General features: G+C 45.2%; 50 protein-coding genes (1 of these 50 cut by a window edge). 28 read left to right on the forward strand and 22 right to left on the reverse strand.

From position 1 onward, the window contains the following. Window positions 1–51: 51 nt before the first annotated feature. Window positions 52–1,257 carry a M48 family metalloprotease gene (locus ABD744_RS03520; RefSeq protein ID WP_344795509.1) on the forward strand — a complete coding sequence of 402 codons (1,206 nt, stop codon included), beginning with the start codon at window positions 52–54 and terminating at the stop codon, window positions 1,255–1,257. 430 nt (window positions 1,258–1,687) lie between these two features. Further along, a complete protein-coding gene (locus ABD744_RS03525; RefSeq protein WP_344795511.1) occupies window positions 1,688–2,173 on the forward strand; it encodes a hypothetical protein in 486 nt (161 codons plus the stop codon). Window positions 2,174–2,343: 170 nt separating this feature from the next. Here the strand turns inward: ABD744_RS03525 and ABD744_RS03530 are convergent, their stop codons facing one another. Continuing rightward, the gene (locus ABD744_RS03530) at window positions 2,344–3,519 is read right to left on the reverse strand and encodes an MFS transporter (RefSeq protein WP_344795513.1); all 1,176 of its coding nucleotides are present in this window, start codon (window positions 3,517–3,519) and stop codon (window positions 2,344–2,346) included. Between the two features lie 118 nt (window positions 3,520–3,637). Here ABD744_RS03530 and ABD744_RS03535 point away from each other — a divergent pair, with 118 nt between their 5' ends. Both ABD744_RS03535 and ABD744_RS03540 read left to right on the forward strand, forming a co-directional pair. Then, window positions 3,638–4,093 (forward strand): hypothetical protein, encoded by a 456-nt coding sequence (locus ABD744_RS03535; protein WP_344795515.1) that lies wholly within the window; start codon window positions 3,638–3,640, stop codon window positions 4,091–4,093. 94 nt (window positions 4,094–4,187) lie between these two features. After that, window positions 4,188–5,222, forward strand: coding sequence for an amidohydrolase family protein (locus ABD744_RS03540; RefSeq protein ID WP_344795517.1), 1,035 nt, complete (start codon window positions 4,188–4,190; stop codon window positions 5,220–5,222). A 113-nt stretch (window positions 5,223–5,335) separates the two neighbouring features. Here ABD744_RS03540 and ABD744_RS03545 read toward each other — a convergent pair whose 3' ends face one another. Further along, a complete protein-coding gene (locus ABD744_RS03545) occupies window positions 5,336–6,388 on the reverse strand; it encodes a methyltransferase domain-containing protein (RefSeq protein ID WP_344795519.1) in 1,053 nt (350 codons plus the stop codon). A 294-nt stretch (window positions 6,389–6,682) separates the two neighbouring features. Here ABD744_RS03545 and ABD744_RS03550 point away from each other — a divergent pair, with 294 nt between their 5' ends. Then, a complete protein-coding gene (locus ABD744_RS03550; RefSeq protein ID WP_344795520.1) occupies window positions 6,683–10,006 on the forward strand; it encodes an EAL domain-containing protein in 3,324 nt (1,107 codons plus the stop codon). A gap of 81 nt (window positions 10,007–10,087) precedes the next feature. Here ABD744_RS03550 and ABD744_RS03555 read toward each other — a convergent pair whose 3' ends face one another. Next, window positions 10,088–10,807 carry a nitroreductase family protein gene (locus tag ABD744_RS03555; RefSeq protein WP_344795521.1) on the reverse strand — a complete coding sequence of 240 codons (720 nt, stop codon included), beginning with the start codon at window positions 10,805–10,807 and terminating at the stop codon, window positions 10,088–10,090. 269 nt (window positions 10,808–11,076) lie between these two features. Between ABD744_RS03555 and ABD744_RS03560 the strand changes: the two genes are divergently transcribed. The 5 genes from ABD744_RS03560 to ABD744_RS03580 all read left to right on the forward strand — a co-directional run bounded on the left by ABD744_RS03560 (window position 11,077) and on the right by ABD744_RS03580 (window position 17,135). Beyond that, entirely contained in the window at window positions 11,077–11,691 is a 615-nt protein-coding gene (locus tag ABD744_RS03560; protein WP_344795523.1) for a TetR/AcrR family transcriptional regulator, read from the forward strand. Between the two features lie 231 nt (window positions 11,692–11,922). Further along, window positions 11,923–13,248 (forward strand): aspartate aminotransferase family protein, encoded by a 1,326-nt coding sequence (locus ABD744_RS03565; protein ID WP_344795525.1) that lies wholly within the window; start codon window positions 11,923–11,925, stop codon window positions 13,246–13,248. 378 nt (window positions 13,249–13,626) lie between these two features. Then, window positions 13,627–14,148, forward strand: coding sequence for a (2Fe-2S)-binding protein (locus ABD744_RS03570; RefSeq protein ID WP_344795527.1), 522 nt, complete (start codon window positions 13,627–13,629; stop codon window positions 14,146–14,148). Next, window positions 14,145–16,352, forward strand: a complete 2,208-nt coding sequence (locus ABD744_RS03575) for a xanthine dehydrogenase family protein molybdopterin-binding subunit (RefSeq protein ID WP_344795529.1) — start codon at window positions 14,145–14,147, stop codon at window positions 16,350–16,352. Before ABD744_RS03570 ends, ABD744_RS03575 begins: the two co-directional genes overlap by 4 nt. A gap of 153 nt (window positions 16,353–16,505) precedes the next feature. Continuing rightward, the gene (locus ABD744_RS03580; RefSeq protein WP_344795531.1) at window positions 16,506–17,135 is read left to right on the forward strand and encodes a nucleotidyltransferase family protein; all 630 of its coding nucleotides are present in this window, start codon (window positions 16,506–16,508) and stop codon (window positions 17,133–17,135) included. A 13-nt stretch (window positions 17,136–17,148) separates the two neighbouring features. Here ABD744_RS03580 and selD read toward each other — a convergent pair whose 3' ends face one another. Continuing rightward, a complete protein-coding gene (selD, locus tag ABD744_RS03585; RefSeq protein ID WP_344795533.1) occupies window positions 17,149–19,410 on the reverse strand; it encodes a selenide, water dikinase SelD in 2,262 nt (753 codons plus the stop codon). Window positions 19,411–19,622: 212 nt separating this feature from the next. Between selD and ABD744_RS03590 the strand changes: the two genes are divergently transcribed. The 3 genes from ABD744_RS03590 (at window position 19,623) to ABD744_RS03600 (ending at window position 21,633) form a co-directional block, all read left to right on the forward strand. Continuing rightward, the gene (locus ABD744_RS03590) at window positions 19,623–20,096 is read left to right on the forward strand and encodes a type II secretion system protein (protein WP_344795535.1); all 474 of its coding nucleotides are present in this window, start codon (window positions 19,623–19,625) and stop codon (window positions 20,094–20,096) included. Window positions 20,097–20,714: 618 nt separating this feature from the next. Continuing rightward, window positions 20,715–21,161 (forward strand): hypothetical protein, encoded by a 447-nt coding sequence (locus ABD744_RS03595; RefSeq protein ID WP_344795537.1) that lies wholly within the window; start codon window positions 20,715–20,717, stop codon window positions 21,159–21,161. Window positions 21,162–21,240: 79 nt separating this feature from the next. Beyond that, window positions 21,241–21,633 carry a hypothetical protein gene (locus ABD744_RS03600; protein WP_344795539.1) on the forward strand — a complete coding sequence of 131 codons (393 nt, stop codon included), beginning with the start codon at window positions 21,241–21,243 and terminating at the stop codon, window positions 21,631–21,633. A 362-nt stretch (window positions 21,634–21,995) separates the two neighbouring features. Here ABD744_RS03600 and ABD744_RS03605 read toward each other — a convergent pair whose 3' ends face one another. Beyond that, entirely contained in the window at window positions 21,996–22,379 is a 384-nt protein-coding gene (locus tag ABD744_RS03605; protein ID WP_344795541.1) for a tautomerase family protein, read from the reverse strand. A gap of 17 nt (window positions 22,380–22,396) precedes the next feature. Further along, window positions 22,397–22,861 (reverse strand): hypothetical protein, encoded by a 465-nt coding sequence (locus tag ABD744_RS03610; protein WP_344795543.1) that lies wholly within the window; start codon window positions 22,859–22,861, stop codon window positions 22,397–22,399. Window positions 22,862–23,003: 142 nt separating this feature from the next. On the opposite strand from ABD744_RS03610, the gene ABD744_RS03615 reads away from it, so the two are divergent. Beyond that, on the forward strand, window positions 23,004–23,441 hold the full coding sequence (locus ABD744_RS03615; RefSeq protein WP_344795545.1) for a winged helix-turn-helix transcriptional regulator: 438 nt from the start codon (window positions 23,004–23,006) through the stop codon (window positions 23,439–23,441). 37 nt (window positions 23,442–23,478) lie between these two features. Here the strand turns inward: ABD744_RS03615 and ABD744_RS03620 are convergent, their stop codons facing one another. From ABD744_RS03620 to mnmH, 4 genes are read right to left on the reverse strand one after another with little or no spacing between them, the layout of a single operon-like run. Further along, the gene (locus ABD744_RS03620) at window positions 23,479–24,972 is read right to left on the reverse strand and encodes a PhnE/PtxC family ABC transporter permease (protein ID WP_344795547.1); all 1,494 of its coding nucleotides are present in this window, start codon (window positions 24,970–24,972) and stop codon (window positions 23,479–23,481) included. Between the two features lie 49 nt (window positions 24,973–25,021). After that, entirely contained in the window at window positions 25,022–25,708 is a 687-nt protein-coding gene (locus ABD744_RS03625) for an ATP-binding cassette domain-containing protein (protein ID WP_344795549.1), read from the reverse strand. Between the two features lie 37 nt (window positions 25,709–25,745). Further along, window positions 25,746–26,618, reverse strand: a complete 873-nt coding sequence (locus ABD744_RS03630) for a putative selenate ABC transporter substrate-binding protein (protein WP_344795551.1) — start codon at window positions 26,616–26,618, stop codon at window positions 25,746–25,748. Window positions 26,619–26,656: 38 nt separating this feature from the next. Continuing rightward, on the reverse strand, window positions 26,657–27,751 hold the full coding sequence (gene mnmH / locus ABD744_RS03635) for a tRNA 2-selenouridine(34) synthase MnmH (protein WP_344795553.1): 1,095 nt from the start codon (window positions 27,749–27,751) through the stop codon (window positions 26,657–26,659). A 152-nt stretch (window positions 27,752–27,903) separates the two neighbouring features. Here mnmH and ABD744_RS03640 point away from each other — a divergent pair, with 152 nt between their 5' ends. Then, a complete protein-coding gene (locus tag ABD744_RS03640; RefSeq protein ID WP_344795555.1) occupies window positions 27,904–28,329 on the forward strand; it encodes an acyl-CoA thioesterase in 426 nt (141 codons plus the stop codon). 27 nt (window positions 28,330–28,356) lie between these two features. Here the strand turns inward: ABD744_RS03640 and ABD744_RS03645 are convergent, their stop codons facing one another. Continuing rightward, window positions 28,357–29,172: a carbon-nitrogen hydrolase family protein gene (locus tag ABD744_RS03645; protein WP_344795557.1), complete on the reverse strand. Its 816-nt coding sequence runs from the start codon at window positions 29,170–29,172 to the stop codon at window positions 28,357–28,359. A 103-nt stretch (window positions 29,173–29,275) separates the two neighbouring features. Continuing rightward, on the reverse strand, window positions 29,276–29,509 hold the full coding sequence (locus tag ABD744_RS03650) for a DUF2789 domain-containing protein (protein ID WP_344795559.1): 234 nt from the start codon (window positions 29,507–29,509) through the stop codon (window positions 29,276–29,278). Window positions 29,510–29,848: 339 nt separating this feature from the next. Here ABD744_RS03650 and ABD744_RS03655 point away from each other — a divergent pair, with 339 nt between their 5' ends. Next, window positions 29,849–30,073, forward strand: a complete 225-nt coding sequence (locus ABD744_RS03655) for a hypothetical protein (RefSeq protein ID WP_344795561.1) — start codon at window positions 29,849–29,851, stop codon at window positions 30,071–30,073. A gap of 103 nt (window positions 30,074–30,176) precedes the next feature. Here the strand turns inward: ABD744_RS03655 and ABD744_RS03660 are convergent, their stop codons facing one another. Continuing rightward, a complete protein-coding gene (locus tag ABD744_RS03660; RefSeq protein ID WP_344795563.1) occupies window positions 30,177–32,135 on the reverse strand; it encodes a methyl-accepting chemotaxis protein in 1,959 nt (652 codons plus the stop codon). A 282-nt stretch (window positions 32,136–32,417) separates the two neighbouring features. Between ABD744_RS03660 and ABD744_RS03665 the strand changes: the two genes are divergently transcribed. Both ABD744_RS03665 and ABD744_RS03670 read left to right on the forward strand, forming a co-directional pair. Beyond that, complete coding sequence (locus ABD744_RS03665; protein ID WP_344795565.1) at window positions 32,418–33,446, forward strand: cytochrome-c peroxidase; 1,029 nt, start codon at window positions 32,418–32,420, stop codon at window positions 33,444–33,446. Beyond that, on the forward strand, window positions 33,446–35,848 hold the full coding sequence (locus tag ABD744_RS03670; RefSeq protein WP_344795567.1) for a response regulator: 2,403 nt from the start codon (window positions 33,446–33,448) through the stop codon (window positions 35,846–35,848). The genes ABD744_RS03665 and ABD744_RS03670 overlap by 1 nt, the downstream gene beginning before the upstream one ends. A 67-nt stretch (window positions 35,849–35,915) precedes the next feature. On the opposite strand, the gene ABD744_RS03675 is transcribed toward ABD744_RS03670, so the two are convergent. Both ABD744_RS03675 and ABD744_RS03680 read right to left on the reverse strand, forming a co-directional pair. Then, window positions 35,916–36,998: a PilT/PilU family type 4a pilus ATPase gene (locus ABD744_RS03675; RefSeq protein WP_344795569.1), complete on the reverse strand. Its 1,083-nt coding sequence runs from the start codon at window positions 36,996–36,998 to the stop codon at window positions 35,916–35,918. A gap of 409 nt (window positions 36,999–37,407) precedes the next feature. Next, on the reverse strand, window positions 37,408–38,544 hold the full coding sequence (locus tag ABD744_RS03680; protein ID WP_344795571.1) for an acyl-CoA dehydrogenase family protein: 1,137 nt from the start codon (window positions 38,542–38,544) through the stop codon (window positions 37,408–37,410). 217 nt (window positions 38,545–38,761) lie between these two features. Between ABD744_RS03680 and ABD744_RS03685 the strand changes: the two genes are divergently transcribed. Beyond that, window positions 38,762–40,072: a diguanylate cyclase gene (locus tag ABD744_RS03685; protein ID WP_344795573.1), complete on the forward strand. Its 1,311-nt coding sequence runs from the start codon at window positions 38,762–38,764 to the stop codon at window positions 40,070–40,072. Between the two features lie 94 nt (window positions 40,073–40,166). Here the strand turns inward: ABD744_RS03685 and ABD744_RS03690 are convergent, their stop codons facing one another. After that, window positions 40,167–41,021 carry an SDR family NAD(P)-dependent oxidoreductase gene (locus ABD744_RS03690; protein ID WP_344795575.1) on the reverse strand — a complete coding sequence of 285 codons (855 nt, stop codon included), beginning with the start codon at window positions 41,019–41,021 and terminating at the stop codon, window positions 40,167–40,169. A gap of 104 nt (window positions 41,022–41,125) precedes the next feature. Here ABD744_RS03690 and ABD744_RS03695 point away from each other — a divergent pair, with 104 nt between their 5' ends. Continuing rightward, window positions 41,126–42,739, forward strand: coding sequence for a methyl-accepting chemotaxis protein (locus ABD744_RS03695; RefSeq protein ID WP_344795578.1), 1,614 nt, complete (start codon window positions 41,126–41,128; stop codon window positions 42,737–42,739). Window positions 42,740–42,848: 109 nt separating this feature from the next. Here the strand turns inward: ABD744_RS03695 and ABD744_RS03700 are convergent, their stop codons facing one another. Beyond that, complete coding sequence (locus tag ABD744_RS03700; RefSeq protein WP_344795580.1) at window positions 42,849–43,277, reverse strand: type 2 periplasmic-binding domain-containing protein; 429 nt, start codon at window positions 43,275–43,277, stop codon at window positions 42,849–42,851. Window positions 43,278–43,289: 12 nt separating this feature from the next. Next, the gene (locus tag ABD744_RS03705) at window positions 43,290–44,372 is read right to left on the reverse strand and encodes a hypothetical protein (RefSeq protein WP_344795582.1); all 1,083 of its coding nucleotides are present in this window, start codon (window positions 44,370–44,372) and stop codon (window positions 43,290–43,292) included. Window positions 44,373–44,890: 518 nt separating this feature from the next. Between ABD744_RS03705 and ABD744_RS03710 the strand changes: the two genes are divergently transcribed. Then, window positions 44,891–46,060: a hypothetical protein gene (locus ABD744_RS03710; protein WP_344795584.1), complete on the forward strand. Its 1,170-nt coding sequence runs from the start codon at window positions 44,891–44,893 to the stop codon at window positions 46,058–46,060. 8 nt (window positions 46,061–46,068) lie between these two features. Then, window positions 46,069–46,479: a type 2 periplasmic-binding domain-containing protein gene (locus ABD744_RS03715; protein WP_344795586.1), complete on the forward strand. Its 411-nt coding sequence runs from the start codon at window positions 46,069–46,071 to the stop codon at window positions 46,477–46,479. Window positions 46,480–46,554: 75 nt separating this feature from the next. Here ABD744_RS03715 and ABD744_RS03720 read toward each other — a convergent pair whose 3' ends face one another. Next, on the reverse strand, window positions 46,555–47,613 hold the full coding sequence (locus ABD744_RS03720; RefSeq protein WP_344795588.1) for a CaiB/BaiF CoA transferase family protein: 1,059 nt from the start codon (window positions 47,611–47,613) through the stop codon (window positions 46,555–46,557). 108 nt (window positions 47,614–47,721) lie between these two features. Here ABD744_RS03720 and ABD744_RS03725 point away from each other — a divergent pair, with 108 nt between their 5' ends. Continuing rightward, window positions 47,722–48,726, forward strand: coding sequence for an AraC family transcriptional regulator (locus ABD744_RS03725; RefSeq protein ID WP_344795590.1), 1,005 nt, complete (start codon window positions 47,722–47,724; stop codon window positions 48,724–48,726). Window positions 48,727–48,749: 23 nt separating this feature from the next. On the opposite strand, the gene ABD744_RS03730 is transcribed toward ABD744_RS03725, so the two are convergent. The 3 genes from ABD744_RS03730 to ABD744_RS03740 form a co-directional block, all read right to left on the reverse strand. After that, window positions 48,750–49,937, reverse strand: coding sequence for a retropepsin-like aspartic protease family protein (locus ABD744_RS03730; protein WP_344795592.1), 1,188 nt, complete (start codon window positions 49,935–49,937; stop codon window positions 48,750–48,752). 246 nt (window positions 49,938–50,183) lie between these two features. Continuing rightward, on the reverse strand, window positions 50,184–52,343 hold the full coding sequence (locus ABD744_RS03735) for a 3-hydroxyacyl-CoA dehydrogenase NAD-binding domain-containing protein (RefSeq protein WP_344795593.1): 2,160 nt from the start codon (window positions 52,341–52,343) through the stop codon (window positions 50,184–50,186). A gap of 23 nt (window positions 52,344–52,366) precedes the next feature. Continuing rightward, window positions 52,367–53,596, reverse strand: coding sequence for an acetyl-CoA C-acetyltransferase (locus tag ABD744_RS03740; RefSeq protein WP_344795594.1), 1,230 nt, complete (start codon window positions 53,594–53,596; stop codon window positions 52,367–52,369). A gap of 216 nt (window positions 53,597–53,812) precedes the next feature. Here ABD744_RS03740 and ABD744_RS03745 point away from each other — a divergent pair, with 216 nt between their 5' ends. The 5 genes from ABD744_RS03745 to ABD744_RS03765 all read left to right on the forward strand — a co-directional run. Next, window positions 53,813–54,253, forward strand: a complete 441-nt coding sequence (locus ABD744_RS03745; RefSeq protein ID WP_344795595.1) for a hypothetical protein — start codon at window positions 53,813–53,815, stop codon at window positions 54,251–54,253. Continuing rightward, complete coding sequence (locus tag ABD744_RS03750; protein WP_344795597.1) at window positions 54,254–54,520, forward strand: hypothetical protein; 267 nt, start codon at window positions 54,254–54,256, stop codon at window positions 54,518–54,520. Between the two features lie 111 nt (window positions 54,521–54,631). Next, entirely contained in the window at window positions 54,632–55,225 is a 594-nt protein-coding gene (locus ABD744_RS03755; protein ID WP_344795599.1) for an imm11 family protein, read from the forward strand. Between the two features lie 76 nt (window positions 55,226–55,301). Next, window positions 55,302–56,075, forward strand: coding sequence for a ribonuclease H1 domain-containing protein (locus ABD744_RS03760; RefSeq protein WP_344795601.1), 774 nt, complete (start codon window positions 55,302–55,304; stop codon window positions 56,073–56,075). A gap of 718 nt (window positions 56,076–56,793) precedes the next feature. After that, on the forward strand, window positions 56,794–57,671 hold the 5' portion of the coding sequence (locus ABD744_RS03765) for a Gfo/Idh/MocA family protein (protein WP_344795603.1). It continues 286 nt past the right edge of the window; 878 of the gene's 1,164 nt are visible here — the first part of the coding sequence; its start codon is at window positions 56,794–56,796; its stop codon lies off the right edge, out of view.

The raw sequence follows: 57,671 nt of genomic DNA on the forward strand, positions 1-57,671 counted from the left end.
ATTTCTAAATACACAGTTAAGTGCCAAAAAATTACCATTAAGGAACCCTAAATGGACTTAGTATATAAGAATGAAAAACCTCTGTTTCGAATAGCTGTTGTGTTATCAGCTGTATTTTGGCTCGCACTTACTGTTGGCACGTTTGGAATGGTTTTACTGTATTTACTTCTAGGTTATATATTTTTCTTGTTTGCTCACTCTGCTTTTATATCTCACCTGAAGGGATCAGGCGTAAGAATAAGTGAAGAGCAATATCCTGATCTGCATGAAAAACTAACTCGTGGATGCAGCAAGGTAGGTCTAGATGATATCCCCGAAGCTTACTTATTAAGAACTGATTTCTTTAATGCACTAGCAACAAGGTTTTTAGGGCGGCACTTTGTCGTATTGTTTACTGATGTCGTTGATGCTTTAGAAAATCAACCTGGTGCCATTGATTTTTATATAGGGCATGAGCTAGGTCATATACATAGGAAACACTTAACGTGGAGCACTTTTATTATGCCTGCATCCGTGTTGCCGTTACTCGGTTCAGCGTTGCGAAGAGCAGAAGAGTATACTTGTGATCGCTATGGTGTTGCATGTTGTGAATCAGTAGATGATATACAAGCCGCAATTGCTGCGATTGCAGCCGGGGATACTCGATGGAAATCGATTAATGTTGATTCTTATATAAGCCAAATTTCAGATACAAGTGGTTTTTGGATGTCATTTAATGAATTGACCAGTGATTATCCGTGGTTGACTAAGCGAATGGCAACGTCCCTTGCTTTAAGTAAGGGCAGTGAAATAAAACACCCAAGACGCCATGGGCTTGCGTGGTTTCTTTCACTCTTTATACCGAGATTTGGCTCTGGCGGTATGGCCTCATTGTTAGTAACAGTGGTAATTATTGGTATCTTGGCCGCTGTTGCTATACCTGCATATCAAGATTATGTTGAGCGTGCACGATTTGAGACCGCTTATTCATCCGCGCAAGAAGTTAAAAATAAAGTTAATGAGTATGTTGTAGCCAATAATGAATGGCCGCAATCTTTGCAGTCGCTAGGCTATGCGAACGACGTAATTAATGACGCTGCAAATAATATTCAGATAGGCGTTTACAGTGATGGAGTTGTTGGCGCAAACGTTGGTATAGGTGAATCTGGCGAAGAAAAATATGTGGTTCTAAAGCCGGAAGTAATTGAAGGTGATATAACGTGGACATGTTATGGCGAAAATGTTCTTGCCTCATATTTGCCAGCACCTTGCCGGTAGGTAAAAGCAGTGATTAACAACAAATAGGTTGCGCTCAGTCGCAACCTATTTGTATTAGTTGTATGAGCCGAAAGCTCTGTGATTGGTCTTTAGTTTTCTTGAAATACATGGACACTCTAATCTAAGAAGATTCTGGCTGGTAATAGTTATTCCCCTTCCCAACCTTCAGTAAGAATATGCCTTGTCCAGCCGCTGTTTATTGGCTTCCACTGTTAACCACTTGGTCCTCAGTGGCTATAGTTTGTTGAAAAATAAGAAACCTAAATTCAAAGAAAGTACTTATGATCGTGTTAAACCACTGATTTAAGTGATAATAAATAGAAAATTGATTAAAATGTGGGTTAATAACATTAACGGATTAAATGGTTTTTTGTAGCGAGCTTGGTTGTTTTTTGCAGACTCGTTAGAAATCAATGAAAAGGAACACCCTATGAGTCGGTTTATAAATTTGTTTTTGCCTATACCTTTAGTCTTTTCTCTTTCTGGTTGTCTTGAAGATAGCAACGCTCAAACCGCTGAGAACATTTTTACTCCTGTAGAGTTTTCAGTTATTTCTCAAGGTTCTCAGTCTGATCTGTCTACGGAACAATATTTAGTCGCTAAAAATGAGGATAGGTTTAATGAAATTTGGTTGTCAGTGCCAAGTATTTCAGGGGATGTTCCTTTAGTAGATTTCGCAGAAAACAACGTTTTAACTGTGTTATCAAGTATCGGTGTTTGTTCTGGTCTTGAAGTGACCAACGTCGAGGAAAATGAGCACACAATTATATTTAATCTAACCGAGGTTGTTACTTTTGACCCGGGTCTTTGTGATCCTTCTCCAGAGGCGTTTGAGAATTTCTCGTATGCGATGATTGCGTACCCTAAGATTTTCAAAAATGTCTCTGTGGTATGGGGGTATCGAGAAGATTTCTAACTCATACAAATAAGCACCCAACCACAACTTCATTTGATTAGAACGTTTAGCAACGGCCTGGTGGTGAAGCCTGTTCTAAAGGGTGCCAGGCGGAACCGGCTCTAATCAAAAGCCCTCGGCTTCAATTCATTGTTATGGCGAATGTTTATTTCCTTTTAATGCAAAAGGACTCATCCCTTTGCAGTTGATTGTTCTCCGTGATTGTTACTTCTTATTTGCGTGGTAATAATCACAATCAAAAGTAACAGTAAGATCGGAAATGCGGCCATATTCAAGGTGTGCCAACCAAAGACATTGATTAGCCAGCCTGAGCTGAATGTTGCTAAAGAAGCAAAGCCGAAGACGATTACTTCATTTATGCCTTGGATTTTAGAGGCATTCTGCTGCATAGATAACTTCATTAACCATTGGCTGGCACCAAGAAACGCGAAGTTCCAGCCGATGCCAAGCAGTAACAAACCAAGGGTTAACAGGAACCGGTTGGTGGCGAGTAAGTTCACTGCGAGAGAGCTTATCAGCACAGTAATTCCGGCAATGATCAGCCCATGCAGACCGAGGCGGTCAATCAGCTTATTTACGAAAAATGAAGGCGCGAACATGCCAATCACATGCCATTGAATGACCCAGGCGGTGTCCGAAAACGCATAGTGTTGATGTGACATATGCAGAGGTGTCGCACTCATAATTAAAACCATGACACCGTAAGCTACTGCCGCCGTTAAAATGGCTTGCCAAAGGCCGTTTTCATAATTGATCGGTTGTTTTGAATGTTCTTTCTTGAGCGTACTTTTAGGCCACTGGATGAACAAAACTAATACTAATGCAGTGATTGAAATGGGCAGATAGGCCAAAGCAGAAGTTGAAAACGACAGGTCAAAAAAGACGTCTTTGGTCAATGCACCTAAATTGGGGCCGATGATGGCTGCAACGACACCAGAAGCCATCAACGCTGAGATAGCTAAAGATTGTTGAGATGAGGGTACTAGCTCCATCGCGGCAAAGCGATAAAAGTTGGCGCTTGCTATGGCAATGCCAAATAACACGCTACCAGCCAAAAACATTTCAAAGCTTTGGGCCTGAATAGCAAAGAAAAAAGTCAGCCCTGCGAATGCGTTGCAAACGATACCTGCTGTAAATATTGGGCCGCGCCCGATTTTTCCCATCCAAATGCTGAACGGAAAAGAACAGACCAGCATGGTCAGCATACTGATGGCTAAAGGGAGCGTTGCAAAACTCGGGTTGCCCGCTAAGTCTTTACCGAGAACGGGCGCCAATGTCAGAAACATCATGTTGCCGACCATAAAAAGAATCTGAACGCCGATCAGTAACCATAAATTTCGATTCACCTGTAAATTCCTTTTAATAGGTGGCTTTGGGAGATAGGGTATCGGGTTAATGGAAGGATAAAAAGATATTTATATATTGAGTGGGTATCTTCTTTCGGGTCTGGTTTAGGTAAATATCATGAATAAGTTACTCTTTTCGCCATTTTTATTCGCTTTAGCTTCGTGCAATGTTTTTGCTTTAAACCCAGCTGTTTCTGAAGCGCCGGATAACCAAAAGTTATTTTTGTCTGAAGCTATTGTTCAAACACCTTATTCTGCGCTGGTAAAACATACTCAAGTTGATGTGGAAGAGCATGATGAGTTCATGAGTAGGCATGTTTATTATGCGGATGTGATTGAAACAGTGCGTGGAAATATCAGAAAACGAATCAAATATTCAATGTTGGTTGAGCGTGATGAAGAACCCGTTTTAGATACATCTCCCGCAATAGTCACTCTTTGTTTTTACAATGGAGCGTATTATTGGCCTGGTACGGGTGCCCAGTTTGATGGTGAACCTGAACTCATAAGATTTGCAAAGGCTGAAGCTGAAAAGGCAGATGCAAAACAATCTGAGTTTGCCCAGTGTGATTAGGTAAAGAAAAGATCGAACTATGGCGGAACCTTTCAAAACAATATCTAATCTATAAAGTGTTATTTTGATCGCAACGTCCACAAGGAGTTTGATTTTGCCCAGTTGTTTTGTTTTTCCTAAATTCAGTGTTTATCCGTTCATAATTTCAGTGCTGTCTTTGTCATTGGCTTTACCCGGTATTGGGAATGCAAGGGAGTACAAATTTCTTGATGCTGAAATGCATTATGTTGATCCCCAGCAGCGCACTGACGGCATGGGTGCTTTGCTTGAAAATATGGAAAAGGCCGGGGTTGAAAGTGTCGTGTTAACCGGTTTTTCGATGACTAAAAAGTGGGCGGCGTCTGAACCTAAGCGACCTCGTTATTATTCCGGCGATGATGCGCCAGTGTATTGGTATTCTGCAACAGACATGCTGGTTTACGATGCAGTGAAGTCTTTGCCAGAAAAAGAACAAAAGCGTTTCTACCCTTTTATTACTGGGTTTAACCCGACGGACTTGAATGCTGTAGAGCATATAGAGCGAATGCTGGCACGAGATCCGGGTTTTTGGCAAGGCATCGGCGAAGTGTTTGGTCGGCATGATGAACTGACGGCATTAACGGAAGGGGAAAAACCGGTAGCGAACCACCCAGCATTAATGAAGGTTTATAAACTGGCGGCTGAAAAAGGTTTGCCAGTGATGTTGCACAGTAATCTGACTTCAATCCGAGAAAAAGAATTTATTTTTAAAGATGAGTTGATCGAGTCTTTGGAGCAAAACCCTGAAACTACTTTCATTTGGGCGCATGCCGGAATCAGTGCGGCGATAGATCGTCGTCAGACGGTGAAGGGGTTGCCTGAGTTTGTAAATAAACAAATGGCTGAACATCAGAATTTGAACATTTTGTTATCCTGGACACTGATAAAATACCTCTATGATGACCAAGATAAGCCAAAAAAGGTATGGCTGGATTTAGTACAGAACTACCCTGATCGATTTGTGATAGGTTCCGATAAAGTGGGTCGCTTTGGTAAGTTGAAAGAAGGAATGGATGAAATCCGGCCATTCTTGGATGCGCTTCCTGAAGACACCGCGCATAAAGTGGCCTCAACGAATATGTTGCAGTGGTTACCGGCTGCAAAGAGATAATTTCTGAAACGATTCAAGTCAAACGCACAGGCTATGGTTTCGGCTTGTTATAAGGTGTGGTTGATTTGAGCAAAAGAAAAGGAGCCGAAGCTCCTTTTTTATGTTCTTGGTTTTTAGCAACAGCCGCCACCAGAATCTGCGCTGCCTACTTCTGTGTCATCGTAAGGCAGGGAAGTTCCGCAGCCGTCAAAAATACCGTAGTGTTTGTCCCAGGTGCCGATGAACTCGAAATGTTCTTTAAAGCGGGTGTCGTTCAGCATTCGCCAGGTGTTTCCGCATACCGGGAAAACTTTACCGGTTTCAATGAAGTGATGCTTATCAAGTTCAAACGCTTCAGGGTGATGAGGAATATCGCCTTTGTAAATTACGGCCTGGCCGTAGTCTTCACAGGCAGGCTCAAGCTCCGGCAGTTTAAATAAACGATAAGTGGCGGAGAAAAACTTGATGTTGCCCAGTTTTGCTTTGATGGCATTATTGTTGATTGCCAGCGGACGGTCTTCAACTAAACGAGGGTCAAGAAAGCCACACTTTTTAGCCAGATTCTGGAAGTCATTCCAGTATAGGGCGCCACTCAGACACTCCCCATAGAGTACCGGATCACTTAATAATGCTTCAGGAACGCGTTTGTCGGAATACACATCCGAGAAGTAAATTTCGCCGCCGGGCTTCAACAGATTGTAGGCTTGCTTCAACACGGCTTCTTTATCCTGGCATAAGTTGATCACGCAGTTTGAAACAATGATGTCGAAGCTGTTTTCTTCCAGATTAAGATCTTCAAGACTTTCCAGATAACCTTTTCTGAACTCAACATTGGATGTTTTGTAGCCGTATTTATCGGCATGAAAATCAATGTGTTTGTTTGCGATGTCCAGCTGCTCGTCGGTCATATCAACACCCACTACGTAGCCATCTTCGCCGACAAGCTGAGATAGCACATAACAGTCGCGGCCAGACCCGCTGCCAAGGTCCAGAATGCGGGCGCCTTTTAACTTTTCCGGTGCTACCAAGCCACAACCATAATAGCGAGCTAAAACTTCGTCGTGTACATTGCTTAATGCGGTTTTAATGTATCGAGGTAAATCGGTGTCTGTACAACAGGCGTCGGTTTTTAGGTCATCACTGCTTTGCAGTGTTTTACCGTAATAATCTTGAACTTCCTGACGCATTCCTTACTCCGTAATGTGGCTAATTGTTATGTAATGATCCAGTAGGACAACGGAAGGTGTTATCAGTTCATTTGAGCATTACTTTTACTTCCGTTTTGAAAAACAGCTTTTGTTTTGAACAAGCTGCCTCGCTTAGGTAATATCTTCGATATTTATAACAAAAATAGCCATTTATTAGTACTTATGTCGCTCATGAGTGGGTTAATTTAGCTATATTTTTAATGGCCGTTATTTTAGCCGACGGTTTTCTTTGATGTTTTTTGTTAATAGTTTTATCAATAGTAAGGTTGTCCTTTGACAGAGTTTGTTTTTCCGAAGAAAGATGGGATCAGTTTGAAGATTTGGTGGGTGCCCATTTTCTTGAGTATCGGGTTGATTCCCCTGACTTTTTATTCGCCGTTGTTGTTCCATACTTTGGTTGAATTCTTTTCTATTTCCGTTGCAATCATTTCTTTGGTTGTGGCCTGGAATACATTTTCACTGTCTAAAAACTATTACTTAATGAGTTTGGGATTAGGCTACTTCTGGGTTGGAGTGCTTGATACCGCGCATACTTTGACTTTCAAGGGCATGCCATTCGTTCATGAGCATGACTTGAATACAACCATTAATTTGTGGGTGATTGCGCGTTATTTTGAAGCCCTTATTTTACTGAGTGTTCCTTTCATTTTTAACAAAGAATGGCCAAGAACCTGGGTTTTTATTTGTTTAGGTGTGGTTGCCACTGGTTTGATTTACGCGTCGTTCAGTGATTTTTTCCCGATAATGTTCTCTTCGGAAGCGGGCTTGACTGACACCAAAATTCTGAATGAGTGGATCATCGTGTTTTTGTTGATTGGAGCCGCTGTCAGTAATTACCGGGCGAGGGCATTGCTGGATCGGCGAACGCTGGAGCTGATACTGATATCTATTGGTTTCACCATCGCAGCGGAACTGATGTTTACGCTTTATACCGACTTGTTTGGCTTAACGCTGATTCTGGGACACTTTTTTAAACTGTTTTCTTATTGGGCAATATACATTGCATTAATAGAATCGAGTTTAAGGGAGCCCTTCAGGGCGCTTTCCCGTGGTGCAAATACGTATGATGCCGTACCGGATGAAACCGTTCTGGTTGATCGAAATGGGGTTGTACGTCAAGTGAATAAAGCAGTAAGGCGGGTGCTTGATTTATCTTCTTCAGAATGCATTGGGCGTAGCTGCCACACCCTACAGCATGCCAGCAATGTGCACTCGAATGATTGTGTGATATGTCAGGCCATTAAGCTTAATCAGCCGATTGAAAATCATACTTTTTATAACCCTTCGAATGAGCAATGGTATGAAGTGGCATTAAGCCCGGTGACGTCCCGTAATCGAACGTCAGGAATGGTGCATGTTCGCAGGAATATCACCGAAGCTAAGTTGGCCCAAGAGCGATTTGAAACCATGAACCGTTTATATACGGTGTTGAGTCATTCAAACAAAGCCATCATTGGGGCCGACTCCCGAGAAGAGATGTTTCAGCGAATTTGTGACATAGCGATCACTTACGGCGGCTTCCTGATGGCTTGGGTCGGCGTCATTAACGGCAACCGGGTTTTACCTCAGACTTCCGCCGGTGATGTTGATGGTTATCTGGAAGTGATGCGAATGATGATTGATGACTCCGAGCTGGCCAATGGTCCGGTGGGTCGTGCAGCCAAATCCGGGGAAGTTCGTTTTGTAAATGATACAGCCACAGACCCTACTTTTGTTCCCTGGCGGGATGAAGCGCAAAAAAGGGGTTATCAGGCATTAGTGGCTGTGCCTTTAAAGCTTAAAGGTGAGGTTATAGGTATTTTTACCTTGTATTCAACCATTCCTGATGTATTTGATGATCAAATGATTGAGCTGCTTACCGGTTTGGGCGTGGATCTAAGTCGAGCGATGTTCATGATCGACAAGGAGAAAAGGCGTGTTTCCATTGAGAAGAAACTGTATCAGCTGTCGCAAGCGGTCGAACAAAGTGCTAACGCCATCATCATCACCAACACCAACTCTGAAATTGAGTATGTAAACCGATCCTTCACGCAATTGACCGGGTACTCTCCTGACGAAGTGATGGGTAAGAAACCGAATATCCTGCGCAGCGGGGACACTGAACCGGAAGTGATCGAAGAAATTCAAGACGCACTGGCTGACGGACGGGAGTGGCATGGAAAAATTAAAAACCGGCGTAAAGATGGCTCTGTATATTGGTCGCAGCAATCCATCTTTGTGATTCGCGATGAGTTTGGTGAGCCGATCCAGTTTGTTTCCACCTCAGATGACCATACCGAGTTACATGAAGCCCAAGAGATGATTCAACAGCTTGCGTTTTATGATCCGCTGACTCAATTGCCCAATCGACGCTTATTGTCCGACCGTTTTGAACGGGAACTGGGTCGGGTAGACCGAAATCCGAACCTCAGTCTGGCGGTGATGTTGCTGGATCTGGATAACTTCAAAACAGTGAATGATTCTTTGGGTCATAATGTAGGTGATAGCTTACTGCAGCACGTTGCTGAGGTGTTACGAAACACGATTCGTAAAGAAGACACCGTGGCCCGGTTGGGGGGGGATGAGTTCGCCATTATTGTGAGTGCGGCTTCAATGGGCCGGGTGGTGGATATTTCGAATAGTATTATTCGTTCATTTTCTGAACGTTTGGAATTAGAGGGGCATGAAGTTACCTACGGCGCCAGCATTGGCATTTCTATGTACCCTCAGGACGCTTCGGACACCGATACTTTATTGCGGTGTGCTGATTTGGCTATGTATCACGCCAAGTCCGAAGGGAAAAATAATTTCCAGTTTTACCGTGATGACCTGAATGTCAAAGCGCACGATCGACTCTTGTTGGAAAACAGAATTCGCAGTGCTATTGAAGAGGAATACTTTCAATTGTATTACCAGCCTCAGGTGGACGTTCGAACCGGCGAACTGGTGGGGTTGGAAGCATTAATTCGTTGGATTGATCCTGAAAAAGGGGTGATTCCGCCCATTGAGTTCATTCCTTTGGCCGAAGATACCGGGATGATTGGCAAGATCGGTGACTGGGTCATAGCCAAAGCCTGTGAAGAGCTTAAAGCAATGCATGCTCAGGGGCTGCCCAACGTAAAGGTGGCCGTCAATGTGTCGCCGTACCAATTCAAGCACGGAGCGCACTTATGTGAGGTGATTGAATCGTCGCTTAAAAAATACGACTTATCGTCGGAGTACCTCTCTTTGGAGCTGACCGAAAGTATCCTGATTGAAGACATTGAGGAAACCATTCTATCGCTCAATAAATTAAAAGGGCTGAATATTACACTGGCCATCGACGACTTTGGAACAGGTTATTCCTCTTTGAGCTATCTGAAATCTTTTCCCATTGATGTGCTTAAAATTGATCAGACCTTCATACGGGATATTTTAAGTGATGAAAGCGATAAGGCGATCGTGACGGCGATTATTGCGATGGCGGATCAGTTAGGGCTTGATGTGTTGGCGGAAGGGGTGGAAACCCAGGCGCATAATGACTTCCTGATTGAGAAAGGCTGTCATTACGCTCAGGGGTATTTTTACTGTAAACCCAAGCCGCTTGATGAACTCGTTGAGTTTTGGTTAGCCCGCTAGTTTTTTCCGGGGTGTTTGATCCGGCCTCAGACTGCGCGAGCTAGATCCTTGGCCGGTTTGGGCGCTGATTTATCGCGCGGTTTATTTTGCCGGAATTTTCAGATCGGTCAGATTAATTTTATTAGGCTTATAGTCGTTCACATCGCTTTCAGTTGGGTAGCCCAAGGCTAACCCACACACCAGTTTGTAATTTTTAGGCACCGTAAAGTGTTTGTCTATGGGGGAGCGCCAAATGCCCAGTGCCCCTTGTGCGCAGGTGCCTAAGCCTTTATTTGTGGCCGATAACATTAACGATTGCATGAAAATGCCGGCATCTACCAGTGCGGTATGCTTCATGCCCGGATGAACAAACAGAAATATCGCCACAGGTGCATCAAAAAACGTAAAGTTTCGAGCCATCTGCTCGTCTCTGGCTTGTTTATCATGACGCTCAATCCCCAAAACTTTGTAAAGACCGGCACCCGTTGCGATGCGGCGCTCTTGAAACAGAGGCGGGTATTTTCCAAGAATGGGTTTGAAGTCACTGTCTGGTAGTGCATCACTGGTAATGGCTGATAGAACTTTGAGTGGCAAAGGTTGCTTTTGGATTTTATTGGACGCGTGGTATTTTGAAAGAAGCTCCTCACCAATCGCTTTGCATGTACTGCCTGTGGCAATCGCTAATTTGTAGGGTTGTGTATTGGAACTGGAGGGCGACTCAAGTGCCTCTTTTAAGATTTCATCCAGAACTTCGGTTTCAACTTCCTGATCGGAGAAGGCCCTGATGCTACGACGGCCTTTCAAAACGTTTAGAAATTCCATATATCCACCTGATTATATTTTTTAATGGTGTGTAATCTGTCGTCGTTTTCATTGTCTGTGTTAAATGATTGATATGTCAACTAATTATCTTGATACCTGATTGTTTTGTCAGGTTCGTGTATTGAGAGAACCCCGATTATATGAAGTGTGTCAAAAAGTTGGCAAAATTTATCTGAAATGTAACATTTTGTGAGCGTTTAGGTAGGGGACTCTAAACCCCTTTGTTATAGTCGCGTCCATTGCTGAGATTGCTTTGGTAGGGACCTTTTATGGAACTGGCAGAACCTAAAAACAAAAGAACAAGACTTAACCCTCAAAAGAGGCATGCTCAACTTTTACATTGTGCTGTGGTGGCCTTTGCCAATAAAGGCATTGGTCGTGCTGTTCATGCGGATGTGGCTGAATTAGCGGGAGTATCGGTTCCAACCGTATTCAACTATTTCAGAACACGAGAAGATTTGGTTGATGCCGTTTTAACAGAAGTTGAACGGTTTTATCTTGAAGTTGCAAATGCAGCACATGGAAATGATCTCAGTGCCATCGACGCGCTTTATGAGCATGGAAATCAGTTTGTGAATGCAGCGGTTGAACATCAGGAATATGTCAAAGTGTGGCTGGAGTGGACCTCTTCGTTACGTGATGATGTGTGGCCACGTTATTTATTGCTTCATAACCGGGTTATCAGCCAAATCGCCCGAACAATTCAACGAGGCATAGATTCGCAAGAGGTTAACGTGAACCTTACCGCCAGAGAGCTGGCAATGATTTTCATGGGAAGCGCGCATTCTGTGGCCATGATGGTATACGCACCAGAGAATACCCCGGACGGTATTCGGGCATTCATGCATCGGGCGGTGAAAGTATTGCTTGGTCAGCAGCCTTAAACCTTTCTGAATCAGGCCGGGCATCGACAATTTCACGGATGGTTTCGGCCTGTAGTTATCAAACACTCTTCTTTGAATATTTCTATTTGTAAATGCCCTTACTTTTCGTGGCAAATAACTGACTGGACAGGTATTATCCTCCCCAAATTTTTAATCAGTTTTGGCTTTTACCCCATCTGCATAGCTCGTCTGTAGTTTTACATTTGGCCCGATTTAGCGAGGATAAATATCATGACCGACCATCACAAGCCGCATGGCGCTGAGCTGCTTAAGGAAGCTCAGGAGCACATGCCACTCGGCGTAGCAGACAGCTATCGTTACTGGGGGCAGGAAGACACGGTTTTTGTTAAGAGTGTTAAAGGTTGTACCCTGACCGATTGTGACGGTCAGGAATTTGTTGATTTTCGTTTGGCTTACGGCCCGATTATTTTGGGCTATCGTGATCGTCGTGTGGATGAAGCTGTTATCAAGTGCATCACTGAAAGCGGCACGATTTCAGGCTTCTCGAGTGAACTGGACGCTCAGGTCATCAGTCTGGTGAAATCCTTGTGTCCGCACATTGAAAAAATGCGTTTTGCCAACTCAGGAACAGAAGCGGTGATCGGTGCTGTGCGAACGGCACGTGGCTTTACTGGTAAAAATAAAGTTGTGATTGTCGAAGGTGGTTTCCATGGTTTGTACGATGAGATGATGTGGAAGTCAGACGTCGATAATTGGAACCCTCAAACCCAGGCGGCTCCGGAAGTCATCCCTTTCGGTGCGGGTATTCCGGAAGCCTCGCGTGAGCACATTGAAATTGTTCCTTTAAACAGTTTTGAAGCCATTGATGAGGTTTTTGAGCGCGTAGGAGATGACATTGCTGCGATTGTGATTGAGCCGATCATGGGGAACTGTGGCAGCATCAGTTCCACTAAAGAATACATGCAGAAACTGCGTGATGTTTGTGATCAGTTCGGTGCCTTATTGATCATGGATGAAGTGAAAACCGGGTTCCGTGTTGCGAAAGGTGGTGTGGCAGAACTGTATGGTATCAATTCCGATTTAACCACTTACGCAAAAGCCATTGGTAATGGCTATCCGGTGGCTGCGTTTGGTGGCCGTGCGGATGTGATGAATCAAATCCGCTTTGATAAAACAGGCGTAACTCATGGCGGCACTTATACCGCAAACCTGATTGGTTTGACTGCGGCGAAAGCGACTTTGACCATCCTCAAGGAAACGGATGCGCTTGAAACGGTCAATCGCGTGGGCGGAGAAATTCGCGAACTTCTTTCCAGGGTATTCACTAAATTTGGTATCGAACACCGATTCTCTGGACCAGATGCCATGTTCGGTATTCATTTTGGAAACGAAGTGCCACAGAACTACCGGGACTGGAAAAAAACGGACAGTGCATTGTACGTTCGTTTTGCTCATAACCTGATCAAAAATGGTGTTATGTTAGAACCGGATTCACGTGAACCCTGGTTTATCTGTGAAGCGCATAAAGACATTGATCTGGAATGGCTTGAAAAAGTAGCGGTTCAGTCTATGGAAGACGCCATAAACGCTGACTAAGTGCGGTTTTTATGTAAAAAGGCGCATTAACCTGAGTTAATGCGCCTTTTTTTGTTTTGGTGCTGCTTATTTTGTATGACTGAATTTGTATTACTGAATTTGTATTACCGTTTTTGATAACCAATGGCTTACGGTCTTGGTTTAAAAGACCGTCAGGGTTTATCAAAGCACGACAATTTCTTGCCTTCATTGAATTACCGGTTCAAATAAATTCATTTAAGTGTGAATATTATTCAGTTTAATTTTTGAGATTAGAGTATAAACTCTAGCGACTTGCTGCAGGTGCAAACAGAAAGACCCATATCAAGAGGTCTGGCTTGGCAGTGTTACTGAATAATTATAAACGCGTGATGAAGTAGTTCCGTTGAGGGGATTGATATGATCGAGTTTCGTGTGAATGGCAATACACAACGATTGGACGTGGAAGGGGATACCCCCTTACTTTGGGTGCTCAGAGATACAATAGGCCTGACCGGCACCAAATTCGGGTGCGGCATGGGCTTGTGTGGTGCTTGTACCGTTCAGATGAATGGGCAGCCAATTCGTTCTTGCAGTATGCCGGTGTCGGCCATTCACGGACAGGAGATTACGACGATCGAGGGCGTAGGGACTATGGATGACCTGCACCCGGTGCAACAAGCCTGGATTGATGAAAACGTTCCCCAGTGCGGATACTGCCAGTCGGGTCAGATTATGTCTGCGACTGCGTTATTGGCTTCTAATCCAAATCCTTCCGACGATGAAATTAAACAGTACATGGCGGGTAATATATGTCGCTGTGGCACATACCCCCGAATTCAGAAAGCCATCAAGAAAGCGTCGAGAGCAATGCAGCGAACGGGTTTCGCAGAGTCGTCACCGAATTTGAATTATGAACTGGCTACGGAGGTTCAGTCATGATGGATGTTACTTTATCCCGTCGTCAGTTTTTTAAATTATCCATGACTGCAAGTGGTGGTTTGGTACTTGCGACCCAATTGTCGGCTTGTGGCACGGACACTCACTCCGGTGAAAAAAATGGCGTCTGGCATGCTGATGCCTGGGTAAAAATGGACGCCGAAGGACAGGTAAAATTTTTGTTAGACCGGGTGGAAATGGGGCAAGGAACTTACACCGGGTTGACGACCTTACTGGCCGAAGAGTTGGATATTGACCCTTCTTTGATCGAAGTCCAGTTTGCACCGGCAGACACCCGCTATCGAAACCCTGACTATGGCTTACAAATCACCGGCGGCAGTAACAGCCTTTCCTCGAGCTGGGATCAAATCCGGCAATCCGGTGCTGCCGTTCGCGCTGTGATGACTCAAGCGGCAGGCCGAGTTTGGCAAGTGGCTCCGGAAGAATGTTCTACCATGGACGGAAGGGTGGTGCATGCCGCCACTCAACGCAGTTTAAACTATTCAGATTTGTATGCGGTCGCAGTGAAAGAATCTGTCCCGAATTCCCTAACCTTGAAAGATCCAGCGGACTTCAAATACATAGGAAAGCATAACCAACGACTGGATGCGCCGTTAAAATCCACAGGAACCGCTGACTTTGGTATTGATACGGTTGTGCCTGGTATGGCGTTCGCCGTGGTGAGTCGGTGTCCGGTTATTGGAGGTTCGGTGAAGCACTTTGATGCGACTGCTGCATTGGCATCTGCTGGCGTTAAGCAAGTGGTAGAGATTACCAGTGGGATTGCAGTCATCGCTGACAGTTATTGGCAGGCGCGTAAGGGGTTGAATGCCTTGTCGGTCGAGTGGGATGAAGGCGAAAATGCTTCACTGTCTACTCAAGCTGTGTTCGAGCAATATAAGCAAATGGCCGACCAGGACGAGGGCGATTCACGTCGGGACGAGGGTGATATTGAGTCGGCACTGTCAAATGGTGATTTGGTGATCAGTGCTGAGTATCAGGCCCCGTTTTTAGCGCACGCGACGATGGAGCCTCAGAACTGTGTTGCGCATGTTCAGGCTGATCGCTGCGATATTTGGGCGCCAACTCAAGGCCCGGATGTTGCGCAAGTGGCTGCGGCCAAAGTGACCGATTTATCGTTGGATCAAATATTTGTTCATACTACCTTCATCGGTGGTGGGTTTGGCCGTCGGCTGAGTCAGGACTTTGTGGCGGAAGCGGCGGAGATTTCAGCCAAAACGGGTTTACCGATTAAGCTGATTTGGTCTCGGGAAGATGATACTCAACACGATATTTATCGACCGGCTTCTTACCACCGGCTTAAAGCCGCCGTTTCGGCGGATGGCAAATTGACGGGCTGGCAGCATCAGCTGGTTTGTCCGAAAATTCTGAGCTGGTACGTTTGGGATGCAGCCCCCGCTCAATTCCCCTGGGCGCCTAAGTTCATGTACAACACACTGGCCAACGCGGGCATCGCAGGCGAGGGCGTATTAGCGCCTGAAGATCACTCGCCTTTTGAAGGCGCTGAGTCTTACCCGTATGCCGTAGAGAGTGTTGATGTTCGTTATACTCATGCAGATGCCGGAGTCCCTGTGTCTTACTGGCGGTCGGTAGGTCATTCACAAAATGCGTTTGTGGTTGAGGGTTTCATGAATGAGATGGCTCATGCTGCTAAGCAGGACCCGTATCAATTTCGTCGTAATTTGCTGAAAGATAACGCTCAGGCGGTGGCCGTGCTGGATAAGGTGGTGGCATTGGCGAATTGGGGGAAAGCCCCGAAAGGTGTTCATCAAGGGTTAGCGCTTCATTACAGTTTTGGCTCTTGGGTGGCGCAGGTCGTTGAAGTGGCTGTGGAAGGCACCCAATATCAGGTTAACCGAGTGTATTGCGTAATTGATTGCGGCTTGGCTGTGAACCCGGATATTGTCCACTCGCAGATGGAAAGCGGTGTTATTTTCGCTCTGACGGCTGCTAAGTATGGTCAGATAGACATCGAGCAAGGTCGGGTTAAGCAAAGTAACTTTCATGATTATCAAATGCTTAGGATGAATGAGTGTCCTGAAATTGTGATTGATATCATACCAAGCGCTCAACCACCCAAAGGTGTTGGTGAGCCTGGTGTGCCGCCTTTGGCTCCTGCTCTGGCCGATGCTCTATTTTCTGCAACGGGTAAGCGATTACGTGAGCTGCCTTTGAGTTTATCGTGATAAAACAGAGTATCATTGCCTTGACTCCTGGCCGGTATTCATAAGCCGGTCAGGTGATTAATTAAAGCATTATCCGAATGACTTAAAGCAAGTTAACATCCGGTAATTAAAGTTAGTATAAGTGAGTAGTAATCTACTCATGAGGGTTTTCCTGTGTCACAACCAATCCTTTCAAAAAACACCGGCGTGTTATTGCTTGCCGCAGGTCAGTCCAAACGTTTTGGCAGCCAAAAACTGATGTACCCTATCAAAATGGACTCTCAGCGGCCTGAAAAGCCGATGGTGGGCTGGACAATCGAGAATATCCTATCAGTAACGGATCAATTGGTTGTGGTGGTAGATCCAACTAAAAGTTATTTGGTTGAGTACCTCAAGAAACTGAACGTTGATTACGTATTGAATGAACAGGCTGAACAGGGGCTGGGGATGTCTTTGTCATCAGGCATTCAAGCTGTTACGGATCGTTGGCAAACAACCATGGTTGCGCTGGGCGATATGCCTTTTATCGAACCGGAGACTTACGCAAGTTTATTGTCGGAATCTCGTAAAAATGCCATTACTCTTCCGGTTGTGAATTTAGGTGGTGGTGATATACGACGAGGGAACCCGGTGGTATTTGGCGAACAGTTTTATTCCGCGCTGATGGGGTTGAATACAGATCAGGGCGGTAAAGAAATTATCCATCAACATCAGGACCGAGTGTTAGAGGTTGATGTACCTGATCAAGGGGTGTTGAGAGACATCGATCAGCGCAGCGATTTAGTGAATCTGATGTCCGCTTAGTTGTTGTTCATTTTTATTTAACAGTTACCACGCCTTGCTCCGGCAGGGGTGTGATCTTGCCGATGATTCGGCTCTGGCTGTATCCGGCTTGATGTAAGGCGGATAATGCCTGTTCTGCACCATCTGCATCTATAGCAACAAGCAGCCCACCGCTGGTTTGAGGGTCAAATATTAACGGATATTGCTTGTGTTGTTGCACTTCTTGCTGGTTACTGATGGCCCTTCTCAGACGAACATTTTGAGGTTGTAGACTGCTGCTATAGCCTTTTTCAAATAGCTCTAACGCACCTTCTAACACGGGTAAATGGCTGAGCGTCAGTTCCGCACCCAGCCCAGAACCTCTTAACATTTCTACTAAGTGACCTAATACGCCGAAACCGGTAATGTCGGTGCAGGCAGAAGCGTTCAACTGGTAAAGAATCTGAGCTGCTTTTTGGTTGCTTTGAAGCATCGTGTTTAATGCTGCTTCCACCCAGACGCCTTTGGCCTGGTGGCGCATGTCTGCGGCGAAAATTACTCCGGTTCCCAACGCTTTGGTGGCAATGATCACTTGGTTTGGTTTTACACCGGTTTTGGTTAATGCTGAATGTTTGCTAATTAAGCCATTAATGTTAAAGCCCAGAGATAATTGGCTGCCTTCGGCGGTGTGGCCACCCACTAATTGGCAATTTGCCTCGTTCAATGCTTGGGTGGCGCCGGCCATTAGCTGCTTGATTTCTGAAATGGTATGTTGCTCAGAGCCATAAGGAACAATCACCGATGCGAGGGCTGAAACAGGGTCTGCTCCCATCGCAAAACAATCGCTTAATGCATGTTGCGTGGCTATCTGACCGAATAAATACGGGTCATCAATAAATGAACGGAACTGATCTATGGTCTGAACCAGGTGTTTGATTTCAGGGACTTCGATGATGGCGGCATCGTCGGGTGCGTCCAAGCCGAGAATGACTTCTTTGCGTTGTACTGTTGTTATGCTTTCTAATGCCTGATGCAGCACATCTGCCCCCACTTTGGCGCCGCAACCCCCGCAGCGCATGGCTAGGTCTGAGATGTCTTTTTGTGTTTCTTGTGACAATAATTGCGCCAACACATCTGGCAGTGCCTTTGATGAAGGATCAGAAGGCATATTGTCTGGCAGTTGTTGAAGCATAGTCATGAACTTTCGATCAATTCGGTCTTTCCAATGCCAGACCCACTCACCACTGATGGTGATGCCCGATTTTGTTCCCAGAGCTGTTTTATCGCCACAGGCCAGAAGGCTTAAAAAATCCCCCTGCGGCCGGTAACTCTTGAGTGGCTTTTCCAGCAGTAAAGACGAAATGTTGTGGAACAAAGAATCCGCCATACGAACGGCGTAAACTCCGGCCTTAGGGAGCGGCTTATGGTCGAAGTGGGCGACATCACCAGCGGCAAATACATTGTCAAAATCCAGGCTTTGCAGTGTGGGTTTGATACGAATAAAACCTTGTTCGCTGAGTTTTAAACCGGTGTTTTTCAACCAGTTTGCACCTTTCGCCTGAGTACACCAGAAGGTTATGTCAGAAGGGCAACTCTGACCTGTCTTAGAAATAATCTCATTGTGTTTGAGTTCGACAACGTCAAAATTTGAGATGAACTCAACCTGGTTGTGTTGAAGTATTTGACTGAGTTTCTTCTGAAGACGCTTTGGGTAACCGGAAATCAGTTGGCTGCCACGGGCGATGAGCTGAAACTTCAGATTTGAGGGCAGGTTAAGTTGTCTCAGTTTGTAAGACATGGCCAAAATCAGTTCAATTCCGCCTGCACCATTACCCACGACGGACAGCGTTAACGGGGCATGGTCGGTTTGTTTTTCGATCAGTGAGGTTATTAATGTTTCCCAACGACGATGAAACTGGTCAATGGGCTTGACCGGTGTTGAAAACGCCTCAGCCCCTTTTACTGATAGATCTGGCGTTGATCCGGTATCAAAGGAAATGATGTCGTAATTCAGGCTGGGTCTGTCCATCAGCAGGACTTGATTCTGCTCAGGCTGAAGACCTTCAACGCGGCCCTGAATAAAGCGAACCTTAGCGTAGCGACAGAGTTTGACCAAATCAATGTGGGTTTCATCAAAGCTGTAGTGACCTGCGACCAAGCCAGGAAGCATGCCTGAATAGGGGGTCATCACCTGAGGTGAAATCAGTGTTAAACGTACTCCCGGAATGGGGTTCATAGCCCACTGATTGATGACTAATGCATGGCTGTGCCCGCCGCCTACTAATACGACTTCCTTGACGATGGGGGTATCTTGCATTGTCTTCCTTAATGATGTGAACAGAGCGTCTTTATGAAGGCTTTAATACGAGGGATTCTAACACGGATTGACGAATGGCCCATTCTTTCTGACTGGACTCCGGATACAAAAATACAACTTCTGAAACTGACATACGAACCTGTATCCATATAATGCTCAATTATTTAGACTTGAAGTACTATCAGGTTTGTTTTCTGAAGTTAGGTGTCTTAGTGAATAATGTAGTCTCTGTAGTAAGAAATGAGTCGGGTTTTACTTTAATTGAGTTGGTCATGGTTATTGTAATTCTTGGCGTGTTAAGTGCCTTTGCTCTACCTCGATTTGCTGATCTTTCAAGTTCTGCCAAAATAGCAACTCTTCAGGGAATCGAAGGTTCTATGCGGGCCACAATCAGTATCATTCGAAGTAAAGCTTACGTTAATGGATTATCAATAACGTCATCAAACCCCGGGGATCAGTCGGCCTATATTATTGAAACCGAAGCAGGGACATCAGAAGTTGACTGGCGTAATTTATGCCCTGAAAGTCAGGCGGAATTGGGTGATGCGCTAAGCATGATAGACCACATTGATTTAAGTGAGTCAGGTGGATTAACTAAGATAGTTAATAACCAATATACCAGAATTGGCTATGATATTCGGGGGTCGGGGCCCCCCCACAGCCAACGGTTGTTATATAACTTATGATTCGTTTGGAGATCCGGATTGCGAAGTGAAAATCATTATTAAAGATTGTTAGTGTGTTCTGATTACCGTATTTTGACCACATCCGGATACCATAAACTGGCCAAATAGGCGCATTCAACATTATTTACCTGGATCAGGTAGTTCTATAAACAATCAGCTGATCCTTTTTAGCTCTCAATGATCGTTGTCTTCTTTTGCCCCAAAGACGACCATTAACTGACTGCTAACGGCGTCTGGTGTCACGTTGATAGCAGACTTTGTTGCTCGCTCGTTTTCAACGATAATCTAGAGGGCTTTCACGGCCTTGACCCTTGCCTAAGATCATGGTTGTGAATAGGTTTTGTTACAGTTTTATGAAAAAGTCCGCTTTCCCATCGTCTTTTTTGGTCGACTTATTCCATCCTATTGAAATTAAAAAAATGTTTGAGGCATTAGTAACGCACGGTTTAAATATACGAAAAAAAACGCTTTGTTCATTGAGGAATTTCATAGGAATTTCTTAAAAGCCTTGGTACAGTTGGACCGAGACAAATTTTGGAAAAAGTAGATAAAGTAATGGACGGACCGGTAGGGTCCGTCGATTAAACTGTTATGTCCCTACTGGGGTAGCAATGGCATATGCGTGAAGTGTTAATTTTTGGCGATGGACAGTTAGATCGTGGAGCCCTCAAATGTCACTATACTGAGACAGGTTGGAAACCAGAGTGGGCGGATCTCAGTTATTTTATTTATGAATGTTCATTTGAATACTTTTTGGACAAAGTTGGTGAATATTTAGATGAGCGGTTAACTGAAGAAAGAAAAGATTACGGTACAGGTGAACCTGACTTTTCTGAAGGAGTCACTCCTCTATTAGCAGAGTTAGATTTCCCAAACCTAGAGCAATTAATTACTGACTTTCCTAGTGTAGCATCCAGTTACATTAGAAGCTGGTTTTTCAACGATACAATTTCATACCTAATGCCCTCCGATGAGAAGCCTAAAGGTGAGTATTTAGTTTATCAACTTGAAGATATAGTTTTCTGTAAATCAAAAGTATATGTGTATGGTATGGCCAGAAAATAACCAGCGGTTGAATTGGGATGTCAATTACTACGCAATTGCGACCCATTAACCGAACGTTAGCCTCAATTTTGAGAGTCATATGTATAAGCTTAGATATGTGCTGTTTTTCTCCTATTTAACTTTTACGATAGGTTCCCATGCTGACAATTGTGTTCCTTACAATTGCGCGGAAGAAAACCCCTCACATTGTTCAATGACAATCTATGCTCCTAAAGGACATAAAGTAAAGATTACAGAAGCGACGGCAAAAAATGGAAGCGCATGGCAACAAGAAAAAATAGCGGAACTACTTGATATTGGGAAAATATATACAGTAGAAAGAACCATTGTGGATAGGTCAAGCACGGCTGTGATCCTGTCCGAGGTCAAAGATATTCGGTTTAATAGTGTTAACTTTGTGGATGTTTGTGTCTTACCGGAAAATATCAAAGAAAGTCATCCCGACTGGATTAGATATAATGCAAAAAAATAGGCTAACAAAAACATTAAAATGATGTAAAAATTTGCACGTTTTTTGTTGGCGTTCAACATGTCTGCTTTGACAACCAAAGCAGAAGCATTCCTCAAGCAACCCTAATGACAGCTATGGCGTAGATGCAGACAATTTATTTTCTAGAAAGGATAGTTTTTGAGAAAGTCTGGCCAACTTATGAGTTCAAGAACATAGCGCACTTTGGCTGACTTATAGCTTGGAACGTTTGATCTATTTAGAAAGTAATATTTGTAAATAGATCAAAACTGAATGGACTGCGACGTTGATGAATTGCTTTCCAATTGAGTAACTTAACCCCAAGATCCTTCTAAACTTTAATATTCTTGGGGTATTCATGAGTTTTAATGGGTTGATAGTTGCTCATACCATTCATCTTCTTCTCCTGGTTGAGGCATGATCTCCCCGCCTTCAATAACCCATTTTGCTGGCACATCCAGCAATACGGATTCTATTTTGTGACGTTCACTGTTTAGTGCGTTGGCAATGGCTGAACATATTTTTTCAGTTAACTCGGCCTTTACTTCTTGAGTTCTGCCGCTTCGAATGGAGCCTGTTACATGGGCATCAAACTGTTTGGGGAGGCTCACTCCAAAAGAAAACACGACTTGGACAAAGTCCGCCGGGGCACCGGTCAGCTGGCAATGAATTTCAGTAATAGCACAGACAATTTCGTTCTTATGTTGTGGGGACAAATTGGTCTTGGTAGAAACTGTATACAAGGGCATAAGAGACTCCGAAAATTTTAAAGGTTAATACTACTTTCTAACCGACCGACCTGAATTTTTGATCGTATCAATCGAGTAATAATCTTGGCCATCATTAAAGGACGCTTAAGAGATGAGACTCTTTGTTGATTGGTTTTCATAAACTGGTCTGCCAAAGACTGGTCGGCGGCACTGATGACGACCTGGTCTTTTTTATAACCACTAAGGGTTACCCAGGATTCCAGTAAGGAATATAAGAACACAGAGCGTTTAGCTTGATCCGTATTATCCGGAACCGGAGCAAGCATGGTTGGATTAGAGGAGGGTTTACCTGCAACATAAGCCTGTCCTTCAGGAAAAGACATCCAGAGGATTTTTATGCGAGTGGATGTTCCGAAGACGTCCTGATAATTCTTTAGGAACTCGTTTTCTAATTGGTCTTTTTGTTGGTTTGATAATTTGGCTTCCATCACAGAACAAACCACGGTGAATGATTGATTCATAAATACCCTTAATAAGTTCTAATTTGGAACTTATTTAATATTAATTAGTTCTCTTTTGCAACTATTGATAGAATGAGTGAATTGAATTATTGGAAGGTTTGGTGGTTTTAAATCGAAAACTCATTTTAGGGAGTGTCTTTAAGTGTCTGAATTAGATATAGAAAAACATGTTAATTGCGGTATTGAGCAGGCATTAAAAATTTTTGGTGATCGTTGGAGTTTATTGGTGATTCGAAATGTGTTGATGGGAATTAATAGATTTGATTCTTTACAGGATGGTTTGGACATCTCCAGAAACATTTTGACTCGAAGGCTTAATGACCTTGAGGAGGAAGGCTTATTGGTGAAGACCCCAATAAAAAAGGGGGCGAAACGTATGATGTACAACCCCACAGCCAAGTGCCTTGCATTGGTTCCGGTTTTGATTGCTATGATTGATTGGAGTAAAAACTGGTCTTTGGATAAAGAAAAAAAATGGTCCAGTGTCGTTGATCGTTCAACAAATGAAGAAGTACATATTGCGATTGTTGATGAGAACCAACAACCGGTTCCCATGAGCAATCTTAAATTACGCTTTTAGTATGCTAATCGTCAGATAATACAGCACTGGCAGGCTGTTAGAGAGACTCAGGGCGGTGTTGAATGTGCAAACGGGTTCGGCTCCAGGTGGCAATCTGATCCACCAGAATATTTAACAGCGCGGCCACCAGAATTAATAATATGGCCCGGTCGAAACGAATTTCTTCAAAGGCAGAGTCGATGTAAAAGCCCAGAGTCGGAATGCCTAAAATGCCTAAAATAGCGGTTTCCCGCATGATCACTTCCCATCGGTAAAGCAAGAAAGCCAAAAACTGTCGGTATATGCGCGGTAAAATTTCAAAGAAGTATCGATTAAGACCAGAAGATGCATCGTCTCTGAGTTTGATGGACTGGCTGTACAGCCCAATCAAGTGGGCGACAATGGCTCCGTTATGAAGTGCTAATGCCAGTATGCCTGGTAACATTGAAGGGCCGAAAATCAATAGTCCTATAAACGCTAACAGGTACTCGGGCGTAGAGCGTGCGACTACCAGTACGGTATTGCCGCTGGCACGACCCAGTTTGTTAAGGAAATGATGTGAAATCCACGGGAACAATATCAATGATATTACGCCGGTGAATATCAACGAAATCTGGCTTAACACTACCGTGTTCAGAATGCCTGGCATGATTTCATTATGCCAACGATGTGCTCCCCAGCTTCCGAGAGCGTGCAGTTTTTCTGTGAGGGTTAAATCCGGTTGTTTTAATGGCGCAGGTACTATGTCTTCCGTGATGAACCGCATTAATAGTGACCAATCCCCATAGCTTGACCATGGCAATAACCAGAAGGAGGCCAACACATACAGGGGGATCAATTTGGATTTAAGCCAAAAACGCGATGTCCCGATCAGCAAGAAAAACACATAAAGTATCGCGGCCCCTTGATCGTACATTCCTTGTTTATAAAAGGTTTCCATGTGAAAGCCCAGCGTGGGCAAGCCGATGAAACCCAGGATGGCGCTGGAGCGAATGCCGCACTCTAACCGATAACAGGTATACGTTTTAATGTGTTTCCAGGCCAGTGGCAGGCGAATAAACAAAGTACTGTTGAGCGTCTTGGTGTTCTTAACGATGGCATTGAGTGGCTTGTGGTCGACCTCACTCAACAGTTCACCAAATATTTTTGCAAAGATGCCTGTGTAAGGGATTGCAATGGCCAGGACGCCGGTGGCGGAGCTGAGGCCGGTGATTTGAATGAATATCAGTGCCCAGAAAATTTCGTGAATGGCACGGATAAACGCACTGAATTGACGAACGATGGTTTTTTGATAAAACAGGGCCAACAGCAGGCCGAAGATTACCCCAAGCATGACACCCTGAAACGCAAAAGCCAGGGTTTTCCCTAAGGCTTCTAATAGCAGGGCAGGGTTGCTGAAATCCGGGGTCAGAAAGCCGTAGCCGATTTGACCTAATTCAGTCCAGGGATCTAATGTGTTGATGTTCAGGTTTGCAAATGGCAGACAAATCAGAGCGCTGACTGCAAATAAGAGCGAGACACGGCGATATTTTGCGGCGCTGTTATCCGGCACTTTAATCATCCCAAACCACAATCAACGGTTGGTTGATGTTGAGGCATGATTAATACAACCTCATCAGGTCATCGGGCGTCAGCTCGGTGGTGGCTTGATCGATTTCGATCTGTCCGTCTTTTAAACCAATGATCCGGGTTGCAAAACTGAAGGCTAGATTCACGTCGTGCAATGCAATGATGGCAGTTTCGTGCGCTGACAGTATGTGATCGAGCAGACGTTTCGCTTGCAGTTCATCTACGGCCGATAAGGGTTCATCACCCAGAAATACATCCGATTGTTGATACAGAGCTCGGCCAAGTGCAACCCGTTGCTGTTGGCCGCCTGATAGCTGATCTACTGAGTTCTGGAGCAGGTTTGCGATTTCCAGCTGCTGGGCAACGGCCTGAATATCCAGTTTGATTTCGTTGCTGGGCCGAATCAAATGAAATAGGTTTGTTATCCAGGAATACTGATTTAACTTACCCATGTAAATGTTATGTAACACACTGAGCATGGGAACCAGCCCGGGGTCTTGTGGGCACCAAGCCGGTTCTTTCAATGAAGATCTTAAATGCCTTAATAAGGTCGATTTACCGCAGCCGCTTTTCCCAACCAAGGCAATTCTTTCACCCGCCTGGATGGTGAGGTTGAGGTCAGAAAGCACGGGTTGTGCTTTCTTTCCTGAAGCGTAACTGAGCTGCTCGTTTTCGATGGAAACGATGGGCAGCAGTTGTTCATTGGTGACCGAACTCATCTTCACTTAACCCTGAAGCTTTAAATTCATTCGCTTATTAATCCATTAAGCCAATGGATTGAGCTGTGGTTTTGATCGGCGCGTAATCTTCGTTGCTTGCCGGAACAAACTTAGTGCGCGGAAAGCTATCAAGCAGTGCTTTATCTGTCATGTTGAGCAGCGCTTCGGTGATTTTAGCCGTTAAACCTTGGCCATATTCAGTGTCTACGTCGCCACGAATGGTCCACTGGTAATCCGGGTAGGTCGGGGTTTGCCAAATAACTTTTACTTTATTCGTATCGATTTTGCCTTGGCTGAGTTCTTTTTCCCAAACTTTAAAGTTAACGGCGCCCACTTCGTAGGAACCTGCCTGAACCAAAGCAATGGTGCGGCTATGATCGCCACTGAAACCTACTTCAGAAAAAGCAGTATTGGGTGCTTTTTTCAGATGCTCGCGGATGTAAAATTCTGGCATCAGGCGACCTGACGTTGATCCCTTCGAACCAAAGGTGAAACGCTTACCAGCGATAGTCTGCGGAAATGCCTCAGAACTTTGCAAGCCAGTTGATTGGTGAGCGATAAAATACGTGACGAAGAACTGGTCTTCATAGCCTTGTGCAATGGCTTTACTGTCCGGTACCAGGTTTCTGGCTTTAACCCCAGAGAGACCGCCGAACCATGCAAGCTGAACCTGATTGTTGCGAAACGCAGTAACAGCGGCAGAGTAACTTTTTACCGGAATGTAATTAACTTCAATGCCGGTTTTCTCAGACAGGTAGGTGGCGATTTTGCCGAAACGTTCCTTCAGTTGGGTTTCATCCTGATCAGGAATCGCAGTAAACGTAAACGTCTCTTTTGCATTGGCTGTGGTTGTGAATAAAGCGGACAGCAACAGGCCTGAGGCCAGAATGAATTGGCTAATGAGTCTCATGAAATTTCTCTTATTATCGTTGGTTTTGGGTTAAAGGTTTACAGGTTATGATTGGTCCAATCTATAACGCTTTGTTTATCACCTTGGAAAAGCACTTTTCCTTCACGTTTTGAAAACTGATATTCGTACATAGGGTCGTAATAATCAGTCAGTAGCCGGGCAATCGGGGCTTCAAAATCTTTGGTTGAATTCTGATTTTGTAATGTCCGAATGGCTTGGCTGAACTGGTCGTGAAGTTCACCGTAACGCTCGTTTCCTAAACGCTTACGGATGCGGGTCAGGTTATGAAGCAAGGTCTCACCGTAGCTCTGTATGGCCAGTTCTTCGCCATGCAACGCTTTGTGCTTAGGCAGTAAGTCCAGCACATAATCTTCTATGCCAATCTCGATACGCTCTTCGAGCGTGGTATCCAGTTTGACCATGGGTGAGGCTTGTTTCATTTTTAATTGCAAAGAATCGGGCAATGCGACACGGCCGATCAAGCGGCCTTCATCTTCAAGCATCAATCGCTGAATGCCTGAATTTCTCTTTTTCATAAACTGTATCGACAGTTCATTTTCGAAGTTGATTTGTGCTGGCTGCTTTTCAAGTGTGTGTCCAAAACTGGAACCACGATGCTTTGCAAGACCTTCAAGATCGACGTGCTTAGTCACTTGCTTCAGAACCCGAGTTTTACCACTGCCGGTTTTACCGCTGAGCAAAACAAAATCGAGTGCCTGAATATTATTTTCAAGCTCATCAATCAGGAAACGACGGAGTGCTTTGTAACCACCTTTAATAAGAGGGTACTGGATGCCTGCTTCTTTGAGCATTTTTTGGGTCAGTCGAGAACGTAACCCGCCTCGGAAGCAGTACAGATAACCTTCTGGTTGAGCGTCGGTAAATTCTTTCCAACTGCTGACGCGTTGGCGTTGAATTTCCTCTGTGGCGAGTTGCCAGCCAAGTTCAATGGCTGAATCCTGTCCTTGCTCTTTATAACGGGTTCCGATTAATTGTCGTTGCTCGTTATCCAGAATAGGTTTGTTAATGGAGGTTGGAAATGCGCCTTTTTCAAATTCAATAGGGGCTCGCACATCCATTAACGGGATGTCATTTAGAAATAAATAACGGTAATCGTCGGTGTCATTTCGCACCAGTCACTCCTGACGTTCAAAAGGTCTAGGAAACGGTTAAGGGCGGCAAGTTTACATAGTAATGGCATGCTATAAAAGACCTGTGGCATTATTTAGTGCATATCTTAATTTTCAGGCATCGCCATCAAAAACACCCGAGAGAAGGATAACGTATGTACCATCTGACAATTGCGCCCAGGTTTTGCGAGACGGACGCGCTGGGTCACATTAATAACTCTGTGGTTCCAATGTGGTTTGAACAGGCCCGAGACCCCATTTTTAAGTACTTTGTGCCCTCGATGAAACCGGAGGACTGGAATTTAATCATCGCGCGCGTTGAGGTCGATTACCTGGCTCAACTGGAGTATGCCGAGGATGTAGAGATAAAAACCTGGCTGGGCAAGATTGGAAACTCATCCATGTCGGTGGTACAGGAAGCCTGGCAAAACGGGGTGTGTTGTGCCAAAGGTAAAGCGGTGATGATTCACTTTGATTATGAAGCCAATGCGGCTCAGCCCATTCCTCCCGACATACGTGAAAAACTGGCCGAGCACCTTCGGGCCGAGCACCTTCAGGCCGAGCACCTTCAGGAGGTATGAGTCAGGGTGAAACCCTGAACAAGCTGTTTACAGCCAATCCATTCGGTTGTTCAGGCACGGAATATTGGCTCTGATGGCGCGGGTTTCCTCCAAAGGTAAATCAATGGTGAGCACACCTTCGCCTTCTGCGATTTCTCCAAGCACTTTTCCCCATGGGTCAATGATGCAGCTTTGGCCCCAGGTTCTTCGGGTTTCGGAATGTTCACCGCCCTGGTTGGCAGCCAGTACAAAACATTGATTTTCAATGGCTCTGGCTTGCAATAACGGCAGCCAATGCGCCGAACCTGTTTGGTATGTAAATGCAGAAGGGATTGCAAAAAGCGTTGCGCCCTGATCGACCAGGTTTCGAAATAGCTCCGGAAAACGTAAGTCGTAGCAGATGGCCATGCCTAATTTTCCGAGCGGTGTGTCTGCGACGCAGGTTTGAGTACCGGCCTGGTAGAAGTTGGATTCGCGATAAGCGCCTTGCTTGTCTGAAACGTCCACGTCGAACAAGTGCACTTTATCGTAGCGATCGTGTTCATTGCCCTGATTATCAACAATCAAACAGGTGGCTGTTGGCTTCGCTTGCTGATCGCTGTCTAAGACCGGCAGTGTTCCGGCAATGACCCAAAGATCCAGTTCTTCGCATAGGCTTTTTAACCATGTTCTTACAGGACCATCGGCTTGAGTCCACTGAGAAGCAAACTCCTGTGCGTCCTTTTCCCCAAAATGCGCAAACATTTCCGGCAGTACGGCAATTTCTGCGCCCTGACTTTTTGCTGTTCGTAATAACTCCGATGCCTTGGAAAGGTTTTCTTCGGTATCGGATGTGCTGACCATTTGAATGACGGAGGCTTTCATGAGTGTGCAACGTCCTTGTGTAATGAATGATACTGGGCATTAAGCAAAAAAAAACCGAAACACACAAGTTCCGGTTTTTGTGATTGCTGCCTGCCAATTGCACTTAATGTCGAAGTTCTGTGTCCAGATGATCAACGATTTCCGCCCAGTCAGAGTCTTCATTGATTGCTTCGCGTAAAAATGCGGATTGTGAGGGAGACCAAAACGGTGCCTCATCAAGACGAATGTTTCCTGACAAATGATGATTGGCGATAAACTCTTCGATGCTCTGTTTATCGGAATCCAAACCCAGTTGTGAAAATAAGGTGTCGATTTGATAGTGATTACTTAAATCCATGCCTGAAACCCCAGTTATTCTTGTTTAATCTACCGTTAAGGATAGTTTTCAAAGCGGGTTGTGACCAAAGGCTAACTGTGCTCTTGTTTGGGAAACATTGTTGAGGTTTTACCGTGAATAGAAGTGCCCAGCTTCGATGGATACTGGTCTAAAATTCATAAGAAGTACTGTTCATAAGAAGTACTATTCGTAAGAAGTGCTATTTGTAAAAAGTACTTATGCAATTGAAAAATGAAGCTACAGTTGCGATAAAATTGTGTTGATGAAATGACAAAGAAGAGCGTTCAGCCAAAGATTGTTTTACAAAGGCCGAATGATGTCTTTTCGAGGGGGAAGGTTGTGAATCATGAATTAATTGATAAGTTCAAAGCCGATCACAGCGTGATATTAGACCGAGACCTGGACGATATTGATATTGCCATTGCACGCTATGATTTGGCTCGATCTTATCTGGCGCAATACCCTGAGCTTAATGGTCAGGACTACACTGGCCGTGGTTTACCTGCCCAGATTGCACGAGACACCAAAGAATTTCTGATGGCGTCCGGTGTCTATCACGATTAACCCTGATCATGAGTTCATGTGTCTTCTTCATTAAGCAGAGTTTTCATCATACGGATTAGGTCAAACCAAGCGTACTTTCAGTTAAACAATGCCTTAAACGTCGCTAAATGGTAAATCGCTGCATTGATCCTTGAAGGCCGCCCGAGATCAGGTTCAGTTCTTTGGCCTGAGCGACGGTTTTAATTACGGATTTCGCCGTGTCTGCGGATAAGGTACGAATGGTGCCTATGTTGCTGTTGATGTCCGAAACAATGGTCGCTTGTTCTTCGGTGGTTGATGCAATATTGATGTTGACGTCTTTGATTTTTATGACAGCTTCAGCAATGTGGCTAAGGGCTTCAGACGCAGTTTCGGCGTTTGACTTTGAGTGTTCGGCAGTACGTACCTGATCGTGCATCACCGTAACGGCTCCCGCCGCAACCGATTGCAGGCTTTGAATGATTTGTTTGATCTCCTGTGTGGATTCTGAGGTTCTGTGAGATAGCTGGCGAACCTCATCTGCCACTACTGAGAACCCTCGACCATGCTCACCGGCTCTGGCCGCTTCAATGGCTGCATTGAGAGCAAGCAAGTTGGTTTGTTCCGCAATACTCTCAATGACGGTCAATACCTGGTTGATATTGCCCGTTTCATTTTTGAGGTGTTCGATGGTTGACGCAGCGTTATTGATCCCAACGGACATTTCGGTGATGTTTTTTTCGATGGCCAAAAACTGGCTCTTTCCTTGTTCAACGGCCTCATTGGCGTTCATCGTTGCTTCAGCGGCAAAGGCTGCGTTGGCCGCAACCTGGTGAAACGTTTGGTTGACTTCAGACATGGCGGAGTGGATTTTGGTGGCTTCTTCCAGTTGTTGCTGGCTGTGGGTGTTGATGGCTTCTGACGTGTTGTTAATGCTTGCACTTAACGTATCTAAGGTGGCGGACTGAGTGCGCATGGAGGTCAATAACTCAATGATGTATTGGCGCAAACGACCTGCCGAGCGAATCAGGCTTTGAATTTCGGTGGTCATTGCTCGGATGGTGATTTCCTGGGTGAAATTACCACGAGAGTAGTGACTGAAAAAAGGCGTTATTTCTTGAATTCGACCTCCGACACGTCTTTGTATTTGGTCGACAAGCAGGGCCACCAGAATGATGAGGGTGATGGTTATGTAGAGCTGCACCTGAAAGCCTTTCAGTTCTTCGGTCAAAACATTGTCAAAGCCCAATGCCGTTTGCGAGAGTTGGTTATCTATTTCGTCCAGGTATTGATTTGCTCGGGTAAAGCTCGACTCAATGGCCGATTTTTGGCTGATGGTTCGTGTTAATTCGCCAGGGTATCGGTTTAATAATCCGTTGAGTTCATTGAGATAATCTTCTGATTTGTTGCCTTGCTCCTCTTCGTCAAAGAAATCGAAATCATCGGTTGTTTCTTCTGGGTTTGACAGAGGGTCAAGATTGTTCAGTGCGCCTGTTAATTCAGTGAGGTCGGATAATTTGTCATGGATGGCTTGAAAACGGGCTTCGGAGGGGTGATTGAAGTAATTCCGCCTTAATAGGCTTAGATGAATCAGTTCGTACTGGGCTTCAGCAGAGAGACTACTCCAGGCATTTGATAATTCTGGTGAGGATAGACTGTTTGCATCGGCAATGTCTTTTATTGCATCGAGGCTGTCGGCTATTTCTCGTTCATTTTGGTCAAGCAGGAGCTGTATATTGCCCGACATTTTGCCTGCAGCGCGAATTTCCGTCGTTAACAAATTTAATAGCCCGATTGCCAACTCGTTGATGTTCGCGACAGAAGATGTCTTGTCGTGCTGGCTGGCGTATTGTTCTGTGTCCGAGATGGCAGAGGATAAGATGCTTTCTGCGGTGGCGAGCAATAGGGTATCTCCAGTGTTTAGGTATTGACCAATGCTTGCTCTGACATTTACCCGATAGTGCTCAGAAAGTTGATTGAACGCTTTGTTGCCACCAAACTGCTCATCGATGGCGTTTAAACCAACGTTGGTGATGATTGCCAGGCCAATGGCAATGGCCGCCAGGCAGCCGGTATTGAATAGTGTAAGTGTCCTGATTTGCATACGATCCCCCTTAGCTCCACCCATTTATCGAGTGAATTGGGGCGAAATTTATGGCAGCCCTGTGAAACATTTATGACAAATACAACTTGTTTACATAAAACCTGGAGGTGATGTTTCTTTGACGTGTTTTCGATGATTTCTCGTCAATCAAATTGAAATGCACTCAGCTTAAATTTAAAACGCTGTAAACCAATTATGTTGGTTGTAACTTGGTCTAAGTTTATCAATGTCTTATAAAAAAGTTATAGCAACGGCTTTGTCGGTTGGTTTTAGGTATTTTTTATGCGCAGTCATTATGTTTTGGTTGTTGTTCTTTTGTTGCTGGTGGTATTCGGTATCTTGGTTTTTCAGCTGAATATGCCCAATGATTCTCATCAATGGAAAGTGAGTGGGTCTCGGTCAGGGTCTTTTTCCTCTCAATATCTGTATCAGGCTGTTAATTCGCCACTACAGCCGCTACCAACTGTGCAAAGTTCGAATTCTCATTGGGTGCAGTTAGGAAAAGCGTTGTTTAATAGCCCGCTGTTGTCTGCAGATAACAGTGTCTCGTGTGCCTCTTGTCATGATGTATTTCATGGTGGCGATGATGGTTTGCCTGTTTCGACGGGGATAAATCAACAAGTGGGTACCAGAAATTCGCCTTCAGTGTTAAATGCGGTATTTAACTTTCGCCAATTTTGGGATGGGCGAAGCCTGAACCTCAAAGATCAAGCCGAAGGGCCGATTCACAACCCAGTGGAAATGGGCAGTGACTGGGATGAAGTGCTTGAAAAGTTACGTTCAGAACCTAATTTCGTTCAAAGTTTTCAAGATCTTTCAGAGGACGGCATTACCGTTGAAAATATCCTGAAAGCCATTGTTTCTTATGAAGAGTCGTTAGTCACCGAAAACGCCCCCATTGATCGGTACCTGTTAGGGGAACACAGCGCGTTGACGCCTCAACAGCAGGCGGGTTATCGGAAATTTGTCGACTATGGCTGTGTGACCTGTCATCAGGGGAGAAACATAGGGGGGAACCTTTATCAAAAAATAGGCCGTTTGGATCAGGTGCCTGCCAATCTGCTGGACGACCCAGGCCGGTATGAATTAACTAAGAATCCTCAGGACATGCATGTGTTTAAAGTCCCGAGTTTGAGGAACGTGGCGGACACCGCACCGTATTTTCATAATGGTTCTGTGGATGAGTTATCTGTAGCCATAAGAATCATGGCCAGAGGTCAATTAGGGCTCGATCTCAACGACGCCGATGTGGCGGATTTAGAAGCTTTATTGCACGCGTTTACCGGTGAGCTGCCGAGGTCATTACAATAATGAAGTATTTATTGGAAGGCCTTTTATTGGCTCTCATTTGGTTGTTTGGTAGCTTAGCGGTCGATAGCTATCATGCATTAGAAAAGCAACAGAAAGCACTCCAGCTGGCCAATGAACTGAATCGTTTTACCATTGAGTTGTCGCTTGAAACCCTGACGGCCTCTAACAGCAGTGTTTACCATTTTGATAAACATGCTCAAAAACAACTGGGTTTGGAGCGAGTCAGTAATGAATTGCGACAAAATGACAGTCTCAGTAAAGAAGTTTCCTTATCCCTTAATCACTTCAGCAATCTGGTTGTAAACTACATGCAGCTGGCAACCATGCTGAAGACTTCGTATCGGTACATTTCTTCTTTAGGCATTCAGAGAGATTCATTTTTACCTGAAGAACAGTCACTTTTGTCTTCCGTTTTGGTGTTGGTGTCTAATCTTCAGGTTGCTCATGAGTTGCCTAGAGTTCAGGAGATCAGTCTGCGACTGATGGGGAAGTTGGCTTTATTGCGGGAAAGGGAAGCTGTTGAGCCCAGGTTTCGTTTATTACGTTTGCACTCTCAGTTTATTCTGGACAATTTTCTGAAAGCTTCTAATTATTTGTTGCCAATTCAGGAGGGAGGCATTTCAGAGGTTATTCAAAAAAATATTGATCATTTAAATCGTCGTATAGAGCGTAATTATTGGCAGCTTATCAGTGATGTGTTGCTCACGCTTTTTGGCGTGTTTGTCCTTGTGGCAGTGGTCTTCTCTCGTTTAATGGCGCAGTTAAAAGAGGCGAACAAACAAGCAAAACAAGCGGCAGAAACCAAGTCGTTGTTCTTGTCCAATATGTCGCATGAGATCAGAACGCCTATGAATGGAATCCTGGGCCTGACGGACATTTTATTAGCAACCGAACTTAACTCGGTGCAAAGAAATTACCTGGAAAAAGTACGCTTTTCGGCCAACTCACTCACAACGATTATTAACGATATTTTGGATTTTTCTAAAATAGAGTCCAAGAAATTGCACATAGAACATGTGCCATTTGAGTTTGCTGATTTACTGGATAATTTACGAACGCTGATGACGCCAATGGCTTCTGCCAAGGGCATCTGTTTGATCTTTGATATCGACCCGAATCTGAGAGAGCAATACATCGGCGATCCTGTACGCATTAATCAGATCTTACTGAATTTAAGTTCTAATGCCGTTAAGTTTACCGAAGAGGGGGCCGTCACGGTTTCTATCCGATCCGAAGTGAAAGAGAAAGGTCAGCAGTGGATCACGATTGCCGTTACTGATACGGGCATAGGGATTAGCCAGGAACAAATCGAGAGCTTATTCGAGCGCTTCAGCCAGGCGGAATCATCAACCACCAGAAAATACGGGGGGACAGGTTTGGGTTTGACTATCTGTAAGTTGCTGACGGAATTAATGGGTGGGGAAATTAAAATATCCAGTCGACTGGGGTGTGGCTCGACTTTTTCGGTACGAATTCCTTTGGATACGGCCTTTAGACAAGGAGACTTGGCGTTGACTCAATACAGTGGGTCTATGCTGGTGGTGGAAGATGATCCGGTCACGCTTGAAGTCAGTATGACATTGGCTCAGTCGCTCGGGTTGAAGGTGGTCGGGGTACAATCTGGCCGGGAGGCTCTGCAAGCATTAACCGAACGAAGGTTTGATATTTTGTTATTAGATTGGGTGCTGCCTGATTTTGAACCGGGCGCAATATTAACAGAAGTTCAGAAAGTCACTGAGTTGCCTGATCAAGTGGTAATTTACACGGCCCATACTGAGAATTTTATTCAAACGGACAACGCTTATCCCATTATTTATAAGCCATTATTGAAGCGGGATTTGATTGAACTTTTGACTCAAAAAGGGGCACAGCCTGTCGGAAATGCATCCGTAGATCAGGCATTAATAGGGGAGTGCTCAGCGGAAATAGGAGAGAGCTTAGCGGAAATAGGGGAGAGCTCAGCAGACACAAACCCGCAATCACCTGAGCAGACATCCCTTGAGCGTGTTTTAGCCGCCATGGAGCTAAAAGTGTTGTTGGTGGAAGATAATGAAATCAATCAGATGATCGCAGTGACGTTGCTGGAACAGATGGGCATCACCGTGACGACAGCCATGAATGGTCAGGAAGCGGTGGATACTGTGATTGCTCAAAATGGCCAGTTTGATTTGGTGTTGATGGACATTCAAATGCCCATTATGGATGGCATGGAGGCGACGCGACTACTTCGGGATAAGTTCAATCCTGAGCAGTTAAAGATCATTGCTCTGACGGCTAACGTCATGCAAGATGAAACCAACACATATTCCGAACTGGGGATGAATGGCTTCTTAGCGAAGCCTTTTGAGTTGAGCCAACTTCAGGCGATTATCGTCGAGCATTCTGGTGTTACTAAACATTAAGAACCTGCTTCACGCAGAGTGTTCTTTTAATTAGGTTTCTAAGGTATTGAGCGTGTTTGAAATCTCCTTAAACCGCTTTCTTATGTAATCTTTCATCAAGCAGTCGAATCTGCACCGTCATATTGTGTTTTGAATCTGCGTGCTCTATTGCCGCTTCTTTACTGATTTTTCCTTGGCTATAAAGGGCAATAAGAGATGAATCAAAGGTCATAGCATCTTCCTTGTCTCTGCGGCTGAGCGCCTGATTGATGCTGTCGAAATCTCCTCTTTGAATCAGGTCCTGAATATAAGGGCTGTTAGTTAAAAGCTCTATCGCAGGCCATAAAATCTCTTTGCCTTTGATCAACCGTTGGCATACTACGGCCGATAAGTTTCTGGACAAGTCCATTAATACCTGATGATGGCTCGCCTGAGGAAAAAAATTCAGGACTCTGTCCAGGGTTTCAATGCAGTTACTGGCGTGTATGGTTGCTATACAAAGGTGGCCTGTTTCAGCAAAGGCTATGGCGCTTTTCATGGTATCCATGTCGCGAATTTCGCCGATTAAAATTACGTCCGGTGCTTCGCGAATGGCGTTTTTAAGCGCGTCATTGTATGAGTGAGTGTCTACTCCCAACTCCCTTTGATTCACAATGCACTTTTTATATGAGTGTAAAAATTCAAGCGGATCTTCGATGGTCAGAATATGACCGTGTTGCGTTTCGTTTCTGTGGTTGATCATGGCCGCCATAGTGGAGGATTTACCAGAGCAGGTTGCCCCCGCAACTAATATTAACCCCCGACGGTTGTTAACCAGTGTTTTCAGAACTGGGGGCAGGTTTAGAGATTCAATTGATGGCGGCTCTGTATGTATCAGCCGAATGACCATCGAAATTTCGTTTCGTTGTTTCATCAGGCTGATTCTGAAACGGCCTATGTCTTCCACAGTCACTCCGGCATTTAATTCCCACTGTGTTTCAAATTGTTCAATGTGTTGGCTGGATACTAATGAGTAAGCCATGCTTTTTATTTCGTCGCCGGTGATGATCTTATCCGGATTCACAGGCTTGGTTTCGTTATGAACCTTCAGAAGTACCGGGGCTCCTGGTGCAAAAAATAAGTCTGACGCATCTTTATCAATCATGTAAGAAAGAAAGCGGTTAATGTCCATAAAATATAGCCCCAAGGTGAACGCATGGATTGGATATGCACGTTGTCTTTAATTGGTTACATTCAAATAATTGATGCTTGATGGATTGAAGTGTAGGAAAAGACTGATTAGCTAAATAGTAATGATGCGATGTTTGGTATGGGTTCAGGTGGGTAGCGGAACGGCATAACCCCAGAAAATATGAATGAATTCAGGCAGTAACTTTTTGAGTTCCGTAATTCGAAAACAGTGTGTTAATTTTTGCCTGAAGGAGTATAACCGCAAGGGCAGTAGTAACGATTGTTAGATTGAGAGTAATGCTGGCTTAGAGGTTAATTGCTGAGATGACGAGAAGTCGTTGAGCCAGAAGGAAAAATAAGAGCTCTGTGATAGAGCCCTTATATACGAAAGAGGTTCTAAATACAGGCGCTTAAAGTGCTCTGGCAACAATTTCTTTCATAATTTCATTGGTGCCTGCGTAAATTTTCTGAACGCGGGCATCAGCCCAGGCTCTGGCAATCGGGTATTCCCACATATAGCCGTAGCCACCAAACAATTGCATGCATTCGTCCATGACTTTGAACTGAAGGTCGGTGGTCCATTGTTTCATTGCGGCTGCCGTTGGCACATCAAGTTTTCCTTCGAGGTGAAGCTCCAGGCAGCGATCCACAAAGCAACGACCTGCCAGGGTGTCAGACGTTAACTCAGCTAATTTAAATCTCGTATTTTGAAAAGACATCACCGGCTTTTTGAAGGCTTTGCGGTCTTTCACATATTCGGTTGTCCACTCCAAAGCCGCTTCAGCGGAAGCGATGGCCGTTAAGCCAACCAATAGACGCTCTTGTGGCAGCTCTTGCATTAAGTAGGCAAACCCTTGGCCTTCGCCACCAAGCAAATTTTCTTTCGGGACTTTAACATCCTGGAAAAACAGCTCGGAAGTGTCCTGCGCTTTCATACCGATCTTTTCGAGGTTTTGACCTTTTTCAAAACCATCCCAATCACATTCAACAATCAACAGACTGGTCCCTTTTGCGCCTTCACTTGGATCTGTCTTGGCTACAACGATCACCAAATCTGCCAGTTGACCATTGGTGATGAAGGTTTTTGAACCATTTAAAATGTAATGGTCGCCTTTATCGATGGCGGTGGTTTTTACGCCTTGAAGGTCTGAGCCTGCACCGGGTTCGGTCATGGCGATGGCGCCTACCATTTCTCCGCTAATGAGTTTTGGAATGTACTTGTGTTTTAATTCTTCAGAGCCGTAATGCAGAATGTACGGTGCAACAATGTCGGAGTGAAGCGGAAAGCCAATGCCGGAACAACCCGACCGGGCTATTTCTTCCATAACAATTGCACTGTATCGGTAGTCACAGCCTAAACCGCCGTACTCTTCTGGCATGGTGGGGCACAACATACCAAGCTCGCCTGCCTTGTACCAAAGGGCTCGGTCTACATGCCCATCTTTTTCCCATTGGGGATGAAACGGAACGGCTTCTTTATCCAAAAACTTTCTGACAGTGTCTCTAAAGCTTTCATGATCTGAGTCGAAAAGAGTACGCGGAATCATCAAATTCTCCATGGCCTGATATTTGCAGTCTGTGAGTCATCGTTTTGATGATCTCTTGTGTTCTTTTAAGTTTTGCAAGCTTGCCGGGTTTGAACAATTGCATTGATACTCGATTTTATTGACCTAAATGAGCACCTTGTTTGGATTGTTAATACAAAATTAGACTATAGTTGAGCACTTAATATAGTGGAGTCGTAACATTGGAGACGTACCGAGAATGATCTCAGCCAGCGAGGATCAGGTTTTAAACGTACTGGTTATTGAACCGTCTAAATCTTATCAATTGTACCTTTCCGAAATACTGGTGGATCATGGCTTTCAAGCCGTTTGCGTGGTGGATGGCGAAGAGGCCATTGCAGCGCTTAAAGGTCAGTCTTTTTGCTTAGTGTGCGTGGCTATGCAACTGAAAGATATGTCCGGGATTGAATTGTGCCGTCACATCAGAAGCCGGGAGGGCGACGCCTGTAATGTTCCCGTTGTTATGATTACCTCTGAAGAAGATAAGTCTACGTTGGTGAGTGCACTGAAAGCTGGCGCCACTGAAATTTTCAAAAAATCAGACATCAATGATTTTTCCACCTATTTGCACCAGTTTGTGTGGAACAGCACTCAGCGCAGCACCTTGATTGCTGAAATCCTTTATGTCGAAGATTCTATTTCCATAGCCAAAATGGTATGCACCTTTTTGAAAAAAATGGGGATGAACGTTGATCATTTTACTAAAGCAGAAGATGCATGCTTGGCTTTCGAACACAAAGACTATGACCTGGTCTTGACGGATATTTTTCTTGAAGGAGAAATGACCGGTTCACAACTGATCCAAAAGTTTCGATCCAATCCTGATAATGCTTATATTCCTGTGTTGGCAATTTCAGGCGTGGAAGATGCGTCCCGAAGGATAGAATTGCTCCGTTCTGGGGCCAATGATTACGTTGCCAAACCTGTTTTGGATCAGGAACTGGTGGCACGGGTGCAAAACCTGGTGAATACCAAAAAACTGGTCGATAAGGTCAATGAACAGCAACGTTACTTGCAAGAGTTAGCAATGAAAGACCAGCTAACCGGTTTATACAATCGTCACTTTTTAATGGAAGTTGGGCCGAAAAAAGTACAGGAGTCGCGACGCCATAAAACACCTTTGAGCCTTATTGTTGTCGATCTTGATAAATTCAAGTCGATCAATGATGAACATGGCCACAGTGTGGGGGATGAAGTACTGCAGGCCATTGGTAAATTGTTAATGAACTCAGTACGAAAAGAAGATGTGGCAGCCCGGTTTGGTGGTGAAGAGTTTGTTTTGATTCTCAGCCATTGCAATGAGGAAGAAGCACAACAAAAGGCGGAAACGATTCGCTTGAATATTATGAATTTAAAACCTGCCGGGTTGAATGTTACTGCCAGTTTTGGCATCGCCAGCAATTCACCGTTGGAACCTGAAACAATGAACGGAATGTTCACCCGTGCGGATGAAGCGGTTTATAAATCTAAGGAAGCAGGCCGAAACTGTATTACTGTTTCTTCGCTGTAAGTCCCTTCCGTCCGCAATGTCTGAGGTTTGTAAAAAATTGCAGACGTTGTAATTACACTAAGGCCTTCTGATTGAAGGCCTTGAAGTGTGCTGGTTAAGCCGTCGTATTTCTTTTATCCCGCCACCAGTTGGCAAGGCGGGTTCCCTGAACAAACAATTGTTTGTATTTGGAAGGCATCAACCGCTGAAAAATGTCCATCGCATAAGCATCCGGCCCGATCAGTGCCCGCTCTTTGTTTTTACGCACTGCATTTAAAATACTCTCCGCCGCTTGGGCTGGCGAGGTATGCGCGTATTTATCGAAGTTATCCCGTAACTCATCGGCATGATACTTGTCCGGTGTACTGCCCATACGGCCGTTTTGCGCGATGTTTGTTTTAATGCCGCTTGGGAAAATACAAGTGCACTGAATGTTAGAATCTTCGATTCTAAGTTCTTCCTGAAGGGACTCAGTAAACCCTCTTACAGCGAATTTGGCCGCGTTATAGGCCGACTGCGTAGGCACTGCGTACAACCCAAAAACACTGGAAACGTTGACGATGTGGGCATCGGTACTTTGTTTTAAATAGGGCAAGAACGCTTTCGTGCCATAAACAACACCCCAGAAATTGATATTCATTAACCATTCAAAGTTTTCGTAACTCATTTGGTCAACGGTTTCCGCCAAGGCAACACCTGCATTATTGATCACCAGGTTCACGCCTTTATGTTGCTGCATGACGTTAGCGGCAAATCGCTCCACGGCTTTTTTGTTTGCAACATCCAGTACATGCTGTGATATCTGAACACCGGTAGAAGCCAGACGCTCGGATATGGCTTCCAGCCCTTTTTCGTTGATGTCGGCTAACGCAAGGTTACAGCCTTGACGGGCCAGATTTTCTGCTAACGCGGCACCTATCCCGGATGCTGCGCCAGTAATGACTGCGACTTTATTTTTGAAATTTTCCATAATTACCTAAATTTATTAACGTAACTGCCGAATTTATATGTAGGTTTCTCTAAAGATACTAGACTAACCTATTTAGAGATCACAGTTTTTTATAGGGGTAGTTTATGGTGTGGTTCTATAAGCTGAGCGTAAAAGTAAAAATTTACTTCATTGCTTTGGCTGCAATAGTGGGTTTTACGATTTATTTCTTAGCAAATTACGGAATGTCTTCCTCTCAGGGGAGGCTCGTTGGGGAAATTCAAACCACTTCTTTTCCCTTACTGCAAATTGCAGAGCGCTCTAAAGTTCGTTTGGAACGCATTCAGGAAATGCTTGCCAGTGCCGTGTCTGCGGATGAGATGGACATGCTGAAAAATGCAGATCTTCAGAAATCCGAAATGCTTGCAGATCTGGAAGAAGCCAATAGCCTCGACCCCGAAGGGTTAGCGGATGATTTAGCCACTGCGTTTTCCAATTATTATCAAACCGCCCATGGTATTTCAAAAACCATGTTGGATGGCAGTGCAGACTTCTCTTCGTTGGGCGCAAAGACCGAAGAGATGACGTCCAAACTGGAAAAAACCTCCGAGCTTTTGGAAGAGTTCAGGCAAGCCAACAACACCACATTCAACAATATGGTGACAGAAGCAAAAGCGCTGAGCGATAAAATGTTAATCACCGGCCTTACCATTGGTGTGGTGATGTTTTTCTTCATTTTGCTGATCTCTGTGATTGTTTCCAGAACGATATGTAGCAGTATTCAGGAAGTCGTCACCTCGTTAAAAGACATTGCCCAGGACAATGGCGATTTGACCGTACAGCTGAAAACCAATGCCGAAGATGAAATTGGTGAGCTGGTACACTGGTTTAATGAATTTGTGGCCAAGCTCAGAGGGGTTATTGGCAAGGTGGTAAACGCTGCCGGGCCTTTGAATGAACTGTCGGGCCAGTTAAATGACTTGATGAATCATGTAAATACCAGTATTGAGTCCCAGCGTCTGTCAGCGGAAAACTCAAAAAATGCCGTGGATCGCATGCAGGACAGCATGAACTCTATTGTAAGTGATGCCAGTGCGGCAGTGGACTGTGCTCAGGACGCCAACAGTGAAGCCGACCAAGGTCAAAATATTGTAGGACAAACGGTGGATGCCATTAAGACGCTGTCTGGTGGCGTATCTGAGGCGGCTGAGGTGATTCGTAAGCTGGAAGCCGATACCGACCAGGTAAGATCGGTATTGAGTGTTATCAAAGGTATTGCTGATCAAACCAATTTGCTGGCACTGAATGCAGCCATCGAAGCAGCCCGAGCGGGAGAGCAGGGCCGAGGGTTTGCGGTGGTGGCTGATGAAGTACGGTCTCTGGCGTCCAAGACTCAAGAGTCGACGGAAGAAATTAATGTCACTATCAATACACTGATTTCAGCTTCTCAAGAAGCGGTTACTGTCATGGAAAAGGGCACTGAGCAAGCCCAAACCAGTGTTTCTAACTCCGAGTTGGCAGGGGCATCCCTGGTAAAAATCTCCGATGCCGTGTCGTCTATTCATGAAATGAACAACCGTATTTCTGAAGCTGTTTCCAGCCAGCAACAGGTGTCCAGTGAGATTGTGTCTTCGGTGGGCGACATCCTGTCACAAACACAGGAAACATCGAATAAGTCTGCCTCTCTTGGCAGTTTGGCCAATGAGCTGAATGATGTTGCCAGTGAGATGGCTCAGATTACCCGACAGTTTAAAATATAACGGGTGATGGCTTATTAGAACGTTGGATTAACCGTTTAAGATCTAAAAAAGCCCATGAAGGTTCTCTTTATGGGCTTTTTTTGTGATTGAAGAACATTGTGGAATAAAGCTAATAGCTATAAACCACCTTGACTGACGCATCCACTTCGCTGGCATCAATGTAACCGATGGTGGCCGGGTTAGAAGCAACCAGCTCTTTCATCTCAGCAGAAGACGCTACTTGTTTTGGTGGTGTCCCTTTGCCCGTAAAAATACGCTTGGACCAATAAGACTTAACCTGACTGGCTGACTTCTCCATTACGGAGCTTAAAAAGCTATCCCGTATGGCCGCAGAGTCACTTTGATCAATAGGAATGACCGATGAACCATTGGGGAATTTTTTGGATTTTCCCAGGTAAATACGGCTGATCTCCGAAGGGGCCAGTGAAGTGCTGGGGTTATCCGGGTGCACAATGACGGCGGTTTCAGCCTGAACTTGTGCTGTGAAAACGGCAGTGCCAAGTAAAGATGCCAGAAAAACCTGTTTAATACTGTTCATGATTGAATTCTCCTAAAACAACATGTCAATGGCTGCGCTGTACAACATGCCGTCTTCGCCATCAGCCGCTGACCTTGTTTTTTCATCGCGATATTGGGCTTCAATTTTTAATGCCACATTGGTTTCAACGTCGTATCTTAGCCCGGCGATGTAGCTGACTAATTCATTCTCTAGGCCCGCAGCTTTTTGAATATCGCCAGTAGAGCCGGACTCTACATCGTCTTTTTCATGGGCGTAAGTGATGTGAGGGGTAAAATCATTCATTCTCCGTGCGTAATGCACTAAAAATGCAGTATCGTCGGTTAAAGAGGCGCTGTCGTGGTCTAAGGCTGTTAACTCTATAACGACTTGGTTGTCGCCATCATCATATACAAACGCACTTTCAAGGAAGGTACTGACGTCCTCGTCCACTAAAAACTCGTCGTCCGTCGGTGGTGCTGATGCACTTAATGCTTCAGAGGTTAAGGCCGCCCGGTGGTAGCTGAGCCGGATGGCAAAAGGCTCCATGGAGGCGTTGAATACCACACCGGCAAAATTGGTCAAATCAAAGTCCACATCATTCCCGCCGATGGTGAGATCATCGTCAAATCGACCGTAATAGACTTGGACGCTTGCATCTATGTCACCAAAATAGAGCTGATGGGTGACATCAACACCGTCAATGGATGAGAACCCAATCCGATAAACTTCGGCAGGGGGGCGAATCCAGTTATAGGCATAGCCGACTTCCAGAAAATCTGAATAGTAAAAGAAGGGCGCTCGTAGCCGGCCAAAACGGATGGAGGTTTCATCGCTGTGGTCATATGTTGCGTAAGCCCAGGCGGCGTCTAAATCAAACTCTTCAGGACCTCGGGCGACGAGTTGGCCGGTAAGCGAGAACTTACCTTGTATGTGTTTGCTAACTTGCAAACCTAAAACGGTGTCCGGTTTGAAGCTTACATCTTCATCGTAACCGTTAATGGCAATGTCATCTGTGGAGAGCGTACCCACCCCCGCACTTAAAAAACCATTAATGGACAGGTCGTCATCCGCCAGGACTTGAGTGGCAGAGGCGCTGAGTATTGCCAATATCAAGGGTGAAACTCGTATTTTCATTTCTCATTTACCTTATTCGTTATGAATAAATTAACCCTAGTAGGAGTAAGTCATTGTTCAATACTTTGACGATTAGAGGTTTTTTGGTGTGTTGGTTGTTTGACTATGTAACGGGAAAATATGAAATGTTAATAAATATGTCGGTTGCTTGTGATATGTGTTTTATCGAGTAAAATTTCTATGAATAACAATAAGTTAAATATTTCAGTTAAAAAAAAGTTGAACAGCTCCGGCGATGCTTTTTCGATTGTTTAGAATCTGAGAAAGTGTGTTTGGGGTGACAAAATGAAAGATGATTGCTCAGGTAAAAAATGTAATTTGTCAACTGAATGCTGATTGAGTGGTAACGATAAGGATTTCGGGCAAATTTGTATTTTTTATCTATAGTTTACATTTGTAACCTTCTGCTTTGAATGGAGTTTTTAACCAGACCTTCAAAGCAACGAACAGAAAGGAATGACATAACAAAGGGTTTGCGCTTTTTAGATGAACCCATTCATATATTCGAGGAATTATTTATGCGATTGAAGTCGCCGTTATTAGCGATCGCGATGACCGCTTCTACCGTCTCTGTGCCTGCGTGGGCCATTGAACTGGATTTTAACGGGTTTATTTCAGTGGGTGGTGGGATATCCAGCAACGATGAACTGAATCTTGATATTGACTACAACGAAGATGTGTCCTTCGACGAAGACTCTATTCTTGGCATTCAAACCACCGCAGCCATTAATGATAAAATGTCTTTAACTGCTCAGCTGGTTGCTCGTGGTAAAGACGACTACGATCTTGAGGCCGAATGGGCGTTCGTCAGTTATGAAATCAACGATGAAGCCTACGGACGTGCCGGTCGCTTACGCGTTCCGTTCTTTGCGTATTCAGAATCCATTGATGTGGGTTACTCCTACCACTGGATTCGCCCACCTTCAGAAGTTTACCGCTTACCTTTTTCATCCATTGACGGCGTCGATGCCAACTACACAACCTGGTTAACGGATGACTGGGAGACTTCTGCTCAGGTGTATTTTGGTACCTACAGTGACGAAGTGGATGTGTTTGGCCAAGAGAGTGAGCTGGACCTGAAAAATGGGACAGGTTTGGTGCTGACGGCCAATTACGATTGGTTGACGCTACGGGGCAGTGTTCACTATGCAACAGTGACGGTCACGAATGATGATATTGAGGCATTGGACTCGGCATTGAGAAATCCACTATTGCCGGGGGGCCCTTACGACAGCGTTGCTGATGATATTGCTGTCGATGAAAACGATGTGATGTTTTATGAGGCCGCCGTATTAGCAGATTACAACGATTACATTTTTGTGGCCGAGTGGACCATGCTGGATTACGACCGAAGTGCAATACCGGACGATACCGGCTGGATGATCTCGGTGGGTAAGCGGATTGGCGCATTTACCCCGCACTTAACTTTTGCCAAAGAAGAAGATGATGGTGAAACCGGCTTCTCTGATCCTGTGCCGGCGGGTATTACTTTACCTGATGGACGTGACTTAAAGGCAGTCGTTGATGGCTTAGAAACGGAAGCTTTGCAAGAAAGCTGGATTGCGGGTGTTCGATGGGACGTAATGCCGTCTGCTGCGCTTAAATTTGAAGCTCAGTACACCGATCGTAAAGAACCTGAAGACGACGACACTATGATCTACAGTGTTGTTCTTGACGCAGTATTTTAGGGGGTCGTATGAAATTAGTTATTGCTGTTTTATTTTCTTTCTTCACCTCTTTAGTTATGGCGGGCACTTCGGTCATTATTAACCCTGCGGACGCAGGCTCCGGTTTATCGAAAGGGGATGCGAAAAAGATTTTCTTAGGGAAAATGAAATCTTTGCCGTCAGGCGCAAAAGCGCAACCGATTGATCAAGCGGCCGGTTCGGCCATCAGAGGTTCGTTTCTGGATACGGTGGTTGGTAAGTCAGAAAGTCAGTACAAATCGTTTTGGGCGAAAAAAGTGTTTACCGGTAAGGGAAAACCGCCTGCTGAAAAAGCCTCTGATGCGGAAGTAAAAGCTTTTGTGGCCAGTACACCTGGTGCAGTAGGTTATATAGACAGCGGCAGTTTGGATGGCACTGTGACAGAGGCCTTTGCGTACTAAAAGCTCTGCTTTTCTTTTCAAACGCGCGGTGCATAAGCAATGCAAAGCATCGCGCGTTTGAATGAGATACTTACCTCAGTGACTGAATTTTATGGGTTGTGAAATCTGAAGTACGGTTTTATCGCCTATCTTCCCTTCTCTGATCATTGCTCTGGCTTGCAACTGAGGGTGCTCTGATGCTTCTTTCAGTGTTAACACTGGCTCAACACAAACGTCTTCGTTGGCGAAAATCTCACGCCACTCACACAGCGTTTTCTTCAGAAAAATTGATTTCAGCGTTCCTTTGATTTGGGCTTGCACTTCCGGTGTCGGGTTCATTGATTTTTGTGCCAAGGTGGGTTTGTCCAGAATATGAGACAGGCGCTGAATGAACTTTGGCTCCAGGCTGCCAACCGATAAATAACGTCCATCGGCGGTCGGGTAATAGTCATAGAAAAAACCACCATTGAGTAACTCTGTCTGGTAACCTGGGGTCGCGCCACCAGCCAACATAGGGGCACCACTGATGACGTTCATACTGAATGCGCAATCGGTCATGCTGATATCAATGTGTTGCCCTTTTTGGGTGTGATGACGCTCGATCACTGCTGACAGAATGCCCATCACTGCATGATGTGAGCCACCGGCAATGTCGGCGATTTGTATGCCTGAAAGTGTCGGCCCGTGTTGTTGAGTACCGCTGTAACTGGCAATGCCTGACAGGGCGAGGTAATTAATGTCATGGCCTGCTCGATCGGCATAGGGGCCGGTTTGGCCATAGCCGGTGATGGAACAATATATAAGATTTGGGTTGAGCGCTTTTAATGTGTCGTAATCCAGGCCGAGGCTCTTCATTACTCCCGGCCGGAACTGCTCAACGATAATGTCGTATTCCAGAATGAGGGCTTTAATGCGCTCAGTGGCTTCACTCTGTTTCAGGTCGAGTTTTAAGGCGGTTTTATTGCCGGTTAACTGCGCATGTAATGCCGACATCCCATTGATGATAGGGGGCAGAGCTTCGGTCAGGTCGGGTTTGGTCGGGTGGACAACTCTTAATACTTCGGCGCCCATGTCTGCCATGAGCATAGTGGCGTAAGGTCCGGGCAGTAAGGTGCTGAAATCCAAAACCTTGAGAGTGGACAATGGCTGGGTCATAAGTGTCGCCTTGGGAGTTGTGTTTATGGTTGCGAAAACTATAGACTAACGTTCAATTTACTCGGTGAACATGACCGTAAAGGTCATAATAATTGGCAAAAATGCATTATGAATACGCACACGATTCCCAGAAATTTTGTCATGGCGCCCCTGCAAGGTGCCATTAAACAGGGCGTAGATATTCATAAATTGTTAGCAACCGCCGGAATCTCTGACGACGTTTTATCTGAACCGAACTATCGTGTCAGCGCGGCTCAATATGCGGTGCTGTTGAGGTCATTGTGGGTGACACTGGATGACGAGTATATGGGCTTGGCTCCGGTAAAAGGGGCTATGGGCAGTTTTTCGATGATGTGTCGGGCTGTCATCCACTGCAATAATCTGGAACATGTTTTACGGCGGGCGTCTGAATTTTATGGGCTCTTTCATGGGGGCTCAACGCACGAAATTCGTTTCGAGGAAAACAATGTTCTGTTGGTTTTTAAACTGGCATTAGAGTGTGATCCTGATCGTTTTTTGCATGAAAGCATGTTAGTGATATGGCACCGTTTCTCAAGTTGGCTGGTGGATCGTCGTATTCCTCTAAAAGAAGTTCGGTTAGGCTACTCAGCACCAGAGCATGAAAATCAGTATTGGCCACTGTTTGCCTGCCCGATCATTTTCGATGCAGAGGAAACGGCGCTGGTATTTGATCGTCAGTTTCTGGAACTCCCTATCATGCAAACGGAACCGGTACTGAAAGAGTTTTTAAAAGTGTCGCCAGCGGATTTACTGGCGAGACCGGAAGACAGAAACACCATGACCGCCCATATTCGCCACTTGTTGGGCCGTGACTTCACCCAGGACTTCCCGGATTTTGACTGGTTGGCCGAGCAAGTCCATTTAGCACCGCAATCTCTCAGAAGAAAGCTGAGAGAGGAGGGCACTAATTTTCAGGAAATCAAAGATGGTTTACGAAGAGATACCGCCATTGGTTTGCTGAATAAACATGAGTTGAGTATTCAGGACATCGCGGAACAAATGGGTTTTTCTGAAGCGAGTACCTTTCACCGGGCGTTTAAAAAGTGGACGGGCTTAACCCCCGGAGACTATCGGAAAAACAAAGATCGATAAGCCTGTGGCTGAATGCCTGCCGCTCACCCTTTAGGTTCTAAAAACAACAGATTTCGTTCCTGGTCGATTCGGAATTTGAATTGGCCTAAGAAGTTCATTCCCAGCAGCCCGTCCGATCTTGCGTTTCCCATATCAATTTCAAGCACGGCGAGATTTTTCATTTCAGCGTGGTCAATCGTAAGAGACGATAACGTAAACATGCGCGCAATGGTGGAGCCGTTGGCGGTTGATACCCTGATTTGCTTATTGTCATCGAAGATGGACGTGGTTTGGTTGGTTAATTGGCGAACGGCGTCTTCACTGAGAGACGTAAAGCTGGCTCCGGTATCAATCAGTAATTTTAAATCCATTTCGTTGCCAACATTGACAGCTACCCAAAATTGGCTGCCGTGTCGTACCAGCGGAATGCCTCGATTCAGCATTTTTTGATTGTCTTTGTCTGATTCTATGGTTTGGCGCAGCTCTTCAACGGCGGAGGTATGTTGCTCATCATAGGGCAGGTTGGAAAGCGTTGCGATGGCCTGATCTATGTCTCCGGTCTGTTGAAACAGTTCAGCGAGATACAAGCTGGTTGGCAAATACTCCAGTTCCTGCTGGCGGGCAAAGGTTAAGAATTCGGCCATGTACTCCTGACTAAGGTTGAGTTCATTTTTAAAAAACAGGTCGCTGACCTGATTAATCAAGACGTGTATGTCCTCGCGAATGAACCTTTGTTCTTCATTGGTGGATGCCACAGACAAACCTGAGAACAAGGTTTCTAGGGCTTGTTGGTAGTTTTGTTGACGAATGAGATCCTGAGCCGTTAAGCGATAAATCAGGCCGTTGACTAAGCTGGTGCCATTCAGTTCCTGCAACCAGGCTTTCAGTGTTAGCCAGTCTTGATTATTCGACCGTTCTTTATTATTAGACCGTTCTTTATTAGACAGAGCAATCAGGTGCTGATCCAGTGCGCTTAACAGGATTTTGGTTTGATCTTGATTAAAATCCTGATACAGCAAGCCATCAACGGCTTGAGTGATTTTGTTTGACTGAATGGCTTGAATGAGCAAGGCAACGTTTTCATTCGTGTAAGGTTGAGCTGGGTGTTTAAACTGTGCTGCAGGTTCAGATACTGCAGGATGCTCGGTTTTCGAAGTGTGTTGAGCGCCGAAATAAAAACCGATTCCTGAACCGATAAATAAACCGAGGAATAAAGTGCTTAATAACTTCATTGCGTGCTCATGCCTTGCGCGAATGTTTTGATTTCATGCCTGCTACCTATCCTTTTTAAACCTGCCTTTTATTCAGGGTTTTCACATTGAATGTTATTCATGGTTCTCACACTGAATGGTATTCAAGGTGAAACGGCGTGTTATGGCAAAGTAACAGAATTGTATGGGGTTGAGCGGATGAAAGATAGGTGTCAGAGAACTTAACCTGTTAGGAGAAGTTCTCTGAAGTGGGATGTGAGTGGCAGATTAAACTAACGGCTCGTTGGTTTCTGCCAGTTTTTCCAAAGAGGGCGTCGGCGCAAATCTGGCACCAAAGCGTTCCGTCAATTCACGTGCTCGTTCTGCGTATTTTGCACTGCCAACGTGATTGATGAATTGAAGCGCTCCGCCAGTCCACGGCGCGAAACCTAACCCAAAAATGCTGCCTATGTTGCCATCGGCGACGGAGGTTAAAACGTTTTCCTCCAGGCATCTTAGCGTTTCGATAGATTGCATGTAGAGCAAACGATCCCGGATATCCTCATTACTGACGGCCTCGTCGGCGTCTTTGTTATAGAAGTGCTCTTTCAGGCCGGGCCAGAGTTGTTTGGAACCTTTTTCTGAGTATTCGTAGAATCCGGCACCGGCTGCACGGCCTTTGCGTTCAAAGTCATTAATCATGGCATCAAGGACTTTGAAGCCTGGGTGGTTTATGTCGATGGCGTTATCGGTTTCACCGGCTTCCAGGTCCGCTTTAGCCTGATTCCGAATGTTCTGCATTAATGTCAGACTGACTTCGTCTGTGACGCTGAGCGGGCCAATCGGCATCCCCGCTTTTCTGGCTTCGGTTTCAATGCGTGCAGGGTTGATGCCTTCACCCAGCATGGCGATGCCTTCGGTGGTGTAGGTTGCAAATACACGTGAAGTAAAGAAGCCTCGGCGATCATTCACCACGATCGGTGTCTTTTTAATTTGTTGCACAAAGTCAAAAGCGTGAGCAAGGGTTTCGTCGCTGGTTTGTTGGCCTCGGATGATTTCAACCAGTGGCATTTTATCGACTGGCGAGAAGAAATGCAGACCCACAAACTTGCTTTCATCTTTTACTGCTGTGGCCAATCCGGTAATTGGCAGCGTAGAGGTGTTGGATGAAATGATGGTGTCGTCCGCCACTTTATCGGCTGCGTCTTGAGTGACTTTGGCTTTGAGCGAACGGTCTTCAAACACGGCTTCAATAATGAGATCACAGCCTTCAAAATCTGCACTGTCGCCTGTGGCTAAAATTCTGCCCAGAATATCTTCCATCTCTGCTTGGGTTTTACGGCCCCGGCTGACTTGTTTCTTAAGCAGCTTTTCAGAGTAAGTCTTACCTTTCTCTGCTGCTTCCTGTGAAACGTCTTTCAAAACGACGTCGATGCCACGAATTGCAGAAGAATAAGCGATGCCTGCGCCCATCATTCCTGCGCCAATGACACCCACTTTGTTGAATTTGGTGCGCTCAATGCCATCGGGGCGGGATTTACCTGCATTTACATCGTTCAGCTGAAACCAGAACGTATTGATCATATTCTTCGCCACCTGACCTTTCGCCAGTTCTGTGAAATAGCGGCTTTCAATGATACATGCGGTGTCGAAATCGACTAAAGCGCCTTCGGCTGCGGCGCTTAAAATGGCTTCCGGTGCCGGGTAGCAACCTTTGGTTTTATCGGCAATCATAGATGGTGCAATGGCCAGCATTTGTGCTGTTTTAGGCGTATTGGCGTTTCCGCCAGGAATTTTGTACCCCTTTACGTCCCAGGGTTGCTGGCTCTTGGGATTCGCCTGAATCCATGCTTTGGATTTCTCGATCAGGTCATCAAGGCTCTTAGCGGTATCATGAATTAAACCGGCTTTGAGCGCAGCAGAAGGGCGGAGTTTCTTGCCTTCGATCAGTAATGGAAATGCTTTTTCAAGGCCTAGCATACGGACGGTTCGAACAATCCCTCCACCACCGGGCAATAAACCTAAAGAAACTTCAGGCAGCCCGAGTTGTATACGCTCGTCGGCAAGACAAATCCGGTGATGGCAAGCAAGTGCAATCTCCCAGCCGCCGCCAAGGGCTGCACCGTTAATGGCTGCAACTACGGGTTTGCCCAGAGTTTCAATGGCTCTTAGCTGGGCTTTTAAACCCTGAACCATAGTATAAAACTCGGGCGCCATTGCTTCGGTCACTTGCGCCATTTCATTCAGGTCTGCGCCTGCGAAAAAGGTCTTTTTGGCGGAGGTGATAATCACACCGCTGATGCTGTCTTTTTCTTGGATTAACCGTGCCACCACTTCATCCATAGATGCTCGGTAAGTTGGGTTCATGGTATTGGCCGATTGTCCGGGCATGTCCATGGTCAGGGTGACGATGTTATTGTCGTCGATGTCGTATCGAATCGCAGTCATTGTGTTCTCCTTCGTCACACCGGTTAATTGCTTTCAGAATTACTGTTTACGTTTTCAATGATGGTGGCGATGCCCATGCCGCCTCCGACACACAAGGTGCATAAACCATAACGCAGATTTCGACGTTCCAGTTCGTCGAGGACTGTGCCGATAATGATGGCACCGGTGGCACCCAGCGGATGGCCCATTGCGATGGAGCCGCCATTCACATTCACCTTTTCATCCGGTACGCCCAAGTCTTTTTGGAATTTCATCACAACGGCGGCGAAGGCTTCGTTGACTTCGAACAAATCAATTTGATCTATGGTCATTTCTGCTTTGGCAAGTACTTTTAAAGTGGCGGGTGTTGGCCCGGTCAGCATGGTGGTTGGGTCGGTACTGGTTACTGCGGTGGCAATAATTCGACCTCTGGCCTTCAAACCCAGCTTTTCGCCTTTGGTTTTATTGCCCATTAAAATAGCGGTGGCACCATCGACGATGCCCGAAGAGTTGCCCGGTGTATGAACGTGGTTGATCGATTCCAGATGAGAGTATTTGCGAAGCGCGGTATTATCAAAACCCATTTGTCCCATCGCTGCAAATGAAGGCTTCAGGGAAGAGAAGGCTTCCAGCGTCGCATCCGGGCGAACTAGTTCATCTTTTTCAAGAAGGACAACGCCATTTTGATCTTTGACGGGGACGACGGATTTAGCAAACGCATTATTCTTCCAGGCTGCAGCTGCTTTCTGCTGCGAGTTAAGAGCAAAACGATCCACGTCTTCCCGGCTGAAGCCTTCCATAGTGGCAATGGTATCGGCTCCAATGCCTTGTGGTACGAAGTAGGTTTTGAAGCTGGTTTCCGGGTCCATCGCCATTGGCCCGCCATCCGAGCCCATGGGCACGCGGGACATAACTTCAACGCCACCAGCTACCACTAAATCTTCCCAACCCGAAGCAATTTTCTGAGCCGCAATATTGACCGCTTCAAGACCAGAAGCGCAGAACCGATTGATTTGCATCCCCGCCGGGCGTTCGGACCAATCCGCTGTTAAGGCGGCTGTTTTCGCAATGTTGGCGCCTTGTTCACCGATGGGGGTCACACAACCGAGGACAATATCATCGACTTGTTCCGTATCCAGGTGGTTTCTTTCTTTCAAGGCATTCAACACATTGGCCATTAATGAAATGGGTTTCATCGAATACAAGGCACCGCCTTTTTTCCCTTTGCCGCGAGGCGTACGAATTGCATCGTAAATGTACACAGACTCGGTCATAACCGTTCCTTTATCAGTATTTTTGAGGTCGTTCTTATGAGGCACAGGTTAGCGCAGCAAGGTTGAAAGGCAAAATGGCAAACCTGAGCCGGTTAGGTGGCGGCTGTGCTCATAAGTCAGAACTCCTTTTTTGAAGCCGGCAGTAAGTTGGTAACATCGTCGCTGATGAATTATGAGCTAATATAGACGTAATTATCCCGAAGTTTGGTTGATGGCATGAAGTTTATGCATAGGTGTTTAACCGTTGTTTTTCTGTCGTTTTTAGCGATATACAGCTCTGCGGGGCAGGCAGAGGTCTGGAAATTGGCATCTCTGGAGTGGCCGCCTTATTCAGGGGCCCAGCTGGAAGGGCAGGGAAAATCCGTTCAGTTGCTTCGGAAAGTATTGACTGAACACGACATTGAACTTCAAGTGGATTTTTTTCCTTGGAGCAGGTCTCAGGAATTGGCGAAGACGGGACGGTATATTGGTTATTTTCCCGCGTGGCAAGAAGAGGTCCAGCCTGGCTTTCTTTATTCGCCAGTGATTGATTGGTCTTCTTTGGGAGTTATTTCCGCATCTGAAACTGATTTTGAGTGGTCGGGTTTTGAAGCTTTATTCAGCCAGTATAGCGTCGGAATCATCCGGTCTTATAAATACCCTAATGCAGTGGAATAGATGGCGGCAAAGCATTCGGGCCAGGTGATTAAAGTGTTGGATGAAGAATCCCTTCTTCGGATGTTGTCCGCCCAACGCTTTCAGGTGGCGCTGACCGATCCGAAGGTGATGAAATTCAATGCAAATAAATACAAAATATCCGATTTGACATTGAACCACCTAAAACTGGAAACGAAATCTCTGGGTATTGCGTTTCTTGACACCAAAAAAAACAGGGCGAGAATAAGGCAATTGGAACACTTCCTTAAATCACGACAGCCTCAGTAAGAGACAAAACTCTTGCCTTTGTATTCGGAGTAAGTCGTAGTACCCTTGGGATTTTCTCTGGTGCTTAAACACAGAAGAGAATCCATGTTTATCACATAAGGACAACATTAAGTGGCAGAGGATGCGGATTGCTCCACCTATTATGTACTCGCTTGTTTTATGCGTAATGACGGCGCGGACATTACAACGCCCCCAAAATTGCCTGCGAAGTATGACGTTTGGATGACCGGGGATGAGATACCCGAATCAGAAATATCAACCCCTCTAGAGTATGCGATTGAGGCTGAAGATGAAGGGATGATGCTGCCCTTTTTTGATGGACTTTCTGCGCCTTTAATGTCCCGAGAGTTAATATCTTCGTTGGAAACTTGTGGCGTCGATAATTTGCAGGTATTTGATGCAAAAGTGAAAATATCGGATTCAGGCGAAACATTAGACAGCTATGCAGCAGTAAATATTGTGGGTTTAATTGAAGCTGCGGATTTAGCTGCTTCTGATTATGATTCATCGCCACTGACAAACAGAACTCAGTACTCAACTTCGTTTGACTCTCTGACCGTGGATGAGGAAAAAGTGAATGGTGCTTTGTGTTTTCGAATGGCCGAAAGCGTTTCGATCATACTGGTTCATCAGAGCGTCAAAGACGTATTGGAACCTTTGTTTCCGCGCTTGAGTTTTATAAAGCCGGAAGATTACTCGAATTAGTATCGATTGTGTGGCATCAAAAATGCCGCGCTTCTCATCATTTTCGATCGCAATTAATCAATACAGAATAAAACTTATGGCTTCAAAATTTTATGTAGTTTGGCAAGGAAGAGAACCTGGCATATACACGGACTGGAATTCCTGTAAGAAACAAGTCGATAAGTTTGCAGGCGCTAAGTATAAATCTTTTAAAACCAGAACTGAGGCGGAGGCCGCTTTCAGTGGTAAAAGCAGTGGGGTATCCGCTACACCTTCTAAGGTCAGTAAACCGGGTTCATCGGCGAAAAAAGGGGGCATAAAAACGTACACAGCCTCTGAAATTGATGCGATTCCGGTGGATACCAAAATTTTTACCGATGGCGGTTGTGAACCCAATCCGGGTGAAGCGGGTTCGGGTGTGGCGGTTTACCGGGATGGCAACATAGACCAGCTTTGGTACGGCTTATACAACCCGATGGGCACGAACAATACGGCCGAGTTGAATGCGCTTTATCAGGCCTTAATCATGGCGGATAAAGAAATTGAAGCCGGCCGGACGGTGGCTATTTTTTGTGACTCAAAATATTCGATTCAGTGCGTCACTCAGTGGGCTGTAGGCTGGGAGAAAAAGGGCTGGAAAAAGTCCGGTGGTGAAATTAAAAATCTGGAGTTAATCAAGGTGATGTATGCCTTACATCAGCGATTGAAAGATGAAGTTCAGGTGTTACATGTGAATGGCCACGTAGGGGTTGAAGGCAATGAACTGGCGGATCGAATGTCCATTTTGGCAATGACGAGTAAAGAGCCGGAGTTTGTGCTTTATCAAAAGCCTATCGACCTGACTGCGATTCTGGCCATGCGTGCGGGTTAATTCGGTCTTTTGGTTACATTTTCTGAAATTAAGACTTATTCTAAGATCGATTAAGCCGTCTTTAGGAGGTCGCCCTCTGTTCTAGGTTTGGGGTAAATCAGGTGACGCGACAACTATGCTGACACAGAGGGCACACTATTCTTGACTTGATAATTTAAGTTGATTCCGAATTCTTCGTGAATTTAACTCTCAGATACAACCTCGCTCTAAACTTAAGGTTCTAAGTCATCATAGACTTCCGTAAAGTCCTAACGATAGTTACCATTGAAAAAATAAAACACATCACTTGCTTGACAAAATTCACCGTATTTTCGTTTTTATTCATCGTCATTTATTGATTGTTTCAATCTTTGAAAAACAAAATTCTAATCAGCTCTATACCCCGTTAAATATGGGGTTTAGTGCTTTTTCTTGCGCTGTTTTCTTGACGCTTAAAGGGTGGATTCTCAATATTATTAGGCGGTTAGCCACTAAAGCCGACGTCAATACAATTGCGATAAATGGCTAGGGTTAATGTCTCAATGACTTATCAGATATTGACTAAAAAATGTTCAGGTCTAGTATTCATGGTTACACAACATTGCGGTTTGGTTACGAGATGTTACGTGGTTGTCGGCCTGCTTTTTGACGCAATATAAATAATGAAGCGTGATAAAAAGTAGCCTTTTATGAGTTTTAAAAGATGTTCAGGGATGAAACTCATTGGGAAGAAACTATCATGTCTGAAATTGTCAATTTTGCTTTGCTGGGCTGCGGCCGGATTGCAAAAAAACACGCTGAGGTCATTGCACACCAACTCAGCGGGTCCCGACTAATAGCTGTGTGCGATATTAACCAAGATCGAGTCAATGCCATGGCTGAAGAGTTCGACGTACCGGGCTTTTCGAACCTCGACGATATGATGAAAGAGCTTGGTGATCAGATTCACGTAGTCAATGTATTAACCCCTTCTGGTTACCATCCAAAGAATGTCGTTGATGTTGCTGACTATGGCTGTCACGTGGTGACAGAGAAGCCAATGGGGCTTTCTCTGGAAGATGCCCGCTACATGACAAATTACTGCGAACAGAAAGGTGTGAAGTTGTTTGTGGTGAAGCAAAACCGGTACAACAAACCTGTTCAGAAAGTTAAAAAAGCCTATGAGGATGGTCGCTTGGGTCGGGTATCTCTGGCCAGTGTGTGTGTTCGTTGGTCCAGAGATCAGGCTTATTACGATCAGGACGATTGGCGGGGAACCTGGTTATTGGATGGCGGCGTGTTTTCGAATCAGGCGAGTCATCACATAGACCTGATTTGCTGGTTGTTAGGCGAAGTGGAGTCGGTGTCGGCGTACATCGCCACTCAATTGGTGGACATTGAAGCGGAAGACACAGGTATCGCCATTTTGAAGTTCAAAAACGGCACTCTGTGTACTTTGGAAGCCACCACAGCCACCCGACCACGTGATCTGGAGGCGTCTGTATGCCTGATGGGGGAATTCGGTACAGCCTGCATTGGTGGTTTTGCTGTGAATAAAATGAATATTTGGGATTTTAAAGAGCCGATTCCCGGCGATGAGCATGTGTTACAAGAGTGCAACACGGCACCACCCAATGT

The organism is Litoribacillus peritrichatus, assembly GCF_039537985.1.
GTDB classification, from domain to species: Bacteria; Pseudomonadota; Gammaproteobacteria; order Pseudomonadales; family Litoribrevibacteraceae; genus Litoribacillus; species Litoribacillus peritrichatus.

Excerpts from the sequence above, each read along its gene's own strand:
- ABD744_RS03520 (WP_344795509.1), top strand. The coding sequence starts at position 52 with ATGGACTTAGTATATAAGAATGAAAAACCTCTGTTTCGAATAGCTGTT.
- ABD744_RS03525 (WP_344795511.1), top strand. The coding sequence starts at position 1,688 with ATGAGTCGGTTTATAAATTTGTTTTTGCCTATACCTTTAGTCTTTTCT.
- ABD744_RS03535 (WP_344795515.1), top strand. The coding sequence starts at position 3,638 with ATGAATAAGTTACTCTTTTCGCCATTTTTATTCGCTTTAGCTTCGTGC.
- ABD744_RS03545 (WP_344795519.1), bottom strand. The coding sequence starts at position 6,388 with ATGCGTCAGGAAGTTCAAGATTATTACGGTAAAACACTGCAAAGCAGT.
- ABD744_RS03555 (WP_344795521.1), bottom strand. The coding sequence starts at position 10,807 with ATGGAATTTCTAAACGTTTTGAAAGGCCGTCGTAGCATCAGGGCCTTC.
- ABD744_RS03560 (WP_344795523.1), top strand. The coding sequence starts at position 11,077 with ATGGAACTGGCAGAACCTAAAAACAAAAGAACAAGACTTAACCCTCAA.
- ABD744_RS03565 (WP_344795525.1), top strand. The coding sequence starts at position 11,923 with ATGACCGACCATCACAAGCCGCATGGCGCTGAGCTGCTTAAGGAAGCT.
- ABD744_RS03570 (WP_344795527.1), top strand. The coding sequence starts at position 13,627 with ATGATCGAGTTTCGTGTGAATGGCAATACACAACGATTGGACGTGGAA.
- ABD744_RS03575 (WP_344795529.1), top strand. The coding sequence starts at position 14,145 with ATGATGGATGTTACTTTATCCCGTCGTCAGTTTTTTAAATTATCCATG.
- selD (WP_344795533.1), bottom strand. The coding sequence starts at position 19,410 with ATGCAAGATACCCCCATCGTCAAGGAAGTCGTATTAGTAGGCGGCGGG.
- ABD744_RS03595 (WP_344795537.1), top strand. The coding sequence starts at position 20,715 with ATGCGTGAAGTGTTAATTTTTGGCGATGGACAGTTAGATCGTGGAGCC.
- ABD744_RS03600 (WP_344795539.1), top strand. The coding sequence starts at position 21,241 with ATGTATAAGCTTAGATATGTGCTGTTTTTCTCCTATTTAACTTTTACG.
- ABD744_RS03605 (WP_344795541.1), bottom strand. The coding sequence starts at position 22,379 with ATGCCCTTGTATACAGTTTCTACCAAGACCAATTTGTCCCCACAACAT.
- ABD744_RS03610 (WP_344795543.1), bottom strand. The coding sequence starts at position 22,861 with ATGAATCAATCATTCACCGTGGTTTGTTCTGTGATGGAAGCCAAATTA.
- ABD744_RS03625 (WP_344795549.1), bottom strand. The coding sequence starts at position 25,708 with ATGAGTTCGGTCACCAATGAACAACTGCTGCCCATCGTTTCCATCGAA.
- ABD744_RS03630 (WP_344795551.1), bottom strand. The coding sequence starts at position 26,618 with ATGAGACTCATTAGCCAATTCATTCTGGCCTCAGGCCTGTTGCTGTCC.
- ABD744_RS03640 (WP_344795555.1), top strand. The coding sequence starts at position 27,904 with ATGTACCATCTGACAATTGCGCCCAGGTTTTGCGAGACGGACGCGCTG.
- ABD744_RS03645 (WP_344795557.1), bottom strand. The coding sequence starts at position 29,172 with ATGAAAGCCTCCGTCATTCAAATGGTCAGCACATCCGATACCGAAGAA.
- ABD744_RS03650 (WP_344795559.1), bottom strand. The coding sequence starts at position 29,509 with ATGGATTTAAGTAATCACTATCAAATCGACACCTTATTTTCACAACTG.
- ABD744_RS03660 (WP_344795563.1), bottom strand. The coding sequence starts at position 32,135 with ATGCAAATCAGGACACTTACACTATTCAATACCGGCTGCCTGGCGGCC.
- ABD744_RS03665 (WP_344795565.1), top strand. The coding sequence starts at position 32,418 with ATGCGCAGTCATTATGTTTTGGTTGTTGTTCTTTTGTTGCTGGTGGTA.
- ABD744_RS03670 (WP_344795567.1), top strand. The coding sequence starts at position 33,446 with ATGAAGTATTTATTGGAAGGCCTTTTATTGGCTCTCATTTGGTTGTTT.
- ABD744_RS03675 (WP_344795569.1), bottom strand. The coding sequence starts at position 36,998 with ATGGACATTAACCGCTTTCTTTCTTACATGATTGATAAAGATGCGTCA.
- ABD744_RS03680 (WP_344795571.1), bottom strand. The coding sequence starts at position 38,544 with ATGATTCCGCGTACTCTTTTCGACTCAGATCATGAAAGCTTTAGAGAC.
- ABD744_RS03685 (WP_344795573.1), top strand. The coding sequence starts at position 38,762 with ATGATCTCAGCCAGCGAGGATCAGGTTTTAAACGTACTGGTTATTGAA.
- ABD744_RS03690 (WP_344795575.1), bottom strand. The coding sequence starts at position 41,021 with ATGGAAAATTTCAAAAATAAAGTCGCAGTCATTACTGGCGCAGCATCC.
- ABD744_RS03695 (WP_344795578.1), top strand. The coding sequence starts at position 41,126 with ATGGTGTGGTTCTATAAGCTGAGCGTAAAAGTAAAAATTTACTTCATT.
- ABD744_RS03700 (WP_344795580.1), bottom strand. The coding sequence starts at position 43,277 with ATGAACAGTATTAAACAGGTTTTTCTGGCATCTTTACTTGGCACTGCC.
- ABD744_RS03705 (WP_344795582.1), bottom strand. The coding sequence starts at position 44,372 with ATGAAAATACGAGTTTCACCCTTGATATTGGCAATACTCAGCGCCTCT.
- ABD744_RS03710 (WP_344795584.1), top strand. The coding sequence starts at position 44,891 with ATGCGATTGAAGTCGCCGTTATTAGCGATCGCGATGACCGCTTCTACC.
- ABD744_RS03715 (WP_344795586.1), top strand. The coding sequence starts at position 46,069 with ATGAAATTAGTTATTGCTGTTTTATTTTCTTTCTTCACCTCTTTAGTT.
- ABD744_RS03720 (WP_344795588.1), bottom strand. The coding sequence starts at position 47,613 with ATGACCCAGCCATTGTCCACTCTCAAGGTTTTGGATTTCAGCACCTTA.
- ABD744_RS03725 (WP_344795590.1), top strand. The coding sequence starts at position 47,722 with ATGAATACGCACACGATTCCCAGAAATTTTGTCATGGCGCCCCTGCAA.
- ABD744_RS03730 (WP_344795592.1), bottom strand. The coding sequence starts at position 49,937 with ATGAAGTTATTAAGCACTTTATTCCTCGGTTTATTTATCGGTTCAGGA.
- ABD744_RS03735 (WP_344795593.1), bottom strand. The coding sequence starts at position 52,343 with ATGACTGCGATTCGATACGACATCGACGACAATAACATCGTCACCCTG.
- ABD744_RS03740 (WP_344795594.1), bottom strand. The coding sequence starts at position 53,596 with ATGACCGAGTCTGTGTACATTTACGATGCAATTCGTACGCCTCGCGGC.
- ABD744_RS03745 (WP_344795595.1), top strand. The coding sequence starts at position 53,813 with ATGAAGTTTATGCATAGGTGTTTAACCGTTGTTTTTCTGTCGTTTTTA.
- ABD744_RS03750 (WP_344795597.1), top strand. The coding sequence starts at position 54,254 with ATGGCGGCAAAGCATTCGGGCCAGGTGATTAAAGTGTTGGATGAAGAA.
- ABD744_RS03760 (WP_344795601.1), top strand. The coding sequence starts at position 55,302 with ATGGCTTCAAAATTTTATGTAGTTTGGCAAGGAAGAGAACCTGGCATA.